Source organism: Rathayibacter sp. AY1A4, assembly GCF_002930955.1.
Lineage (GTDB): Bacteria > Actinomycetota > Actinomycetes > Actinomycetales > Microbacteriaceae > Rathayibacter.
The window spans coordinates 1-57,282 of the sequence record NZ_PSTN01000006.1 but is presented as its reverse complement, the minus strand read 5'-3'; the positions used below and the strand labels follow the sequence as shown (position 1 = coordinate 57,282).

Sequence of the window (57,282 nt, the reverse complement as noted above, 5' to 3'; positions counted from 1 at the left end):
TCGATCTCGGCCTGGATCCGGTCGTGCTCGTCGATGATCTTCTGGCGCTCGAGGGCCGCGAGGCGGCGCAGCTGCATGTCGAGGATGGCGCGGGACTGCACCTCGTCGATGTCGAGCAGCTCCATCAGGCCGTCGCGCGCCTCCTCCACGGTGGGGGAGCGGCGGATGAGGGCGATGACCTCGTCGAGCGCGTCGAGCGCCTTGAGGTAGCCGCGCAGGATGTGGATCCGCGCCTCCGCCTCGTCGAGGAGGTACTGGGTGCGGCGCACGATGACCTCGACCTGGTGGTCGACCCAGGCGCGGATGAAGCCGTCGAGCGAGAGCGTGCGCGGGATGCCGTCCACGATCGCGAGCATGTTCGCGCCGAAGTTCTCCTGCAGCGGCGTGTGCTTGTAGAGGTTGTTCAGCACCACCTTCGCCACGGCGTCGCGCTTGAGGACGACGACGAGGCGCTGGCCGGTGCGACCGGAGGTCTCGTCGCGGATGTCGGCGATGCCCGAGACGCGCCCGTCCTTGACCAGCTCGGCGATCTTGATCGCCAGGTTGTCCGGGTTCACCTGGTACGGCAGCTCGGTGACGACGAGGCAGGTGCGGCCCTGGATCTCCTCGATGGAGACGACGGCGCGCATCGTGATCGAGCCGCGGCCGGTGCGGTACGCGTCCTGGATGCCGCGGACGCCGAGGATCTGCGCACCGGTGGGGAAGTCGGGTCCCTTGATCCGCTGCAGCAGCGCCTCGAGGAGCTCCTCGCGCGTCGCGTCGGGGTTCTCGAGCGCCCACTTGGCGCCGGCGGCGACCTCGCGCAGGTTGTGCGGCGGGATGTTGGTCGCCATGCCGACCGCGATGCCGACGGAGCCGTTGACGAGCAGGTTCGGGAACCGCGCCGGCAGGATCGCCGGCTCGCGGGTGCGGCCGTCGTAGTTGTCCTGGAAGTCGACGGTGTTCTTGTCGATGTCGCGGACCATCTCGAGCGCGAGCGGCGCCATCTTGGTCTCGGTGTACCGGGGGGCGGCCGCGCCGTCGTTGCCGGGGGAGCCGAAGTTGCCCTGCCCGAGCGCGAGCGGGTAGCGGAGGCTCCACGGCTGCACCAGGCGGACCAGCGCGTCGTAGATCGCGGAGTCGCCGTGCGGGTGGAACTGGCCCATCACGTCGCCGACGACGCGCGAGCACTTCGAGAACGCCTTGTCGGGGCGGTAGCCGCCGTCGTACATGGCGTAGATCACGCGGCGGTGCACGGGCTTCAGGCCGTCGCGCACCTCCGGCAGGGCTCGCCCGACGATGACGCTCATCGCGTAGTCGAGGTAGGAGCGCTGCATCTCGAGCTGCAGGTCGACCGGCTCGATCTTGTCGTGACCGTGGATCACCACACCGGTCTCGGTGACGATGTCATCGCTCTCGTCCGGGCCGGTGGGGGTGGTGGGTTCTTCTGCCATGGTCTCTGGTCTCTCAGGTGGGTCCGTGCCCCGGAGGAGCGGGGGCGGCGGTCGCGCTGGGTGTCAGGTGTGTCGTCGGTGTGCGGGCCGGTGAGGGCCTCTGTCGCGTTCTGGTCGAGGATGCGGCCCATCGAGGGCCGCCGTGACGTGTTCGAGGTGGTCGCGAGGGAGGTCCACTGGACCGCCCGGCCGCCACTTTTCGAGGACGTCCGCTTCCTCGACCACTAGATGTCGAGGAAGCGCACGTCCTTCGCATTCTTCTGGATGAAGGAGCGGCGGGACTCGACGTCCTCGCCCATGAGGGTGGAGAAGATCTCGTCGGCCGCGGCCGCGTCGTCGAGCGTGACCTGGAGGAGGGTCCGCGTGGCGGGGTCCATCGTGGTCTCCCACAGCTCCTTGTAGTCCATCTCGCCGAGGCCCTTGTAGCGCTGGATGCCGTTCTCCTTGGGCATGCGCTTGTTGGTCGCCGAGCCGTGCGCGATCAGGGCGTCGCGCTCGCGGTCGCTGTAGACGTACTCGTGCGGGGAGTTCGACCACTTGAGGCGGTACAGCGGCGGCTGTGCGAGGTACACGTAGCCGAGGTCGATCAGCGGGCGCATGTAGCGGAAGAGGAGCGTCAGCAGCAGCGTCGTGATGTGCTGGCCGTCGACGTCGGCGTCGGCCATCAGGATGATCTTGTGGTACCGCGCCTTGTCCGGGTTGAAGTCCTCGCCGATGCCGGCGCCGAACGCCGTGATCATCGCCTGGACCTCGTTGTTGCCGAGAGCGCGGTCGAGCCGCGCCTTCTCGACGTTGAGGATCTTGCCGCGGAGGGGGAGGATCGCCTGCGTCTCGGGATTGCGGCCCTGCACCGCGGATCCTCCCGCCGAGTCGCCCTCGACGATGAAGATCTCGGAGATCGACGGGTCCTTGGACTGGCAGTCCTTGAGCTTGCCCGGCATGCCGCCGCCCTCGAGCAGGCCCTTGCGGCGGGCGGTCTCGCGCGCCTTCCGCGCCGCCATACGGGCGGAGGCCGCCTGGATCGCCTTGCGGATGATGTCCTTCGCCTGGCTCGGGTTGCGGTCGAACCAGTCGGCCAGCTGCTCGCCGGCCACGCGCTGCACGAACGCCTTCGCCTCGGTGTTGCCGAGCTTCGTCTTGGTCTGGCCCTCGAACTGCGGCTCGCCGAGCTTGATCGACACGACGGCGGTGAGGCCCTCGCGGATGTCGTCGCCCGAGAGGTTCTCGTCCTTCTCCTTGAGCAGGTTGTTCGCGCGCGCGTAGCGGTTGACCAGAGTGGTCAGCGCGGCGCGGAAGCCCTCCTCGTGGGTGCCGCCCTCGTGGGTGTTGATGGTGTTCGCGTAGGTGTGGACGCTCTCGGTGTAGGCCGTGGTCCACTGCATCGCGACCTCGAGCGAGATGCGGCGCTCGGTGTCCTCGGACTCGAAGTCGATGATCTCGGAGTGCACGAGGTCCGACTTCTTCAGCGAGTTGATGTACTCGACGTAGTCGACGAGGCCCTTCTCGTAGTGGAAGACGTCGGTCCGGTCGCCCTCGGTCTCGTTCTCGCCCTCCCCCTCGAACTCGACCTCGTTCTGGTCGGTCAGCGCGATGCGCAGGCCCTTGTTGAGGAACGCCATCTGCTGGAAGCGCGCGCGCAGGGTCTCGTAGTCGAACTCGACCGTCTCGAAGATGCCGGCGTTGGGCCAGAAGGTGATCGTCGTGCCGGTCTCGTCGCTGGCCTCGCCCTTCTCGAGCGGGGCGTCCGGCACTCCGTCGGTGAAGCTCATCCGGTACACGGCGCCCTGGCGCTTGACCTCGACGTCGAGGCGCGTCGAGAGCGCGTTGACCACGGAGGAGCCGACGCCGTGCAGGCCGCCGGAGACCGCGTAGCCGCCTCCGCCGAACTTGCCGCCGGCGTGGAGCACGGTGAGGACCAGCTCGACCGTGGAGATGCCCTCGGTCGGGTGCATGTCGACCGGGATGCCGCGGCCGTTGTCGGAGACGGTGACGCCTCCGTCGGCGCGCATCAGGATCTCGATGTTGTCGCAGTAGCCCGCGAGCGCCTCGTCGACGGCGTTGTCGACGATCTCGTAGACCAAGTGGTGCAGACCGCGCGGACCCGTGGATCCGATGTACATACCGGGGCGCTTGCGGACCGCCTCGAGGCCCTCGAGAACCTGGATCTGGTTCGCACCGTAGTCGCCGGACGACTTGGTCGACATGCTCTCGTGCGGAGCGGAGGGGGCTGCTGAGCCGTTCGCGTCCAGGTCGTTCGCTGCGGGTGACGTGGAGTCGTTCGGCTCGTGAGTCATAGCTGTGGAGTTCTCCTCTGACGGTCCGTCGCGACGCGCACGGTGATCTGGAGATCGCCCGCGCGGCGGCGTCACTGCGGTTCGGCGGCCCTCCATTCTACCGCGTGCCGGGTCGATCCGAAGCGCTGGACGGCGATCTGAGGGGCGAAAGATCGGCGGTCGACCGAAAATGCGTCCTCAGCCGTAGGTGTCGCGCGGACCACGCCCTGGAATCGACCTGGGACCCTTTTTCCAGTTCGGGACGTCCGGGCCCTGGAAACGAATCGACGCGATGCCCGCGTCGGGGAAGTTCACCGCGATGTGGTTCATGATCTCGATCCGCATCAGTCGGAGCTGCGTCGACCACGCCGTGGACTCGCATGCGACCGTCAGCACGCCGTCGACGACGCCCACCGGAGTCGAGTGCTTCGCGGTCTCCTCGCCGGCGATCGCCGTCCACGACGACATCAGGTCGCCCTGCGCCAGCGGCGCCGTCCAGCCGAGCTTCACGGTGAGGGAGTCGAGGACGTCGCCGAGGTCGTGCGGGTCGCGGCCCTTGCCGAACGGGATCGCGTCGCCCTTGGGCTCGGCGCGCTCGACGGTCTTCCGGATGCGGCGCGGGCCGTCGGCGCCGAACACCTCCTTGAGGTGGCGGTAGACGCGGGCGGCTCCGGGGACGCGGGATCTGTGGACGCCGGCGCTGGGGACGCGGGCTCCGCGGAGGAGGCCGCGGCGGAGGTGACGGCACCAGGAGAAGGGGAGTCGGACGAGACCGGATCGGGAGGAGAGGAGTCGGAGGACTCGGGACCGGGAGAAGGGGAGTCGGAGGACACCGGATCGGACGAGGCGGAGTCGGGTGCGATCGGCTCCGGCACGGCGATCGGCGCGGCGGCGGCGCCCGTGCCGACGATCCGGCCGGCCTCGATCCGCACGGTGTGCGCGGCCAGCGCCTCCGGGACGTCGTCGAAGACGGCCGCGGTGATCAGGACCTGCTCGTAGTCGGCGACCACCGAGGCGAGCCGCTCGCGCCGGCGCGCGTCCAGCTCGGCGAAGACGTCGTCGAGCATCAGCACCGGATCGCCCATGGGGGAGTCGCGCCGGAGCAGCTCCGCGGCGCCCAGCTTCAGCGCCAGCGCGAACGACCAGCTCTCGCCGTGGCTGGCGTAGCCCTTGGCCGGCAGCGCGTTCAGCTCGAACTGCACGTCATCGCGGTGCGGGCCGACGAGGGAGACGCCCCGGTCGAGCTCGCGGCGTCGCACCCCGGCCAGCGCGGACGCGAACGCCTCCGCCAGTCCCTCGCCCGCCGCCGGTGACGCGGCGCCCGGCTGCTCCACGGGCTCGCCGTCGTCGTCGACCGCGCCCTCGATGCTCAGGCGGGAGCGGAGCACCGGACGCTGGTCGGCACCGGCGACCGCCTCGTACGCGGCGCGCACCGGTCCGCTCAGCTCCTCCACCAGGGTGAGGCGCGACTGCATGATCTCGGTCCCGAGCGCGATCAGGCGCTCGTCCCAGATGTCGAGGGTCCCGAGCTTCGAGGGGTCGCGGACGCCGCTCGCCCGTGCGGACTTGAGCAGCGAGTTGCGCTGGCGCAGCACCCGCTCGTAGTCGGCCTGGACGGCGCTCATCCGCGGGGAGCGGAGGATCACCAGCTGGTCGAGGAAGCGGCGGCGGGCCGACGGGTCGCCGCGGATGAGGAGGAGGTCCTCCGGGGCGAAGAGGACGCTGGAGAAGAAGCGGGGGAGCTCGCGCGGCTTGATCCCACCGCGGTTGATCTGCGCGCGGTTGGGGGAGGAGCGGTTGATCTGCACCTCGGCCAGCAGGTCGCGCTCGCCGTTGCGGAGGCGGGCGCGCACCACGGCGCTGTCCCGGCCGGCGCGGATGAGCGCCTGGTCGCTCGACACGCGGTGCGAGCCCAGGGTGGAGAGGTAGCCGAGAGATTCGACGAGGTTCGTCTTGCCCTGGCCGTTGCGGCCGACGAAGAGGTTCGGTCCGGGCACGAGCTCGACATCGACCGACTCGTAGTTCCGGAAGTCGCTGAGCGCCAGCTGCGTCACCTGCACGTCGCGCTCCTCTCCTCCACCCGTCGTCGCGGGCCTTCACTGCACCCCTGCGGGCTCCTCGCCCGTCTCGCTCGGCCGGTCCACCCGCTCCGGCGCCTGCGGTCCGCTCTCCCCCTGCCGGCCTGGCCTGCGCCCCCGGTCTCGACACACCCCTGCGGGCTACTCGACCAGCACGGCGGCGGAACCGTACGAGAGCGGATCCCGATACGCCCCTCCGGGGCCACTACTCGCTCACCATGATCGGCGGCGCCCCGTCCCCGCCCGTGAAGGCGGCCGAAGGCCCGCCGCCCGACGTCGGTAGCAAGGTGGAGGCGGCCGGAGGCCCGCCGCCCCCGTGAGAGCATCCCTGCCTCACGGGGCGGCGGGCCGCAGTCCGCCGTCCGTCACCGGCTCTAGGGAACGCGCCCGCCTCCGGAAGCCGACCGCCGTGAGGACTGCCGGAGGCAGTCCTCACCAGCCGACTCAGTCGACGGCTTTGACGGAGTGCCCGCCGAACTGGTTGCGGAGCGCTGCGACGGCCTTCATCGCGGGGGAGTCCTCCTGGCGGGAGACGAAGCGGGCGAAGATCGAGGCGCTGATCGTGGGCACCGGGACGGCGTTGTTGATGGCCTCCTCGATGGTCCAGCGGCCCTCGCCCGAGTCCTGCACGTAGCCCTCGATGTTCTTGAAGTCCGGGTCCTGCTCGAGGGCGCGGACGAGGAGCTCGAGCAGCCAGGAGCGCACGACCGTGCCGCGCTGCCACGCCTTGAAGGTGCCGGTGACGTCCTTGATGATGTCGCTGCGGGTCTCGAGCAGCTCGTAGCCCTCGGCGAACGCCTGCATCAGGGCGTACTCGATGCCGTTGTGGACCATCTTCGCGTAGTGGCCGGCGCCGACCTCGCCCACGTGGACGAAGCCCTCCTCGCGGGGGCCCTCCGGGCGCAGCGCGTCGAAGACGGGCATGGCGTACTCGACGAGCTCCTTCGGGCCGCCGACCATCAGGCCGTAGCCGTTCTGGAGTCCCCAGACGCCGCCTGAGACGCCCGCGTCGATGTAGTGGATGCCCTTGGGCTTCAGCAGCGCGTCGTGCTTGAAGTCCTCGGTGAAGCGGGAGTTGCCGCCGTCGATGACGAGGTCGCCCTCGCTGAGCTTCTCCGACAGGTCCTTGACGACCGCGTCGGTGATCTCGCCGGCCGGCACCATCACCCAGACGATGCGGGGCGAGGGGAGTGCGGCGATCATCTCGTCGAGAGAGGCCGCGTCCGAGACGTCGGGATTGCGGTCGTAGCCGGTGACCTCGAGCCCCTTGGAGCGGAGGCGGGAGCGCATGTTGTCGCCCATCTTGCCGAGGCCGACGAGTCCGATGTGCATGGTGAACCTTCCTGGATTCGTTGTCCGGCGGGCGGGCGCTCGTCGGGAGCGGGGCGGTCGCGGCTCTGCGATCCGGGGAGTGGTCAGCGCAGCAGCAGGTTGGGCTGGAGCAGGTAGCGGTAGCTGTCGCTGCCGGGCTGCTCCCGCGAGGTCTGCGCGGTGATCAGGACGGGGCCGGGCTTGTTGGGGTTCTCGGTCTTCGTGAACGCGATGCGCACGAACTCCGAGTGGACGGCGGCGAGGCCGTCGAGCAGGAACTGCGGCTTGAGCGAGACGACCACGTCGTCGCCGGTCACGATCGCGTCGATGCTCTCGGACGCCTGCGCCTGCTCGGAGCCGATGGCCTCGAGGGTGAGGCCGTCGCTGCTGAAGCTGAAGCGGAGGGCCGCCTCGCGCTCGAGCACGAGCGAGACGCGGCGGGTGGCCTCGATGAGGTCGCTGGTCGACATGACCGCGTAGTTCTCGATGGAGGCGGGGAAGAGGCGCTTCACGGGCGGGAAGTTGCCCTTGATCAGCAGCGACGTGACGGTCTTGCGGTCCGCGGTGAAGGCGATCAGCTCGCGCTCGTCGCGGTTGGTGATCGCGACGGAGACGGTGCCGGAGTGGCCGAAGGTCTTGCCGACCTCCTGCAGCGTGCGCGCGGGCACGAGGGCGGTGAGCGGCTGGGTGGGCGCGGGGTTGTCCCCGTTGTCCCAGTCGATCTCGCGGACGGCGACGCGGTAGCGGTCCGTCGCGACGAGGCCGATCGTGTTCTCGGTGATCTCGAGCTGCACGCCGGTGATGACGGGGGTCACGTCGTCGCGGGAGGCGGCGACCGCCACCTGCGAGACGGCGGCCGCGAAGGCGTCGGCCGGGACGAGGCCGGTGGAGGCATCGATCTCGGGGATGCTCGGGTACTCCTCCACGGGCATCTGCAGGAGCGTGAAGTGCGCCGAGCCGGCCGAGACCGAGACGCGCGACTCCTCCGTGGCGATGCGCACGGGAGCGTTGGGGAGGCGGTTCGCGATGTCGGCGAGCAGACGGCCCGAGACGAGCACGGTCCCCGTCTCCTCCACGTCGGCCGCGATCTGCGTCTGCGCGGACACCTCGTAGTCGAAGGAGGACAGCGTCAGACCCTCGGCGGTCGCCTCGATGAGGACTCCGGAGAGGATCGGCAGGGTCGTGCGCTGCGGAAGCAGCTTGACCGCGAAGGACACCGCCTCGCTGAAGACATCGCGGTTGGCTTGGAACCTCACGAGTACACCCCTGACGAGTCGCGGACGAAGACCGTCGCCCATCGTACCCGCCGGGCTCGACGAGCTCGGAAGGGGGTGGACCGCCGAGCACTCCCGAGCCGCTGTGGAGAGGTTGCCGGTCGAGGCTTCATTAAAGAGAGAACTGCGTTAACAGTGTTAACACGTGTGGAAACTGTGGAAAACGCTTCGGACCCCTACTCCTGGGTGGGATCGGAGGGACCCGCCCCTGTGGAGGGAGTGTGAGCGGGCCCGTGGACGCCCTGTGGAGGGATCCGAGCCGACCGGTCGCCCTCCACAGGCGGGCTCTCCCGGCGCACAGTCCCGAGGCGGTTGTCCACAGTTATCCACAGGTTCCTCACACTGTGGAAATCGGCCCTCCGGGGCGCGCGAGGCGGCGTGTCCGAGGCGCGCGCGGCAGGTCCGAGGAGTCCGTCGACGACTTCTCCGGTCACGACGGAGACCGTCGAGGGCAGCTGCCGCCGTCCGAGCGGCCCGGAAGACAGTGCGCGCTCCCTCTCCCCCGCGTTGCCCTCCGGGCCAACGCACGGCGGATCGACACCGTCCGATCGCACGCCGGCCGCTCAGCCGCTCACCCGGACCCCCTGAGCACGTCCGGTCCGTGCTGGTCGAGTAGCCGCAGTGCGGCGTATCGAGACCCCCGCCAGCGCCTTCGCCTGATCTCGACGCGCGCCCACACCGACGCCCTGCTGCTCGCGCCGCGATCCCCGTCGCCTCCGCCTCCCCTCACACGAGGAGAGGGGAGCGACTACCCGACCACCGCGCACGGACGCCGATGGACCCCGGGGCACGCCGCCCGGGACAGGCGGTCCCGGGGACCGTACGACTGCCGGCTAGCGGTTCGTCTTGATGCGGGTGGTCAGCTCGGTGACCTGGTTGTAGATGCTGCGGCGCTCCTTCATGAGCTCCGAGATCTTCTTGTTCGCGTACATGACCGTGGTGTGGTCGCGGTTCCCGAACAGCTGGCCGATCTTGGGCAGCGAGAGGTTCGTCAGCTCGCGGCACAGGTACATGGCGATCTGGCGCGCGGTGGCGACGGCCTGCGAGCGCGACGAGCCGTAGAGGTCGTCGACCGTGAGCTTGAAGTAGTCCGCGGTGTGGTTGATGATGTCGACCGGCGAGATGACGTTGTCCTCGTCGAGCGTGATCAGGTCCTTGAGCACGGTCTGCACGAGCGACATGTCGACCGGCGTCCGGTTCAGGCTCGCGAACGCGGTGACGCGGATGAGCGTCCCCTCGAGCTCGCGGATGTTGCTCGACACCTTCGACGCCATGAACTCGAGGATGTCGTCGGGCACGAGCAGCTTCTCGCTGACCGCCTTCTTGCGGAGGATCGCGATGCGGGTCTCGAGGTCGGGAGCCTGCACATCGGTGATGAGGCCCCACTCGAAGCGCGAGCGCATCCGGTCCTCGAAGCCCGTCAGGGCCTTCGGCGGCAGATCGGACGTGATCACGACCTGCTTGTTGTGGTCGTGCAGCTGGTTGAAGGTGTGGAAGAACGCCTCCTGCGTCTCCGCCTTCCCCTGCAGGAACTGGATGTCGTCGATCAGGAGGATGTCGACGTTGCGGTAGCGGCCGTGGAAGGCGTTGCCCCGGTTGTTCGCGATCGAGTTGATGAAGTCGTTCGTGAACTCCTCGCTCGAGACGTACCGCACGCGGATCCCCGGGTAGAGGCTCATCGCGTAGTGGCCGATGGCGTGGAGGAGGTGCGTCTTGCCGAGCCCGGAGTCGCCGTAGACGAAGAGCGGGTTGTAGGCCTTGGCGGGAGCCTCGGCGACGGCGACGGCCGCGGCGTGCGCGAACCGGTTGGAGCCTCCGATGACGAAGTTGTCGAAGCTGTACTTCGGGTTCAGCCGGGTGTCGGTCGCCGGCACGGTCCGCAGCTCCTCGACCCCGCGGGTCGGCGCGACCGTCGCCGAGGAGGCGGTGATCGGCTCGAACGGGTTCATCGACTCCTGCGACGACGGGGAGCTGAGGGGCTCGTGCTCGATGTCGGGGTTCACCACGAAGGCGAACGTCGTGACGCCGAAGGAGTCGTCGAGCGTCCCGATCGCGCTGAGCAGGGGCACGCGCACGCGCTGCTCGAGCATCCCGCGGGTGAACTCGTTCGGGACCTCCAGGTAGAAGGTGCCCGCCATGATGCCCTTGGGCTCCACGAGCGAGACGAACCCGTAGAGGGGAGCGGTGATCCGCTCGTCCTGGGACAGTGCGCCGAGGATCACGTTCCACGCGTCGACCATCGACGTGTCGTCTGCCATCTGTCTCCGGTCCTGGGTGCTGTCGCTGTGAAGTCGCTGCGGGATCGCCGTCTCCGCCGGACCCGTCGCCGCCCGCTGCAGGGGCGTCGCGGACCGGGCGCGGAGCCGGGTCTCGAGTGCCGCTCTCTCCACAGGGTTGTCCACCGGCCTCGAGCGATGCCTGTGCGGGCGCGGGAGGACGCGGATCCCACCTGTGGATAACTGCGGCTCAATACCGTAACGAACGGAGCCGACGGGAGACAAATCCACCACAGCGACACCCGCGTGTCAATGCGCGGAACCCCGTGTCCCGTGTGCATGATCGAGGTTTCGCGCCGTCCACATTTGACCGGTGGCGGAACAGGCCGTAGTTTAAATCAGTTGACGCCTGCCCGGTGTCGTCCGTGCGGCCCTCGCAGGCCGAGCGGATTCCGCAGCCGGGCACCCCTTCTTCCCGGAGGATCCGAGTCTCCGCCCGAGCGGGTGGTGCCGGTTCGCGCCGCGGAACACGTACGTGGAGATCTGATTATGAGCAAGCGAACCTTCCAGCCGAACAACCGTCGTCGCGCCAAGGTGCACGGCTTCCGTCTGCGCATGCGCACCCGTGCCGGCCGCGGCATCCTCAGCGCGCGCCGCGCCAAGGGGCGCACCGAGCTCTCCGCCTAGCAGCGAGCGGTACCGACCAGCGGTGCTGGCCAGAGCCAATCGCATCGTCCACGGAGGCGAGTACCGGACAGTCGTCCGTCGCGGTGTGCGGTCCACAGGACCGCACACCGTCACGTATGTCCGCCGGTCCTCCGCGGGCGATCCGACGCGGTTCGGGTTCATCGTCGCCAAGACGGTCGGCACCGCGGTGACGCGCAACACCGTCCGTCGTCGGCTCAAGGCCGTGGCGTTCGAGCTCGTCCCCGAGCTCGTCCCCGGCACCCAGGTCGTCGTCCGCGCGCTGCCCGGCAGCGCCGACGCCCCCTGGTCGGAGCTGCGCTCCGAGGTGTGGTCCGCGATGGCGCGAGCCGCGCGGAAGAGCGGGGCGTCCTCGTGACCGCCGTGATCCCCCGCCGCGAGGCACCGCTCGCCCGGCTCGGGTGGGCGATCCTCCTGCTGCCGCGGAACATCGGCGTCCTGCTCCTGATCGTCTACCGGGCGGTCGTGTCCCCTCTCTACGGGGACGTCTGCCGTTACTACCCCTCGTGCTCCGCGTACGCGCTCCAGGCGGTCCAGCTCCACGGGCTCGTCCTCGGCTCCGTCCTCGCGGCCCGCCGTCTGCTCCGCTGCCACCCGTGGGCGGCCGGCGGCATCGACGACGTCCCGACCTCGATCCCCCTGCACCGACCGGCTTCCGGCCGGACCCGCTTCGCCGTGACGCGAGCCGGGTTCGTCGTGGGCCCTCGAAAGGACTGACCCCACTCCATGGACCTCCTCGGCACGATCCTCTGGCCCCTCAAGTGGGTGGTCGAGCTGCTCCTCGTCGCCTTCCACCAGCTGCTGACCTTCACCGGCATGGAGGCGGCCGCGGGAATCACCTGGGTCCTCTCGATCGTCGGCCTGGTCATCGTCATCCGCGCCGCGCTCATCCCGATCTTCGTCAAGCAGATCAAGAGCCAGCGCCGGATGCTCGAGGTCGCACCCCAGCTCAAGAAGATCCAGGACAAGTACAAGGGCAAGCGCGACCAGCTGTCCCGCGAGGCGATGTCCCGCGAGACAATGGAGCTCTACAAGAAGACGGGCACCAACCCGCTCGCCTCCTGCCTGCCCCTGCTGATCCAGATGCCGATCTTCTTCAGCCTGTTCTCGGTGCTGAACGCGGCGCAGCACAGCCAGAAGGGCGTGGGCCCGCTCGACGAGACGCTCGCCCGCCAGTTCGGCGAGGCGAACCTCTTCGGCGTCGCACCGCTGCACCAGTCGATCCAGGGCGCACTCGCCGAGGGCGGCCAGGAGCCGGTCATCATCATCGCGGTGATCATGGTCGTCCTGATGACCGCGTCGCAGTTCATCACGCAGCTGCAGATCGTCTCGAAGAACATGTCGCCCGAGGCGAAGGCCTCGCCGACGTTCAAGCAGCAGCGGATCCTGCTCTACATCCTCCCCCTCGTCTTCGCCTTCTCGGGCTTCGCCTTCCCCCTCGGCGTGATGTTCTACTGGCTGACCTCGAACATCTGGACGATGATCCAGCAGTTCATCGTCATCCGGAACATGCCGACCCCGGGCAGCGAGGCCGCCAAGGCCCGCGAGGAGCGCCTGCGCCGCAAGGGCAAGCTGGTCGAGGAGACCACGGCCGCCGGCGACGTCACCCTCGTCGAGAAGAAGGCCGTGCAGCGCACGCAGCCCGTGAGCAAGAACCGCTCCAAGAAGCAAGCCGGAAAGAAGTAGAGCCGCCATGACCGATCCGATGCAGACCATCACCGACGACGCGTCCGCACCCGTGGACGTGGACGCGTCCGCTGTCGACGAGGCGCCCGAGTCCACGCTCTCTCAGCTCGAGGACGAGGGCGACGTCGCCGCCGATTACATCGAGGAGTTCCTCGACATCTGCGACCTCGACGGCGACATCGACATCGAGGTCCGCAACGGCCGCGCCTACCTCTCGGTCACCGCGACCGGCGACACGAACCTCCGGGTGCTCTCCCGTCCCGACGCCGTCCAGGCGCTGCAGGAGCTGACGCGCCTGGCGGTCCAGACGAAGACCGGCGCGTTCTCCCGCCTCATCCTCGACATCGGCGGCTCCCGCGACGCCCGCGAGGCGGAGCTCGCCCAGCTGGTCGACCGAGCGATCGAGCGGATCGAGGACGGCGCCACGTCGGCCTCGCTCCCGCCCATGTCGTCGTACGAGCGCAAGCTGGTCCACGACATGGTGGGCGAGCGCGGCTTCGTGTCGGAGTCGCGCGGCGAGGCGCGCGAGCGCCACACCGTCATCACCCGCGGCTGAGCGGCGTGGAGTCGACCCTCGAGGCCGAGCCCGCAGCCGCTGCGGCGATCGCCGGCGACCGCCTGCCCCTCCTGCGGCGGTTCACGGAGGCTCTCGCCGACCAGGGTGAGGAGCGCGGCCTGATCGGGCCCTTGGAGCTCCCCCGTCTCTGGACGCGGCACGTGCTCAACAGCGCCCTGGTGGCCCCTCTCCTGCGTCCGGGACTGGTCGGTGATGTCGGCAGTGGCGCGGGCCTTCCCGGGCTCGTCCTGGCCATCGTGCGGCCGGACGTCCGCTTCGTGCTCATCGAGCCGATGGAGCGTCGCGTCGTCTGGCTTCAGGAGCAGGTCGACGGACTCGCACTCGAGAATGTCTCAGTTCTTCGCGCCCGTGCCGAAGAGGTGCAGCTCCCGGAGCCTCTCGACCAGGTGACCGCTCGGGCGGTCAGCGCCCTCTCGAAGCTGATCCCGCTGACCGCGCCGCTGCTGCGGCCCGGAGGCGAGCTGGTCCTGCTGAAGGGCATCAACGCCGAGAAGGAGATCGAGGCTGCGGCCAAGCAGATCCGTCGTTTCCGGCTCTCCCCGCCCGAGGTCGTCGTGCTCGGCGACGGCGTGCTCTCCGAGGTGACGAGGGTCGTCCGGGCTACAGTGGGTTGATCGCCACGACGCCGCAGTGAGCCCCCGACTCCTCGTCCGTCGACTCCTCGGTGCTGATGTCCGTCCCACTCGCTGAGCGAAGGTTTCACGTGAAACAACCCGATTCCGCCGGTCTGACCGGAGGCTTCGACTCCTCGACTCCCCTGGCCCGGGAGATCGCGGACATGACCCGCCGGCGCGCACTGCTGAACGCCCAGCCGCTGCCCAAGCCCGAGTCGACGCGCGTCATCACGATCTCGAACCAGAAGGGCGGCGTCGGCAAGACAACGACGACCGTCAACCTCGCCGCCGGGCTCGCCCGCGGCGAGGCGAAGGTGCTCGTCATCGACCTCGATCCGCAGGGCAATGCGTCGACAGCCCTGGGCATCGAGCACCGTGCCGAGACGGCCAGCGTGTACGACGTGATCGTCAACGACACTCCCCTCGCGGACGTCGTGCAGAAGAGCCCCGAGTTCGCCTCGCTCTACGGTGTGCCGGCGACCATCCACCTGGCCGGCGCCGAGATCGAGCTGGTCTCGCTCGTCGCACGCGAGCAGCGTCTCCGCCGGGCGCTCGACCGCATGCTCGACACCATGGACGAGCCGTTCGACTACGTCTTCATCGACTGCCCGCCGTCGCTCGGTCTGCTGACCATCAACGCGTTCGTCGCCGCTCGCGAGGTGCTCATCCCGATCCAGTGCGAGTACTACGCGCTCGAGGGGCTCAGCCAGCTGCTCAAGAACATCGACCTGATCGAGCGGCACCTCAACCCGAACCTCGGTGTCTCGACGATCCTCCTGACCATGTACGACGGCCGCACCAACCTCTCCCAGCAGGTGGCAGCGGATGTCCGAGAGCACTTCCCGAAGGAGGTGCTGCGCGCGGTGATCCCGCGCAACGTGAGGATCTCGGAGGCGCCGAGCTACGGACAGAGCGTGATCAGCTACGATCCGCAGTCGTCCGGTTCGCTGGCGTATCTGGAGGCGGCCGCCGAGATCGCACGACGCGGAGCCCGGAAGACACCCGAGACGGCACACGAAGGAGAGGCACGCTGATGGCGACCAAGCGCACGGGACTCGGCCGGGGGATCGGCTCGCTCATCCCGACCAGCGACGAGTCGCGCTCCCGGCCCGTCGACGTCTTCTTCCCTGATCAGGTCGGCGATTCGGCCCGTGCCGAGGAGCTCCTCGAGGTCCCCGGAGCGCGCTTGGCGCGACTCCCCCTCGCCGACATCACCCCCAACACGGCGCAGCCGCGGTCGGTGTTCGACGAGGACGACCTCGCGGAACTCGTCCACAGCATCCGCGAGTTCGGAGTGCTGCAGCCGATCGTCGTCCGGCCCGTGACGGCTCGCGGCGGAGCGAAGTACGAGCTCGTCATGGGTGAGCGCCGGTTCCGCGCCTCGAAGGCCGCGGGACTGACCACCATCCCGGCGGTCGTCAAGGACACGGCCGACGAGAACATGCTCCGCGACGCGCTGCTGGAGAATCTGCACCGCGCCGACCTCAACCCGCTCGAGGAGGCGTCCGCCTACCAGCAGCTCCTCAGCGACTTCGGGATCACCCAGGAGGCCCTGGCGACGCGGCTCGGACGGTCTCGCCCGCAGATCTCGAACACACTCCGTCTCCTGCGCCTCCCGGCCGATGTGCAGGCCCGCGTCGCTGCCGGCGTCCTGACCGCGGGACACGCGCGCGCGGTTCTGTCGCTCGACGACATCGAGATGATGCGCCGCCTGGCCGACAAGATCGTCAACGAGGACCTGTCCGTCCGCGCCGCCGAGGCCGCCGCGGCGCAGATGAAGGCGCCGCGGACGACCACGCGTCCCGTGGTGGAGGAGCAGGGCGGGCACTCCGGACACCTCTCGTCGATCGCGGATCACCTCGGCGACCGGTTGAACACGCGCGTCAAGGTCACCCTGGGCGCACGTAAGGGCCAGATGGTCATCGACTTCGCCACCATCCAGGACTTGAACCGCATCCTCGCCGAGATCGGGGAGCCGACCGAGGTGTCGCTCGCTCCGTAGTGGCCGGCCTAGTGGCCGCCACTTGGCCGCAATCGCCGATGTGGCGGTATCCGCTCCCCTCGTCGGCACCGCGATCACAGGAATCGGTACGCTTGAGGCGGCCTACGAAATGCCTTGTGAGCTGTGCATTCTCGGCCGTCGCCATCTCTCTGATTGATGAGCCCTTGTGACCGGCACAGTCTGATGAAGTGGCCCCAGGTTCTGCGGGGCCCTGCTGACTCCGGGCCTGGTCGAGAATACGGCTGGTATAGCCGAACGGCGACGATCGCCGGGTATCTGGGGCATTGATCTCTGGATAGAGCAGCTCACGATGCGCCTACATGGCGGTTGAGTAGTCGTGGATCGCCGGATCTAGGGTTGGCTGAGTTCAGACCTCGTTGACCTCCGGAGTTCATGTCGCTTTCGGTGACTCGCTGGCGGGCGCAGGACGGGTGCCTGGGTGGGTCGTACTCGGTGGCGCTCTCCGCTGCCCAGGGCGACGTCATGGTCGCCGATATTCCCGTGCGGAGTGTTTCACGTAAAACATTCCTACGTTGGCCGCTGAGATGAGGACCCCCTCGGCTGTCCGTGCATCCCAATTCGCCGGTGAGGAGCGCTTCCTGGGCCTCCAGAAACTGGCTGGCGGGGGGGCGAGTTAGACGAAATGCAGTATCGCTTCGTTCTCGCGGATCGACGCGGATGTGATGAGTGGGTTCGCCGAGGTTTGACGGAGGACCCCGTCGGCGGTCGCCCCCGGAGAGCACTGAAAGAGACGATGGAAGGGCCGTTTCACGTGAAACGGTGCGCTCTAGGGCGGCCTAGCCATTGAAGAGCTACGAGCTTGTCATGTAGGAGGGGAGGCCCTCATCGGCTCGACTCGCTCCAACGGGCGCAACATTTCGGATTGAAGTTCCTCAACGGCTGCGGAAGCGTTTCACGTGAAACGCCCCTGCCGAAAACGTTGGACGACCATGCGGATCATCGTGGGACCGACTTCGACCGCAATGCTCGAAAGAGATTGCTCGCCTGACCAGCCGAGATTGAAACACCACCCGCCCGAGGCGGAGTTGAGGTCGGAGAACCAAGCGATAGGGGTCCCTTCGGGCCGTGGGTCTCGATACGTTGCATTGTGGCTACTCGACCAGCATGGCGACGGCTGGCTGGTGTCGATCAGCGTCGATCGACCATGTTGTGTCTCTGCAGAGATGGCGCGGGCGGCGATCGTGGTGAGCCTCGATTCGACGCACAACTGCTCCTCACCGCTAGGTCTGCGGATATGGCCAGACAGTGGGCGTGGATACATCGCTCCAAGCAACGCTCACCAGGTACCCACTGGGGGTGGCCGGGTCTCGATACGCGGCAATGCGTCTACTCGACCAGCATGACGACGAGGACCAGGTGGCGATGGATGCCCGTGGGCCTGGTGAAAAGGTGGCGGCCGGGGGCGGGATATACCACGCTGATCTGCGGATAATCGACCGGCGCGGCGACAGATGTCTAATGTTGGTGGGAGTCGATACGCGGCCTCGGGTTCTTCCCCGGGTTGCCACTACTGGTCTGCTGATGAAGACGTGGACCCGTTATTGAGCGGCTACTCGACCCGCATTGTAGGGAGAAGGCGGCGATAGAGGGTCCTGATCGGCCGCGACGCAATTACTCGTCTGGCATGGATTCGAGCACTCGTTCAGAACTCAGCAGCCACGTGATCAGGAGCGTACGCGCAGCGGACGACCGTTTCACGTGAAACGGTATGGAGTCAGGAGGCTGCGAGCTTCGCGAGGGTGGAGTAGACGTCGCCGAGGTAGCGGCCGGATGCCTCGATGGCCTGAGGAACGAGTGAGGTCTCGGTCATTCCGGGAAGGACGTTCGCGTCGAAGAACCAGGGGAGTCCGGCCTCGTCGATGATGAAGTCGAGCCGCGACAGGTGGCGGAGTCCCAGCAGTTCGTGGATTGCAACGGCCACGCGGGACACCTCCTCCGTGATCTCCGGCGAGATCCGTGCCGGCGTGTAGAAGTGCGTCTCCCCCGCGTTGTAGCGCGCCTCGAAGGTGTACTGGCCAGCGACGGGTGCGATCTCGACAGGCGGCAGGGCGAAAGGTCCGTCACCGAGGTCGAGAACACCGACGGAGACCTCGGTCCCCTGGATCTGCTGTTCGATGAGAACGACGTCGCCGTAGGTGTACGCCTCGACCATCGCTCGCGGGAGCTGCGATGACTCCGACACGATGCTGACGCCCTGGGCCGAACCGCCCTGAGCGGGCTTCACCACGAGGGAGCCGGGCAGGTGCGCTTCGACAAGCTCCAGGATCCCGGCTGCTCCGAGCTCGCGGAAGGTCTCGCGGGGGAGGGTGACGGAGCGCGGGGTCGAGAAGCCGGCGCGAGCGACGAGCGTCTTCGCGGTGGGCTTGAACCAGGCCAAGCGCGCCGCGTCCGTCTGCGAGCCGACGTAGGCGAAGCCTGCCGCTTCGAGGAGCCCGAGGAGCGCACCGTCCTCACCGCTCGCCCCGTGCACTGCGGGCCAGACGACGTCGGGACGCTTCTGCAGGAGCATCGAGAGAAGACCGGCGTCCGGTTCGTGCAGGGAGACGCGGTGGCCCATCGCGGAGAGACGATCCGCCACGCGACGGCCCGACCGCAGGGAGACATCGCGCTCGTGGCTGATGCCGCCGCTGATGACGACGATGTCGAGAGTACGGTCGAGCACAGAGAAATCAGTCATGACCAGGGCTTTCTTATCGAAGGAGCGGTGTCAGGAGACGTTCGGCGGCAGGACGGCGTCGCGCTTGCTCGCGTCGGCGCTGCTCAGCCGGCCCGTGCCCGCGAAGGTCGACAGCAGATCGAGCTCCCCGTTGATGACCGTGGCGAGGCGGCGGATGCCGTCACCGATCCGCTCCGGCGTCGGGTAGCAGAACGAGAGGCGGATGTTCTGACGTCCGTCTCCGTTGCCGTAGAACGCAGTGCCCGGCGTGTACGCGACGAGCTCCTTCACCGCGCGCGGCAGCATCGCCTTGGAGTCGAGCTCCTCGGGCAGCGTGACCCAGACGTAGAAGCCGCCGTTCGGGTTCGTCCAGCTGAGGCCGGGCAGATGGGTCTGCAGGCCCTTCAGCATCGCTTCCTTCCGCTCACGGTAGACGCCGCGGAAGGTGTCGATCTGTCCGCGCCAGTCGGCCGTCTCGAGGTACTTCGAGATGACCAGCTGGCTGAAGGACGACGGACTGAGGACGGCCGCCTCGTTGGCGAGGATCAGCCGCTCGCGGATCGCGTGCGGAGCGAGAGCCCAGCCCACCCGGAAGCCGGGAGCGAGCGTCTTCGAGAACGTGCCGAGGTAGATCACTCCGTCCTCCTCCAGCGAGCGCATCGCCTTCGGCGGGACGTCCTCGAAGTAGAGGAGGCCGTACGGGTTGTCCTCGAGCACGAGGATTCCCTCGGACTTGCAGATCTCGAGGATCTCGACGCGGCGCTCCCAGCTGAGGGTCACGCCTGCGGGGTTGTGGAAGGTGGGGATCGTGTACAGGAACTTGATCGTCTTCCCGGCGGCGCGCACGCGGGCGATGTGCTCGCGGAGGGCTGCGGGGATGAGCCCGTGCTCGTCCATCGGGACGTGCTCGACCTCGGCCTGGTACGACCGGAAGATGACCATCGCCGTGACGTAGCTGGGGCCCTCGGAGAGGACGACGTCCCCCGGGTCCAGGAACAGCTTTGAAACGAGCTCCAGGGCGTGCTGAGAGCCCGTGGTGACCACGATGTCGTCCGCGCTGGCGGAGATGCCCTCGAGGGCCATGACGTCGAGGATCTGCTCGCGCAGGACGGGGACGCCCTGGCCCGACCCGTACTGCAGCGCGACGGGCCCCTGCTCCCGCATCACTGTGTCGATGGCGCCGGTCACCAGGTCCTGGGGGAGCGCGGACACGAACGGCATGCCGCCGGCGAGCGAGACCACCTCGGGGCGTGACGCGACGGCGAACAGGGCTCGGACCTCGCTGGCGGCCAGACCGGCCGTGCGCTCCGCATAGGAGTTGTACCAGGGGTCGAGGTTGGTGCCGCGGTTGGTCACGATGGTTCCGCTTCGCTCGGTGGACAGGGTCTCTCCGGCCGGAGCCGGGTGGATCCACAGTACCGGCCGGTCCTGTGCTGCGGCGGGGCGGTCGGGCGCCACTGCAGGGATCGTGGCCTGCGCCGCAGCAGGGCTGTTTCACGTGAAACAGCCCTGCACGAGGAGAGCCCCCGTCACGACGTGACAGGGGCTCTCGGAGACCGCAGGGCGGTCAGGAGTGCGAACTCAGAGGAACGCGGCCAGGTCGGCCTCGAGGGCCGGCTTCGGCTTGGCGCCGATGACGGTCTTCACGACCTCACCCTTCTGGTACACCTTCATCGCCGGGATCGACGTGATCTGGTACTTCGCAGCGGTCTGCGGGTTCTCGTCGACGTTCAGCTTGACGATCTCGATCTTGTCGCCGTGCTCGGCCGAGATCTGGTCGAGGATCGGCGCGACCATGCGGCAGGGGCCGCACCACTCGGCCCAGAAGTCGACCAGGACGGTCTTCTCGGAGTCGAGGACGTCGGACTGGAACGATGCGTCGGTGACGCTCTTCGCGGTGGACATGGTGTTCTCTCCTTCACGAGTCGGCGGGCTGCCGGCTCCGATGTGCGATGACCGGACGGTCAGCGGGTGATGAGCTCGGCCCGGGGTGAGCCTTCGGTGTGGGCGGTGCCATCGGCGAGCGAAGCGAGGTAGTGCTCCGCGTCGAGGGCGGCGACCGTTCCGGATGCCGCGGCGGTGACGGCCTGACGGTAGGTCGGGTCGATCACGTCGCCGGCGGCGAAGACGCCGGGAACGGAGGTCTGGGAGGAGCGGCCGACCACCGAGATGGTGCCCTCGGTGGTGAGGTCGAGCTTGCCGTGCACGACGTGCGTGCGCGGGTCGTTGCCGATCGCGATGAACAGGCCGTCGAGGTCGAGGTGGGACTCGGTGCCGTCGACCGTGTCGCGCAGCTTCACGCCGTCGACGTGGTTCTCACCGGTGATGCCGGTGACCTCGGCGTTCCAGATGAACTCGATCCTCTCGTTGTCGAAGGCGCGCTTCTGCATGACCTTCGAGGCGCGGAGAGAGTCCTTGCGGTGGATCACATAGACCTTCGCGGCGTGCTTGGTGAGGAAGGTCGCCTCCTCCATGGCGGAGTCGCCTCCGCCGACGACGGCGATGGTCTTCCCCTTGAAGAAGAAGCCGTCGCAGGTGGCACACCACGAGACACCGTGTCCCGACAGGCGGTCCTCATCGTGGAGGCCCAGCTTGCGGTAGGCGGATCCGGTCGCGACGACGACGGTCTTCGCCTCGATGCTCTCGCCGGAGCCGAGGTGGACGGTCTTGATCTCACCCTCGAGATCGAGGGAGGTGACGTCGTCGTAGAAGGTCTCGGCGCCGAACTTCTCGGCCTGCGCCTGCATCGAGGTCATCAGCTCGGGGCCGAGGACGCCGTCGGGGAAGCCGGGGAAGTTCTCGACGTCCGTCGTGTTCATCAGGTCGCCGCCGATCTCGACCGACGAGGCCACGACCACCGGGTGCAGCTCGGCGCGCGCCGCGTAGATGGCGGCGGTCCAGCCGGCGGGGCCGGATCCGATGATGACGATGTCGCGCACGGCAACTCCTCGGGGTCTGTACGAGCGGTGACGGGTGGGGCGGGAGCCGAGCACCCGGAGCCGGTCGCTCGAATCGTTCCGCGGCTCCGTGGGCTACAACACATCCTAGGCGGGCACTATTCCGCGAGCCCGGGAGTGCCGGTCGCGCCACGCGCCGCTCGATGCAGCAGCCCAGGAAATGCGATCTGACCTGGCTTTTACCGGAGCAGCATCAGCGGCCGAGTCGGCGGATCACCGGAGCGAGAACGGCGCGCAGCTCCGGTACCCGGAGGAACCAGAGGACCGCGAAGTAGACGAGCGCCATCACGGTGCCGATCGCGGCCATCGAGAGCAGCGGCTCCACGTAGTTCGAGACGGCGAAACCGCCCGCGCGCGTGCCGCCGAGGGCGACCAGGACGCCGTAGCCGGCGGCGGCGGAGGGCACCGCGGCGAGGACGAACTGCGCGAGCCTGACGAGGATCCGCCTGCCTCCGCGGCCGCCGAGCCGGCGGCGCAGGAGGAGGGCCGCCACAAGGGCCTGCACGCAGATGCCGAGCGAGGTCGCAGCGGCGATGCCGACAGCGGTGCGGTCAGCGGGGAGCCGGAGCACGATCAGGTACCCGGCGACCGCCACGACGACCTGCACCAGGGTGAACAGGAACGGCCGCGCTCCGTCGCTCAGGGCGTAGAACGCGCGCTGCATGATGGCGATCGAGGAGAACAGCGGCAGGGCGATCACGTAGGCCACGGCGATCGCTCCGATGGCCTGCGCGTCCGCGAACGAGTCGGTGAAGACGGAGCCGAACGGCACCGCGACCACGACGATCGCGGCGGCGGCGAAGACGAGCATCATCAGCACCAGGCGGAGCGAAGTGGAGACGTCCGAGCGGAACTCCTTCATCTCCCCCCGTGCGGTGTGGCCGCTCATCTTGGTGAAGTACGCCATGGCGATCGAGATCGCGATCACCGAGTGGGGCAGCATGAAGATCAGCCACGCCTTCTGCAGCGCCGCGGCCGAGGGCCCCTCGCCGGACGCGGTGGAGGAGACCTGGCTCTCGACGATGCCGGCGACGATGGTCAGCAGCACCGTGGCGAACGACCACAGCGACATCCGCCCGGCCGTGCCGAGACCGACGCCCCGGAAGCGGAAGTCGGGGCGGTAGCTGAGGCCGACCCTCCGCCAGAAGAGCATCAGGAACAGCGACTGGACGACGATGCCCAGCGTCGCGCTCCCGCCGAGGAGGGTGACCATCGCCGGGGACCACGAGTCGACCGGACGGTTCCCCTCCGGATCGGCGCCGAACAGCACCATGAAGGCGACGAGCCCGGCGATCACCACGACGTTGTTCAGCACGGGCGCCCAGGTGAAGGGGCCGAACGAGCCGCGGGCGTTGAGCACCTCGCCGAGGATGGTGAAGAGACCGTAGAAGAAGACCTGCGGCAGGCACCAGAACGCGAAGGCGACGGCCAGCTGGTACTGCTCCGGTCCGTAGCCGGGCGCGTAGAGGCGCACGAGCAGGGGAGCGAGGACCGTGGCGGCGATCGTGGTCACCAGGAGCAGGCCGAGCGCCAGGGTCAGCAGGCGGTTGATGTAGCCGCGGCCGCCGTCGGCGTCGAGGCCCGCCCGCACGATCTGCGGGACGAGGACGGCGTTCAGAGCGCCGCCCGCGATGATCGAGTAGATCGTGTTGGGAAGCAGGTTCGCCGTCGTGAAGGCGTCCGCGCCCGGCGCGACCGCGGCTCCGATCGTGTTCGCCATGACGATCGACATGACGAAGCCGAGGATCCGCGAGACCATCGTGCCGGAGGCGAGGACGGCGCTCGCGCGTCCGAGGGAGAAGCTAGCCACGCGGGTCCGATCGCTGGTCGTCGAGGTCGGGCTGGACCTCGAGCACGGCGTTCGGGTCCTCCTCGTCCTCTGGGGTGTCGCCTCGACGGCGACGGCGGATGTTGCGGAGGATGCCGGCTCCGAAGACGACGACGAGCGCGATCCCGATGACGAGGGTGCCGACGGTCTCCCAGTCGGCGCGGACGCTGGTCGTCATGCCCGTGGGGGTGCCGATGGGGACGCCCTGCGCCGAGGTCAGCTGCAGGCCGAGGCTCGTCTCTCCGTTGCCGACCCGGGCCTTCACGGGGATGAGGACGCGGCCCTGCGAGCGGGCGTCGATCTCGGTGGTCTCGATCGCCTCCTCGTCGATGTCGAGGACGGCGTTCGAGGTCGAGGCCTGGATGCGGACGGCGATCGGCCAGGGGAGCTCGTTGCGGACGTACACGGGGATGCTCGAGTCGCGGGAGACCTGCAGGATGCTGCCGGTCGCGTCGATCGACACCAGCGAGAGCGTCCGGTCGGCCTCGGTCATGGCCGCGCCGACGGCGTCGCCCCAGCCGCTGCCGTCTCCGCGCCAGGTCACCGAGAGCAGCGCCAGCACGTCGTTGCGGCTCTTGCCCGACAGCAGCTCCGGCTCCTGCAGCACGGAGGAGAACGCCTCGACCTCGGAGCCGGCGTCGAGCAGGTCGCGCACCCGGTCGAGCCGCGACTCCGACTCCGGCGAGTCGACGACGCTCGCGCCCTCGGTCGCGGGGACGGCGAGGGCGGTGGAGAGGGCGACTCCGCGGGCCCAGGGCAGCGACTCGATCGCGTCGAGGGTCTCGGAGAGGCGCGCGGCGCCGATCGCCGAGCCGCGGCCGAGGGTGAGCACGACGTCCGGCGCGGTCCCCTCCTCCTGCACCTCGGCGAGATCGGTGGCGATCTCGGACATGCGGGCGCGCCACTCGGTGTCGTCGGTGGCGGTGGCGGCCGCGTCGAACGCCTCGGTGAGGCGCGAGTCGGCCACGACCAGGTCCGAGTCGCCGACGGTGGCGCGCGAGGTGGTGGTCACCTCCTCCGGCAGCAGGAGACCCGAGGAGGGGACGACCGTGCGGTTCACTCCGCTGGCCGCGTAGACGTCGAGGTCCGACCCCCGGAGGGTGCCCTCGTCGGGCCACGCGACGCTGCCGAGGGAGGTGCTCCAGTCGGAGGCGAGCAGCGACTCGGTGCTCGGACGCGCCGGCAGCTCCTCGGCCGGCTGGTCGGAGTCGACGGCGACCGTGGGCGCCGGGCTGGCGGTGCCGGGGACCGCGGCGAAGCGGGTGTCGTCGATCGCGTACTCGAAGGAGGTGGGAGAGAGGAGGGCGGAGAGCCCGGCCTGCGCCTGGGCCGAGACGTCGGCGTCGGCGTACGGCAGGGCGAAGCGCTCGTTCGGCACGGACTGCAGCCGGTCGAGCCAGTCGAGGGCCGACTCCGGAGCGGCGCTGCCGAGGATGCGGATCGAGGCGAGGATGCGCGGGTCGACCCCGATCGTGACGCCCTTCCCCGCGACCGCGTCGAGCTGCCGGGTGAGGGTCCCCGTGCCGTCGGTGTAGTCGGCGAGGGCCTCGGCCGAGAGCAGGCCGTCGGCCGTGTCCGGGACGGTGAGCGGGACGAGGACGCTGACGCCGGTCTCGCGCTCCGGGGCCGCCGCGTCGTCGGTCAGCTCGATGGCCGTGCGGGCGGTCGAGACGACACCACCCGGACCGGTGACCGTGACGAGGACGGCGTGGGTGCCGAGGGCGGTCCGGTCGTTGGAGAAGGGGATCTGGTCGACCGGCACGGTGAGGCCGGCCTCGGCGGTGCTGGAGGGCAGCAGGCGCAGCTGGGCGGTCGCACGGACCGGGTCGGTGTCGTTGTCGGCCTCGGCGTCGAGCCAGTCGTGCAGCTCCGCGCGGGTGTCGAGGGTGGCGTAGGAGAGGGCGACCGTCACGTCGGCGCTGTCGATCGCCTCGGTGGTGCCGTTGCGCACGGCGATCGAGAGCTCGAGGTCCTGGCCGGGCCGCAGGACGCCGTCGCTGCCGGCCCCCGCGGTCGTGGTGACGATGCCGGGAGCGGGCGTCGAGGTCGCCGTCGCGGCGGCGACCGGGGCCGCGAGGGCGGGGGAGGCCACGCCGGTCAGGCCGAGCGCGAGGGCGGCGGCACCTGCCGAGCGGAGCAGGAGGAGGGCCGCCCGCGAGCGGCGGGAGCGGAGGGAGGGGTCGCGCCGATGCATCGGACTCACTCGGCCTCCATGCGGGTGATTCTACGGGCAGCCCTCCTCGGGGCAGGCGGTGCGTCCGCTGTGCACGCGGATCCCCCTGTAACCCCCTGGCACGGTCACCCGCTGACGGGACACCCCCCGCCACTAGGATCGTGCGAATGCACAGCGTCCAGACCGCTCTCGAGACCCTCCGCGCGCTCGCGGGGACGCCCACGGTGGCGCGGCTGGCGGAGGCGTTCGCAGCCCAGGGCCACGAGCTCGCGCTGGTCGGCGGCCCGGTCCGCGACGCCTTCCTCGGCCACGGCGTGCACGACCTCGACTTCACCACCTCCGCGCGCCCCGACGACATCGTGCGGATCGTCGCTCCGATCGCCGAGGCGCACTGGGACATCGGCCGGGCCTTCGGCACGATCGGCGCTCGCGTGGCCGGCGAGACGGTCGAGATCACGACCTACCGCAGCGACAGCTACGACGGGGTGAGCCGCAAGCCCGAGGTCGAGTTCGGCGACTCGCTCGAGGGCGACCTGGTGCGGCGCGACTTCACGGTCAACGCGATGGCGCTGCGGCTTCCGGAGGTCGTCCTCGTCGATCCCTCGGGAGGAGTGGAGGACCTGCTCGCCGGCCGGCTGCGCACCCCCTCCCCCGCCGACCTCTCCTTCGGCGACGATCCGCTCCGGATGCTCCGCGGCGCGCGCTTCACCTCGCAGCTCGGCTTCCGCACCACCGACGAGGTCGAGTGGGCGATGGCCGAGCTCGCCGGACGGATCGACGACGTCTCGGCGGAGCGCGTGCAGGAGGAGCTGCGGAAGCTCCTCGCGACCGCCTCGCCCCGTGCCGGCCTGGAGCTGCTCGTCGACACCGGTCTGGCCGGTCGCTTCCTCCCGGAGCTGCCCGCACTGCGCCTAGAGCAGGACGAGCACCACCACCACAAGGACGTCTACACCCACAGCCTCACCGTGCTGGAGCAGGCGATCGCGCTGGAGGAGTCGCGGCACCCCGGAGCCGCGCCCGACGTGGTGCTGCGGCTCGCCGCTCTCCTGCACGACATCGGCAAGCCAGCCACGCGGCGGCTCGAGCCGGCCGGAGCGGTGAGCTTCCACCACCACGACCTGGTCGGCTCCAAGCTCGCGATCAAGCGGATGCGCGCGCTCAAGTTCGACAACCAGACGACGAAGGACGTGGCCCGCCTCATCGAGCTGCACCTGCGCTTCTTCGGGTACACGGACGGCGCGTGGACCGACTCCGCGGTGCGCCGCTACGTGACCGACGCCGGGCCTCTGCTCGAGCGGCTGCACATCCTCACCCGCGCCGACGTGACCACGCGCAACCGCCGCAAGGCCGATCGGCTCGCGCACGCCTACGACGACCTCGAGGCGCGCATCGCGGAGCTCGCCGAGAAGGAGGAGCTCGCCTCCAAGCGCCCCGACCTCGACGGCACGCGGATCATGGAGATCCTCGGCCTCGCCCCGGGCCCCGAGGTCGGGCAGGCGTACCGGTTCCTGCTGGAGCTGCGGCTCGAGGAGGGGCCGCTCGGCGAGGAGGTCGCGACGCAGCGGCTCCGCGAGTGGTGGGCGTCGCGCTGAGGCGCTGAGCGGGGCCCCGTGCCCGCCTCGCCCTGCGCCCGGGTGGTGCGCCTCGAGCGGATCCGTCCGGCGCGTCGCGGCGGTCCTGTTGTAGTCTGTACAGGTTGTCCACGACCAGACGCACTCGCGTCCGCGGGAGTGGGCAGATGCTACATACCCTCCTGTCACGGAAATACCGTGGCCGTTCAGTCCGAAGGAGGTGGGTTAGTGACGCATCAGTACGAGATCATGGTCATCCTGGACCCCGAGATCGATGAGCGCACCGTCGCTCCGAGTCTCGACAAGTTCCTCAACGTCATCCGCACCGATGGTGGATCCATCGACAAGGTCGACGTCTGGGGCCGCCGTCGTCTGGCGTACGAGATCAACAAGAAGTCCGAGGGCATCTACGCCGTCGTCGACTTCACGTCGACCTCCGCCGCAGCGAACGAGCTCGACCGTCAGCTGAAGCTGTCCGAGGCCGTCATGCGCACCAAGGTGCTGCGGGCCGAGGAGGGCATCGCCCAGGTCGCGGCCGCCGCGAAGCTCGCCGACGAGAAGGCCGCCCGCAAGGCCGCCAAGGCCTCGGCCGCTCCCAAGGCGTAGCGCTCATGGCCGGCGAGACGATCATCACCGTGGTGGGGAACCTCACCGCCGACCCCGAGCTGCGCTACACGCAGGGCGGGCTCGCGGTCGCGAACTTCACCATCGCCTCCACGCCGCGCACCTTCGACCGTCAGGCGAACGACTGGAAGGACGGCGAAGCGCTGTTCCTCCGCGCCTCCGTCTGGCGCGAGTTCGCCGAGAACGTCGCAGGAACGCTGACCAAGGGCAGCCGCGTCATCGCGACCGGCCGCCTGAAGCAGCGCTCCTACGAGACGAAGGAAGGCGAGAAGCGCACCAGCATCGAGCTCGAGATCGACGAGATCGGGCCCTCGCTGCGCTACGCGACCGCGCAGGTCACGCGCGCCTCCGGTGGAGGCGGACGCGGCCAGGCCGGTGGCGGCCAGGGCAACGGCGGTCAGATCGGCGGCGGCCAGGGCGGCTTCGGCGGCGGCGGTCAGGGGGGCTCCGGCAACGCCGGCGGCAACCGTGGCGGTCAGGCCGAGGAGCCGTGGGCGCCGAGCGCTCCCGCCGGTGGCGACGTGTGGAGCACGCCGGGCAGCTACAACGACGAGACGCCGTTCTGAGCCTCGGCTCGGACGCTCTCCTCACCTGAATCACGCCTCCCCCGCACCGCGATCGCTCGCGGCGGGGCAGGGGCGAACCAGAATCTAAGGAAACCACTATGGCTGGAAAGAGCAGCGGCGACCGCCGCAAGCCGATCCGCGGCAAGGGCGCGAAGAACGCGGCCCCCGCGAAGTCGGTCCGCGTGGGTGTCATCGACTACAAGGACGTCGCGACCCTCCGCAAGTTCATCTCGGAGCGCGGGAAGATCCGCGCCCGTCGTATCACCGGCGTCTCCGTTCAGGAGCAGCGCCTCATCGCCCGTGCCGTCAAGAACGCCCGCGAGATGGCGCTCCTGCCCTACGCCGGCAGCGGAAGGTAGGTAACGGTATGTCCAAGGTCATCCTGACCCACGAGGTCGACGGACTCGGCTCGGCCGGCGACGTCGTCGACGTGAAAAACGGGTTCGCCCGCAACTACCTCATCCCGCAGGGCTTCGGCGTCGCGTGGACCCGCGGTGGCGAGAAGCAGGTCGAGCAGATCAAGTCGGCGCGAGCCGCTCGTGAGCACAAGACCATCGAAGAGGCCCAGCACACCAAGCAGGTCCTCGAGGCCAACCGCGTGAAGCTGACGGTCAAGGCCGGCAAGGACGGCCGCCTGTTCGGCTCGGTGAAGACCTCCGACATCGCGAACGCGGTGGCGGCGGCCGGATTTGGCGAGCTCGACAAGCGCAAGATCGTCATCTCGAACGCGATCAAGCACGTCGGCGAGCACGAGGCCGTGGTGCGTCTGCGCGACGACATCCAGGCCACTGTGAAGCTGCAGGTGGTCGCGGCCAAGTAAGGCCGTGAGAACGCCGCGGAGGGCGGTGCGACGGGACTTCCGAGTCCCCTCGCACCGCCCTTCGTCGTTCCCGTTCTCCACAGCTCCATCCACATACACCCTCCGGCGGGACCAACCTTCACTGTGGTCTTGAGACTCTTTTCCCCACACACCTGTGGAAAGCAGGAAATGCCTGGTCAAGAGCCGGAAAAAACTTGTTGAGGGCCGCTGATCCCACAGGGTTGTCCACACGTTGCCCACAGTGGGCCCGGCGTTTCCCCTCGGTTCTGCACAGCTCTCTCCACAGGGCGGTTTGCGTGCCGCGGGCGGCGGTCCGTAGGGTGGCGCAGCGCCCCGCGAGGGGTGCGGGCAGGCGCCCGTGCGCCGCTGTCGGAGGTCGCTGGTAGACCGGATCCCGGCACCGGCTCGACCGGACGCGCAGCACCCGACAGGAGGAGGCGAAGGCATGACGATCGCGCACCTGGCGGTACCCGGCTCGGACGGACGGGACGGTCGCGGAGACCGCGGCGAGTCGCGCGGGAACGAGCGGACCCCTCCGCACGACCTCCTCGCCGAGCAGTCGGCGCTGGGCGGCATGCTGCTCTCGAAGGACGCGGTCGCCGACGTCGTCGAGAGCGTCAAGGGCACCGACTTCTACATCCCCAAGCACGAGATCGTCTTCGACGCGATCCTCGCCCTCTACTCGCACGGCGAGCCGACCGACGTCATCGCGGTCACCGACGAGCTCACGAAGCAGGGCGAGCTGCAGCGGGCCGGCGGCGCCGACTACCTGCACACGCTCACCTCGATGGTCCCCACCGCGGCCAACGCCGGCTACTACGCCTCCATCGTCGCCGAGCGCGCTCTGCTGCGCCGCCTCGTCGAGGCGGGCACCCGCATCGCGCAGATGGGCTACCAGGGCGAGGGCGAGGTGCTCGACCTGGTCAACACGGCGCAGGCCGAGATCTACAACGTCACCGGCTCCGAGACGGCGGAGGACTACGTCCCGCTGACCGACGCGGTGACCGTCGCGATCGACGAGATCGAGGCGGCCGCTCACAAGGACGGCAGCTTCACCGGCGTCCCCACCGGCTTCGCCGACCTCGACGACCTGACCAACGGCTTCCACGCCGGGCAGATGATCATCGTCGCCGCGCGCCCCGCGCTCGGAAAGTCGACGCTGGCGCTCGACTTCGCCCGCGCCGCCGCGATCAAGCACAACATGGCCACGATCTTCTTCTCCCTCGAGATGGGGCGCAGCGAGATCGCGATGCGCCTCCTCTCGGCCGAGGCGTCCGTGCCGCTGCAGCACATGCGCAAGGGCACGGTCGACCAGCGCGACTGGACGACCATCGCCTCCACCCGCGGCCGGATCAACGACGCGCCGCTCTACATCGACGACTCGCCCAACATGACCCTCGTCGAGATCCGGGCGAAGTGCCGCCGGCTCAAGCAGCGGGTCGGGCTCAAGATGGTCGTCATCGACTACCTGCAGCTGATGACCTCCGGCAAGAAGGTCGAGAGCCGCCAGCAGGAGGTCTCGGAGTTCTCGCGTGCCCTCAAGCTCCTCGCGAAGGAGCTGCAGGTGCCGGTCATCGCGCTCTCGCAGCTGAACCGAGGCCCCGAGCAGCGCGCCGACAAGCTCCCCGCCATCTCGGACCTCCGCGAGTCCGGCTCGATCGAGCAGGACGCCGACATGGTGATCCTCCTGCACCGCGAGAGCGCCTACGAGAAGGACAACCCGCGCGCGGGCGAGGCCGACCTCATCGTCGCCAAGCACCGCAACGGCCCGACCCGCACGGTGACCGTGGGCTTCCACGGCCACTTCTCGCGCTTCGCCGACATCCCGGCGGTCTGACGTGAAGGGCGCCGCTGCCGTCCCCGAGCCCGTCGACGTCCCGCTGGGCGGCGGGTCGATCCGCCTGGGCCAGTTCCTCAAGTTCGCGGGGATCCTCTCGGGCGGCGAGGCCAAGGAGGCGGTCGCCGAGGGGCTGGTGACCGTCAACGGCGAGGTCGATCTGCGCCGCGGCCGCCAGCTCGCCGTCGGCGACGTCGTCGGGTTCGACCGGAACCGCTTCCGCGTCTGCGAGTGAGGGCGACCGCCCCTCGGCGGGTGCGATCGGCCGAGACGCCGCGGAACGGATGAGACGCCGCTCAGAGGCGGGCGCGTCGGCGTGTTGAGCGGTGGCTCGGCGCACACTGGCTCCTGGACATCCCGGGACGACAGGAGACGCGCGTGCAGCTCGGCATTCACTTCATGAACTTCACTCTGCGCGGGGGGAGTGCGCAGATCGCGCCGATCCTCGGAGCGACCGCGCGGACGGCCGAGGACGTCGGCTGCGCCTGGTTCACGCTGATGGACCACTACTTCCAGATGGAGCACTTCGCGACGAGCGAGGATCCGATGCTCGAGGGCTACACCTCGCTCGGCTTCGTCGCCGGCCGGACGGAGCGGATGCGGCTGGGGCTCCTCGTCACCGGCGTGACGTACCGCCATCCGGGACTGCTCGCGAAGATCGTCACCACCCTCGACGTGCTCTCCGGCGGGCGCGCGATGCTCGGCATCGGCGCCGCCTGGTACGAGCGCGAGCACCTCGGGCTCGGTGTGCCGTACCCGCCGCTGAAGGAGCGGTTCGAGCGGCTGGAGGAGACGCTGCGGATCTGCCGTCAGATGTGGAGCGACGACGACGGGCCGTTCGAGGGGACGCACTACCGGCTCGCCGAGACGCTGAACCACCCGGCGCCGATCCAGCAGCCCGGCCCGCCCATCCTCATCGGCGGCGGCGGAGAGAGGAAGACGCTGCGGCTGGTCGCGCAGTACGGCGACGCCTGCAACCTGTTCGGCACCGGCGCGGACGACGTGGCGCACAAGCTCGACGTGCTGAAGCGGCACTGCGACGACCTCGGGCGCGACTACGCGACGATCACGAAGACCATCACCGGGGGCGGCGATCCGATCGGCGACCCCGACGGCTTCGTCCGCGCGATGGAGGAGTACGCGGCGCTGGGGATCGACCACGTGCAGCTGGCGCCGGCCGGGCCGGATCCGGAGGGGTACGTCGCCCGGCTGGGCGAGGGCGTGATCGAGCGGGTGGCGGCTCTCGGCTGAGGGCTCCCGGGACGCACAGCACTCCGACCGGTTCGGGTGCCGCGGGCGTCACCGCTGATCCGCTCCGCCGGCCGGGTCCGCCGTCACCGGCGCGAGGACTCCGGTGGCGGGCATGTCCCGGGTCGGGGGACGCCGTCGGCGGATCCTGCCCCCCGTCAGGGTCGCGGCGTAGACGCGGGCGAGGAGCGCGACCCACGGTTCGAGCCTCCCACCTCGGGTTATTGAGCTCACGCTGACGTGGGCAGATCGCTGGCCTCATGCCGCACGTGTCCTCTCGTACCTCGCTCCGCCGTCATCGGCAGGACCGCAGAAGAGGGCGATCGGGACGGGTGTCGTCCTCGCCGTCGTCGGCGCCGCGCTCTTCGCCGGCGTCTCGGTGCAGGCGGCCACTGCTCCCGACCTCGGCACGGCGGAGGACTACTCCGTCCTGGCCGCGTCGACCGTGACGAACACGGGGTCGAGCGTCCTGGACCAGAGCGTCGGGGTCAGCCCGCTGACCGCCGTCACCGGGTTCCCGCCCGGACGGACGGACGGAGTGATCCACCGCGGAGACGCGGAGGCGGCCCAGGCCCAGGCCGACGTGGGCACCGCCTACGGACAGCTCGCCTCGCAGGCGACGACCGCGCAGATCGACGCCGAGATCGGCGGCAGGACGCTGAAGCCCGGGGTCTACACCGCGGCCGGACCGGTCGGAGTGACGGGGACGCTCACGCTCGACGCGGAGGGCGTCAACGAGGCGGTCTTCGTGATCCGCGCCGCGTCGATGCTGACGACGGCGTCGTCGAGCACGGTGGCCCTGATCAACGGAGCGCAGGCCTGCAACGTCTACTGGCAGATCGGCAGCTCCGCGACGCTCGGCACCGACTCGGACTTCGTGGGCTCCGTGCTCGCCTCGGCCTCGATCACGGTGACGACGGGCGTCTCCGTCGAGGGCCGCGCACTGGCCCGCTCGGGAGCGGTGACGCTCGACTCCAACGACTTCACCGAGCCGGGCTGCGAGCCCTCCGACGGCGGACCGTCGCCGACGGCGACTCCGACCATCACGCCGACCGTGACGCCGACGGTCACGCCCACCGTGACCCCGACGGTCACGCCCACCGTGACCCCGACGGTCACGCCGACCGTGACGCCGACGGTCACACCCACTGTCACCCCGACCGTCACGCCGACCGTGACTCCCACGGTCACGCCGACCGTGACGCCCACGGTCACGCCGACCGCGACGCCCACGGTCACTCCGACGGTGACCCCGACCATCACGCCGACCGTGACCCCCACCGTCGCGCCGACCGTGACGCCGACGGTCACACCCACTGTCACCCCGACCGTCACGCCGACCGTGACTCCCACCGTCACCCCGACGGTGACTCCCACCGTCGTGCCGACGGTGACTCCGACGGTCACGCCCACCGTGGCTCCGACGGTGACTCCGACGATCGCGCCCACCGTCACTCCGACGGTGACTCCGACGATCGCGCCCACCGTGGCTCCGACGGTCACGCCGACGACCACGACCACGCCGACGGCGACCCCGACCGTGGCTCCGACGGCGACTCCCACCACCACGCCGACGGCGACCCCCACCCCCACGCCGACCGCGACGCCCACGGCCTCGCCCACTCCGACCGCGACCACAGCGCCGCGACCGGCGCCCTCCCAAGCCGCGGTCGTTCCCGTGTCCGGGTCGAACGGTCCCCGCGGTCCGGCTCTCGCCTCGACCGGAGTGGACGCCGCAGCGACGGCGACCGCCGGAGTGCTGGGCCTGCTCGCCCTGGTCGGCGGCGGTCTGATCCTCACCCTCCGACGCCGCAGTGAGCGCACCGGCAGCTGATCCCGGCTGATCACCGGCAGCTGATCATCGCCACGCCGTGCGCCGGACTCCCGAGGGGTCCGGCGCACGTCTGCGCCCTCGATCGCGCTCCGCCCGTCCCTCCGGTGTCCTCGCCGATGCGCGCTGGCCCGCTCGTGCGTCGAGACGCCGCTCCGAGGGTCGGGACACCGCTGAGCAGGCGGTGTCCTCCGCGTTCTCGCGGAGGGCGGGGGCGTCAGCCGGAGGACTCCCGCGGCACGAGGCGGACGGGCATGGCCTGCACCCCCGCGGTCGGACGTCCGTGGATCGCGTTCGAGAGCTCCTCCGCGGCGGCGCGGCCGAGCGTGTCGAGCATCATGTCGATGCTCGAGAGCGGCGGGCGGGCGGCCTCGACGAGGAGGTCCCAGTTGTCGAAGCCGACGACGGCCACGTCCTGCGGCACCCGCCGGCCGGTCTCGCGCAGGTGGTCGAGGGTGCCGCGGGCGATCTGGTCGCTCGCGCAGATGATCGCGTCGAGGTCCGGATGCGCGCGCAGCAGCGTCTCCGCGCACTGGCGGCCCCAGCTCTCGGACCACTGCCCGAAGAGGACGCCGCCGCCGACCAGCGGCAGCCCCGCCTCCGTCAGCGCCTGCTCGACGCCCCGGGCGCGGTCGTGCGCGGCGGTGTAGCTCGGCTCGCCGTTGACGAGGGCGATCCTGGTCCGTCCGCGCTCGATCAGGTGGCGGGCGGCGAGGACGCCGGCCTGCACGTTGTCGGGCGTGAAGGAGGAGTCGCGCGGATCCTCCGAGGGCGCGTAGGCGTAGACGACCGGCACCGGGATGGTGCGGGTGATCGAGGGGCGCGGGTTCGTCGTCCGGCCGAGCACCACGATCCCGTCGACGCGCTTGGCGAGCAGGTTCTTGATGTGGTGCTGCTCGCGGATCGAGTCGCCGCGGGCGTCGCAGAGGAGCACCGACGTCGATCCTGCGCCGAACGCGTCCTCGGCGCCGAGCAGCACGGGGAGCACGAAGCGGTTGTCGAGGTCGTTGGTGAGCATCCCGATGGTGCCCGTGCGCCGGGAGTTGAGGGCCTGCGCGAACGGGTTCGGGGTGAAGGAGAGGGCCTCGGCGGCGTCCAGCACGCGCTGGCGGGTCTCGGCGCGCACCTGGTCGCGGCCGTTGAGCGCCTTGGAGGCGGTGGCGATCGAGACGCCGGCGGCGGCCGCCACGTCGGTGAGCGTAATGGTGCCGGTGGGCTTGCGTGGTGGCACCGCGCCTCCGTTCCGGGCCCGGCGGGCCGCCGCGTCGATCCTCGCACGACTCCGGCGAAAAACCGAAAAGACCGAAAAGGTCGCATCTCTTGACGCGCTGACCGCCCCTGCCTAGGTTTACCCGACAGAAAGTAGTTTCGGCCCGGCGCAGACGATCGGGACGACTGCCGAGGAATCCGTCAACGACGAAGGGATCATCCGTGAAGACGAGGAAGCACGCTCGGGGCCTCGCCGCCGCCGTCCTGCTGGGGACGGCCGCCGCCGCACTGACCGGCTGCGCGAGCGGCTCCGGGGGAGACTCCGGCTCCGCCGCGGGAGGCAGCTACACGTTCTGGGACCCGTACCCCCAGTTCGACGAGTCGTCCGACTGGGCGAAGCTCATCGACTCCTGCGGGACCGAGGCCGGCGTCACCGTCGAGCGCACCGGCTACGACACCACCGACCTGACCAACAAGGCGCTGCTCGCCGGCCAGCAGGGCAACTCGCCCGACCTCCTGCTCGTCGACAACCCCGTGGTCTCGACGCTCGCGGAGTCGGGCATCCTGACCACGACCGCCGATTCCGGGCTCTCCACCGACGGGATCGACGCGAACATCCTCGCGGCCGGCCAGACCGGCAGCGACACCTTCGGCGTGCCGATCGGCGCCAACACGCTCGCGCTGTACTACAACAAGGCCGTGCTCGAGAAGGCCGGCGTGGACGCCGCCTCCATCACCGACTGGGCCGGGCTGACCGACGCGCTCGAGAAGGTCACCGCCTCCGGTGGCAAGGGCATCACGTTCTCCGGCATCGGCACGGAGGAGGGGACCTTCCAGTTCCTGCCGTGGTTCTGGGGCTCCGGCGCCGAGCTGACCGACCTCGACTCGCCCGCCGCGGTCGACGCCGTCTCGCTCTGGAGCGACTGGCTCGAGAAGGGCTACGCGCCCAACTCCGTGATCGGCAACACGCAGACCACGAGCTGGCAGGAGTTCGAGACCGGCGAGTACGCGTTCGGCGAGAACGGCACCTGGCAGCTGGCGAACGCGAAGGCCTCGGGCATCGACTACGGCGTCCTGACCATCCCGTCGAAGGACGGCGGAGCGGCCCCCGCACCGACCGGAGGCGAGTTCCTCACCCTCCCGGTGCAGTCGGACACGGCGCGCTACGAGACCTCGAAGAAGATCGCCGAGTGCCTGACCTCGACGAGCAGCCTGGTCACGACCGACAACACGCTCTCGTACATCGCGCCGACGGCCGAGGCGCAGCAGGAGCAGGTCGCCGGCAACGCCGACCTCGAGCCGTGGGTCACCGCCGTGCAGGCCGCGAAGGGCCGCACCTCGGACGATCTCGGCACGAAGTACCCGAAGATCTCGGAGCAGCTGTGGGGCGCGGTGCAGACCGTGCTCAGCGGCTCGCAGTCTCCCGAGGACGCCCTGAAGGCCGCCCAGTCGGCCGCCGAATCCGCCACGAAGTAGGACGACCGGGGGCTCCCGCTCCCCGAACGAGGTCCTTCCGGCCGGTGCTCCGCGCACCGGCCGGGGGGACGGGAGAGACCATGACCACTGCCACCGAGACCGCCCGCCTCCTGCGGCGCGGCACCGAGCCGCCGGCCCCGCCCGCCCCGGCCGCCGAGAGCCGTCGGCGCCGCTGGCGACCCGAAGGCGGCCGTCTGGTCGCGTGGGCGTTCCTCGCCCCGCTCGTCGCCTACCTGCTCGTCTTCTACGCGTTCCCGCTCTACCGCAACCTCGAGCTGAGCCTGAAGGACTACACGGTCCGCTCGTTCGTGCAGGGGAACGCGCCCTTCGTCTGGTTCGACAACTACGTCCAGGTGTTCCAGGACGCGACCTTCGGTCCGGCGCTGCTGCACACGGCGGTCTTCACCGGCGTCTCGCTCCTCTTCCAGTTCACGCTGGGGCTGGCGCTCGCCGTGTTCTTCTACCGCCGCTTCCCGCTGGCGAGCACGCTCCGGGCACTGTTCCTGGTGCCGTGGCTCCTGCCGCTGATCGTCTCGGCCTCGACCTGGTCGTGGATGCTCAACAGCGACTCCGGCATCGTGAACGCGTTCCTGGAGTCGTTCGGGATCGGCCAGATCAACTGGCTCACCTCGCCGACCACCTCGCTGATCGCGGTCCTGATCGCGAACATCTGGATCGGCATCCCGTTCAACCTGGTGATCCTCTACTCCGGCCTGCAGAACATCTCGCAGGACCTCTACGAGGCGGCCTCGCTCGACGGCGCGACCGGCGCCCAGCAGTTCTGGCGGATCACGCTGCCGCTGCTGCGGCCGGTGTCGGCGATCACGATCCTGCTCGGCCTCGTCTACACGCTGAAGGTGTTCGACATCATCTGGATCATGACGAAGGGCGGCCCCGCCGACTCCTCGACCACGCTCGCCACCTGGACGTACCAGCTCGGCTTCGGCTCGATGCTGCCCGATTTCGGACCGGCCGCGGCCGTCGGCAACCTGCTGATCATCCTGGCCCTCGTCTTCGGCCTCGTGTACATCCGGGTCCAGCGGAAGCAGGCCGACTCGTGACCGCGCGCCGCCCCTGGTACCTGACCGTGGTCGGGATCGCCCTCACGGCGGTCATGCTGTTCCCCGTCTACTGGATGATCAACGTCTCCCTCACTCCGACCGGCTCGATGCGGAAGGATCCGCCGGACTGGTTCCCGTTCTCGCCCACGTTCACCGGCTACCAGGCGGTGCTGAGCGAGCAGCTGCCCTACCTGGGCACCAGCCTCGTCGTCGGCCTCGGCACGGTGCTGCTGACCGTGGCGATCGCCGCTCCCGCCGCCTACTCGCTGGCGAAGCTGCGGCCCCGCGGCGGGCAGGCCCTCTCGTTCGTGCTGCTGATCGCGCAGATGATCCCGGCGATCATCATGGCGATGGGCTTCTACGCCATCTACCTCAACCTGGGGCTGCTCAACTCGATCCCGGGCCTGATCGTGGCCGACTCCACCATCGCGGTGCCGTTCGGCGTGCTGATCTTCACGGCCTTCATGTCGGGGATCCCCGACGAGCTCACCCAGGCGGCGCGGATGGACGGAGCGAGCGCCTGGCGCACCTTCACCTCGGTGATCATGCCGATCAGCCGCAACTCCGTGGTCACCGTCTCGCTGTTCGCGTTCCTCTGGGCCTGGTCGGACTTCATCTTCGCCTCGACGCTCGACAGCGGCGGGAAGCTCCAGCCGATCACCCTCGGCATCTACAAGTACATCGGCAACAACAACCAGGAGTGGAACTCGATCATGGCGACCGCCGTGGTCGCCTCGCTCCCGGCCGCCGTCCTCCTCGTCGTCGCCCAGCGGTACGTCTCGGCGGGAGTCACCGCCGGCGCCGTCAAGGACTGACCCGTCCCTCCAAGGAGACACCGTGACCCTCACCGCCCCCACCGCCACCGCCCTCGGCGGCCCGGTCGCCCCCTCGCGGAGCGTGCTCCGGCCGCTGCGCCAGGACGAGATCCGCCTCACCGGCGGCTTCTGGAAGCACTACCAGGACCTCAACTCCTCCGCCGTCATCGAGCACTGCCGCTCGTGGATCGAGCGCGTCGGCTGGGCCGGCAACTTCGACCGCGCTGCCGACGGCTCGATCTCGTCCGCCGAGAGCGGCGACGCGCACGCGGGCATCGAGTTCGTGGACTCCGAGGTCTACAAGCTCCTCGAGGCCATGGCCTGGGAGCTCGGCCGGAGCGACGACGCCGGGCTGCAGGAGCGGTACGACGACCTCGTCTCGCGGGTCGCCTCCGCCCAGGACCCGGACGGCTACCTGCACACGAGCTTCGGCCGGCCCGGCCAGCGTGCGCGCTACTCCGACCTGGAGTGGGGCCACGAGCTGTACAGCTTCGGGCACCTGATCCAGGCCGCCGTGGCGCGGCTGCGCACCGGGCACGACGACCTCCTGCCGCAGGTCGCCCGACGGCTCGCCGACCACGTGCACCGCGAGTTCGGGCCCGAGGGGAGGGTCGCCGTGTGCGGCCACCCCGAGATCGAGCCGGCGCTCGCCGAGCTGGCGCGGGCGACGGGGGAGGAGCGCTACCTCGAGCTGGCCCGCCTGTTCGTGGAGCGGCGCGGGACGGGGACGCTGAAGCCGATCGCGTTCGGCGCCGAGTACTTCCAGGACGACGTGCCCGTGCGCGACGCGGAGGTGCTGCGCGGCCACGCGGTGCGGGCCCTCTACCTCGCCTCCGGGGCTCTCGATGTCGCGGTCGAGACCGGCGACGCCGAGCTGGAGGAGGCGGTCCGCCGCCAGTGGGAGGCGACCGTCGAGCGGCGCACCTACGTCACGGGCGGGATGGGCTCGCACCACCAGGACGAGGCGTTCGGCGCCGACTACGAGCTGCCGCCGGACCGCGCCTACGCCGAGACCTGCGCGGCGATCGGCTCCACGATGCTCAGCTGGCGGCTCCTGCTCGGCTCGAACGAGCCCCGCTACGCGGACCTGATGGAGCGGACGCTGCTGAACGCGGTGCTCCCCGCGACCCGCGAGGACGGCCGCGCCTTCTTCTACACGAACACGCTGCAGCAGCGCGTCGACGGAGTGGCTCCGGACGAGTCGCGCGAGACCGACCGCGCGCAGTCCAGCCTCCGCGCGCCCTGGTTCTGGGTCTCGTGCTGCCCGACCAACACCGCCCGCACCCTGGCGAGCGTGGAGCTCGGCTTCGCGACCGCTACCGACGACGGGGTGCAGCTCCACCAGTACGGCGCGTACGAGGTGCGCACCGGAGGCGTCGCGCTGCGCGTCGAGACGGAGTACCCGGCCGACGGCGAGATCGTCGTGCGGATCCTCGAGGACGCGGAGTTCGCGCTGACGCTGCGGGTGCCGCCGTTCGCGCGGGGCTCGGCGCTGCTCGACGGCGAGCCGGTCTCGACGCCGACCGTCACTGTCCGCCGGGCGTTCTCCGCCGGCGACACCGTGCGGCTCTCGCTGCCGATGACGGCCCGCTTCGTCGCCCCGCATCCCCGGATCGACGCGGTGCGCGGCCAGGTCGCCCTCGAGCGCGGGCCGTTCGTGCTGGCGATCGAGTCGCTCGACCTGCCCGAGGGCCTGGACACCGAGCACATCGCGGTCGACGCCTCGGTGCCGCCCGTCGTGACGGCGGAGGGAGCGCGCGTGTCCCTCGTGGCGCGGGAGGCGGCTCCCGGCTGGCCCTACGGTTCCGTGCCGGTGGAGGAGGGGCGCCGCTTCGAGGCGGAGTTCCGGCCGTACCACCGCTGGGCGAACCGCGGACCGTCGACGATGCGGATCTGGACGCCGACGGCCTGACGGGCACCGCTCGCGAGAACGCGGAAGTCGTCGCACTCGAGCGCGAGTGCGACGACTCCTGCGTAGTGGCTGCCGTCGCGGCGCCCGCGCTCAGATCCAGCCGCGCTCGCGGGCCTCGATGACCGCGCGCTGGCGGGTGTCGACGTCGAGCTTGCGCAGGATCGACGAGACGTGGTTGCGAACGGTGCCGGAGGAGAGGTGCAGCGCCGCGCCGATCTCGCCGATCGTCTCGCCGCGGGAGCCGGCGCTGAGCACGTCGAGCTCGCGGTCGGTCAGCGGGCTGCGCGTGCTCGCCAGGGCGTCGGCGGCGATCTCCGGATCGACGTAGCGGCGTCCGCTCGCGACCTGGCGGATCACCTCGGCGACGTCCTCGACCCGGCGCGACTTCGGCAGGAAGCCGCTGACGCCCGCTCCGAGCGCTCGCCGCAGGACCCCCGGCCGCGCGTGCCGGGTGACGACCACGACGCGCGTCGCCGAGACCCGGCGCAGCCGCTCCGCCGCCTCGATCCCGTCGAGCCCGGGCATCTCGACGTCGAAGAGGCACACGTCGGGCTGCAGGCGCAGCGCCTCCGCGACCGCCTGCTCGCCGTCGCGGCACTCGCCCACGATCTCGAGGTCCTCCTCGAGGCGGAGGAGCGCGGCCAGCGCCGTGCGGATCATGTCCTCGTCGTCGGCGATCAGCACCCGGATCACGAGTCGCTCCCCACCGGCAGGCGCGCGTCCAGCTCGAAGGAGCGGCGGACCGCCCCGGCGCGCAGTGTCCCGCCCGCGCGCTCGACCCGCTCCGCCATGCCGAGGACGCCCGAGCCGGTCCCGTCCGCCTCCTCCGCGTCCGGTGCCAGGTCGTTCACCGCCTCGAACCGCCACTCGTCCTGCTCCCGCGCGAGCCGCAGCCGCGCGCTGGAGCCGCCGCCGTGCTTGAGGATGTTGGTCGTCGTCTCGCGGACCACCGGCCCGAGCGTCTCGGCCGGCGCGTGAGCCGCCGCCGGGTCGACCTCGAGCTCGACGCGGAGCCCGGCCGAGCGGAGCAGGTCGGCAGCGTTGGCCAGCTCGTCGGCGAGCGGGACGCTGCGGAAGCGCGTCGCCAGCTCGCGGGTGCCGGTGCGGGCGCCGTCGACCGAGCGCCGGGCGGCGCGCAGCTGCTCGAGAGAGGCCTCCGGGTCGCTGCCGAGGAGGCGCTCGGCGAGCTCGAGCTGCAGCGCGATCACCTGGAGGTGGTGCCCCTGGAGGTCGTGCACGTCGCCGGCGAGCAGCAGGCGCTCCTGCGCGGCGGCGAGTCGGCCCTCGGCGGCGCGCGCCCGGTCGAGCTCGCGGACGATGTCCCACCACCACAGCGCGCTGACGACCGTCAGGGGCAGCAGCGTCGCGAACAGCAGGAGGGTCGAGAGCGCGGCCGACGCGTCCGGCGCCGCGCGTGTCTGCTCGAGCACCGCCGCGACCGCGAGGACGATCGTGCAGAGCACCATCACCCGGAGCCGCACCCCGCTCTGCCAGGGCAGCACGGCGACCAGGGTCGCGGCGAGCGAGAGCCCGAGCGCGAGGCTCCCGGCGGCCGTGCCGGTGAGCGCCGCGGCCGCCACTCCGAGGCCGAAGACCAGGGTCGGCACAGCCCGGAGGCGCACCGGGCCCTCGCGGTCGGCGCGCCGGTACGCGAGCGCGGTCGGCGAGAACACCGCGACCCAGGCGGCCGCACCCAGGAAGTAGGCGCCCTTCCGCCACTCCTCGGCCTCGGCGCTCAGCACCGCCACGGACCAGACGGCCAGGACGATCACCACGAAGGAGGCGGCCGACGCGAGGGTGTACCACCAGGTCACGGCGACGCCGCGGCCCGCGCGCACGGGCGGATCCGCCTCGGTCGAGTTCACCATGCGGCCCAGGCTACGACCATGACACTTGTCACCCCTCGGGCCGTCGATCCTCCCGGGACGCGGTGACCCGGCGGCACTGCCGCAGCGGGCGCGGACACGGTCGGATGGAGGAGTCCCGAGAGCCGGGGCCACGAACCGGAAGGCACGACCATGACGATCATCAGCGACGCGATCCTCGGATTCCAGGACCTGATCGGCCGCGTTCCCGAGCTCGTGCAGCCCCTCGTCGTCGCCGCGGCCGGGGCCGTCCCCTTCATCGAGGGCGAGGGAGCGGCGAGCATCGGGATCATCGGCGGCATCCACCCGGTCGTCGCCGGGCTTGCGGGGGCGATCGGCAACTTCGTCTGCGTGGCGCTGCTCGTGCTGCTGGGCACCGGCGTCCGCTCGGCGATCACGGGCCGCTCGGAGGCGAAGCGGACGACTCCGCGGCGCGAGAAGTTCCAGCGGGCCTTCACCCGTTACGGCGTCCCGGGCGTGAGCCTGCTGGGGCCGCTGCTGCTCCCGACGCACTTCACCGCGGTGATGCTGGCGGGCGCCGGAGTCGGCCGCGGGCGGATCCTGCTCTGGCAGGGCGTCGCGATCGCGCTGTGGACGACGGTGCTCACGGTGATCGTCGGGCTCGCGGTCTCGGGCGCGACGCAGGCGGGCTGAGCGGGCCGGACACGGTCCAGAAGCGTGCGACCCCGGTCGCGTAGAGGCGTCCGCCCCACCGGTCAGTGCCGGATGCGCCGTCCCGGTCTGCCGTCCGGATCCGCCGGGCCGGCTGACTGCAGGTGCGTGTGCAGGCGGATGAGGGTGTCGCGAAGCCGGGTCTTGACGGTGCCGAGCGGGATCGACAGCTCCTCCGCGATCTCGGAGTGGCTGTACCCGCGGACGTAGGCGAGGTAGAGGACGTCGTGGTGGATGGCGGCGAGCTGCCGGATCGCGCCGGCCGCGGGCGCCAGGGCCAGCCGGACGTCCGAGCGCTCCCACTCGTGATCGCGCGGCCGGTCGAGGACCGTGTACTGCAGCTCCCGGCGCCGCGCCGATCGGTCCGCACGGGCGCGGTCCACGGCACGGCGGTGCGCGACCTGGGCCAGGAAGGCGAGCACGGGACGGCCCGGGTCGAGCGAGCGCGCGGTGCGCCAGAGCTCGAGGTAGACCTCCTGCGCGACCTCCTCGGCGGCGGCGCGGTCGTCGAGCACGGCGTCCGCGACGGAGACGACCCGGCCCGCGGTGAGCGAGTAGAGCTGCCGGAAGGCGGTCCGGTCGCCCGCGCAGACCCGCAGCAGCAGGGCCGCCGACCGCGCAGGGCTGTCCCCGGGCTCACGCCGCTTGCCCGTCATCGTCGACACAGGGCTCAGCCTGGCACCGCGGACGCGCTCCTCCCAGGGTCGTGCCCCGAGAGGTGGCCCCCGTTAGAGGCTCACTTTCGCAGGAGTCCGCCGATGCGCGCCGCACGCCCGCCGATGCGCGGCCCCGGTCGCGCACGGGGCCCGTGCGGCGGCGTCGACGGACTGGGCCGCCCGCCCGTCAGGCGGCGACGCGCGCGTTCGACTGCGCGAGGAGCGCGACCGAGCGCAGGCGCGCCTCCGTCTGCAGCGACGCGTGGGCGACGATGACCTCGTCGGCGTCGGCGGAGCGGGCGAAGTCGGCGGTGTAGTCGGCCACCTGGTCGCCGGTGCCGACACCGGTGTAGGTGGTCATGCTCGCGACGTGGGCGCCGATCGGCGCGCTGAGCAGGGCGTCGAGCTCCTCGTCGTCGAAGGTCTGGCCGACGGGGATCTGCCCGCTCTGGCGCAGCAGCATCATCAGGCGGGCGCGCTTCATCTGCGCGAACTGCTCCTGCGCGTCCTCCTCGGTGTCGGCGGCGATGGCGTTCATCCCGGCGATCACGTAGGGCGCGTCGAGCTGCTCGGAGGGGCGGAAGCCGCGGCGGTACTCCGCGACGGCCTGGTGCAGCGCGTCCGGAGCGAAGTGCGAGGCGAACGCGTACGGCAGGCCCAGCGCGGCCGCGAGCTGCGCGCCGAAGAGCGAGGAGCCGAGGATGTAGAGGGGGACGCGGGTGCCGGCACCGGGCGTCGCGCTCACTCCGGGGATGCGGGACTCGCCGGCGAGGAAGGCCTGCAGCTCCAGCACGTCCTGCGGGAAGCGCTCGGAGGAGTCGGGGTCGCGGCGGAGCGCGCGGAAGGTCGCCTGGTCGCTGCCGGGGGCGCGGCCGAGCCCGAGGTCGATCCGGCCCGGGTGCAGCGTCTCGAGGGTGCCGAACTGCTCGGCGATGGTGAGCGGGGAGTGGTTCGGCAGCATGACGCCGCCGGAGCCGAGGCGGATCGTGGAGGTCTGCGAGGCGACGTGCGCGATGAGCACCGAGGTCGCGCTGGAGGCGATGCTCGCCATGTTGTGGTGCTCGGCGTACCAGACGCGGCGGTAGCCGTTCCGCTCGGCCTCCTGGGCCAGGGCGACGGAGGCGGCGAAGCTGTCGCGAGCGGTCTCACCGGGGGCGATGGGGGCGAGGTCGAGGATGGAGAGGGGAACGCTCATGGTGAGGGCAACGCCCGCGACGGCTCCGGTGTTCCCGTCGCGGGCGCCTTCCTCACGCCTCGGGGATGTCGCGGCCGTACGCCTCCAGCGTGACGGCCTCGGGCTCCGGTCCGCCGCGCACGCCGGCCTCGAGGGCGTCGATCCGGGCGAGCTCCGAGCCGGAGAGCGCGAAGTCGAACACGTCGATGTTCTCGGCGATGCGCTCGGGGCGGGTCGACTTGGGGATGACCTGGCGGCCCTCCTGGAGGTGCCAGCGCAGCATCACCTGCGCGGCCGTCTTCCCGTACTTGGCGCCGAGCTCGAGGAGCACCGGGTCGTCGAAGCTGCGGCGCGGGGAGTCGCGGTAGGCGGTGATGCCGCCGATCGGCGACCAGGCCTGGGTGAGGATGTCGTTCTCGCAGCCGAAGCGCTCGACCCGCCGCTGCTGGAAGTACGGGTGCACCTCGAGCTGGTTCACCGCGGGGACGACGTCGGTCTCGGCGAGCAGGCGGGTGAGGTGCTCGACCATGAAGTTGCTCACGCCGATCGCCCGCACCCTCCCGTCGGCGAGCAGCCGCTCGAGCGCCCGGTAGGCGTCGAGGGTGCGGTCGAAGGCCTCGGGCAGGGCCTGGTGCAGGATCAGCAGGTCGATCCGCTCGACGCCGAGCTTGCCCGCGCTCTTGTCGAAGGCGTGCAGCGTCTCGTCGTAGCCGTAGTCGCTGATCCACACCTTCGTCTCGAGGAAGACGTCGTCGCGGCCGGCGATCGCCTCGCCCACCTCGCGCTCGTTGCCGTAGGCCGCCGCCGTGTCGATGTGCCGGTACCCCGCGTCGAGCGCGGCGGCGACGGCGGCGCGGGTCTCGTCGGGCGGAGTCTGGAAGACGCCGAGTCCGAGGGCGGGGATCTCGACACCGTTGTGGAGAGTGAACGTGTTCATGAGCCCACGCTACGTCCGCAGACGCCGAGTCGCCCGAGAAGCCGCGCGCGACTCCTCAGGCGACCCCGTCGCTCCGGCCCTGCTCAGCCGTCGATCGGCAGCAGGATCCCCTTCACCGTCTCGTCCGTGGCGAGGAACTCCTGCACGGCCGGATCCTGGAAGGCCTGGACGAGCTTCCTCACGTTCTCGGTGTCGCGGTACTTCGAGCCGATGGTGAGCTGCCCGGCGAAGTCGTCGGGGGCCTGCGGGGCGAAGATCTGCTGCTCGATCGGGATGCCGGCGGCGAGGTAGTACTCGGTGTACCCGACGGCCGCGTCGAGGTCCGGCAGGGCGCGCGACTGGGCGGCGAAGTCGAGCAGCGTGAACTGCAGGTTCTTCGGGTTCTCGGCGATGTCGTCCTGGGTCGCGGTGCCCGGCTCCGTGCCCGGCTTCAGCGTGATCAGGCCGGCGTTCTGCAGCAGCCAGAGGCCCTGCGCCTCGTTGGCGGGGTCGGAGTAGAGCGAGACCGTGCCGCCGTCGGGGATCTGGGAGACGTCGGAGTACTTGTCGCTCCAGAGCCCGAAGCCCCAGCGGAAGACGGGGGTGGCCGCCTCCTCCTCGAAGTCGGGGTTGGCCTCGAGCACCTGTCCCAGCCAGAGCTTGTGCTGATAGACCGTGGCCGCGACCTCGCCCTCGCTCACCGCGCGGTTGATGGTGTTGCTGTCGGAGAGCCCCTTGAAGGCGACGGTGATGCCGTAGCGCGGCGCCACCTCCTTCGCGACGAAGTCGACCAGGGCCTGCTCGGAGGCGTTGCCCTCGGCGGTCGCGACGTAGAGCGTCGCGCCCTCCTGCTCGTTGGCCGAGACGGCGGGGGAGAGGAGCGGGACGGCGATCGCGGAGGCTACGCCGACCACGACGACGGCCGCTCCGGCGATCCAGGGCCAGCGGCGCTTCTTCTTGAGATCGAATCCGAGGTCGTCGGGAGTGGACATGGCGGTGCCTTTCGAAGAGGGGGTGCGCGGGCGCGCGGGAGGGGCGCCCGAGGGCGCAGGAGGAGTGGTGGTTCTACACGGCGGCCGCGACCCGCGGCGCTCGCCGCGAGCGGGAGGCGCCGGGCGTGGTCGCGCGGACGAGGGCGTCGCCGGTGAGCTGCACGGTCGCGACGGTGGCGACCAGGATCACGATGGTGGCGAGCATGACGGTGGTGTCGAAGCGCTGGTAGCCGTAGGTCACCGCGACGTAGCCGATGCCGCCGGCGCCGATCGTGCCGGCGATCGCCGAGTACTCGATCATCGCGATCGTGTTGATCGTCAGGCCGCCGATGATCTGCGGCACCGCCTCGCTCAGCTGGGCGGTCCGCACCACCTGCAGCCGCGACGCTCCGGAGGCGCGGGCGACGCGGGTGAGCGAGAGCGGCACGCTGCGCAGCGCGTTCTCGACGATCCGGGTGAAGAAGGCGATCCCCGCGATCGACATCGGCACGACGGCGGCCGCGATCCCGATGTTGGTGCCGGTGATCAGGCGCGTGAACGGCATGATCGACGCCATCAGGATGAGGAACGGCAGCGAGCGGCCGACGCTGATGACGGCGCTGAGCACCTGGTGGGCGGCCCGGTTCTCGGCCAGCCCGCCCGGAGCGAGGTTGTGCACGAGAGCGCCCAGCGGCACGCCGACCAGCACCACGATCGCCATGACGATGCCGACCATGATCAGCGTCTCGCCGAGCGCCGGCAGCACCAGCGCGGGGATCTGCTCGAGCGGGACCTTGTTGTCGAGGTGGAGGATCATGCCGCCACCTCCTCGGCGAGGACGCGCACGCCGGCGGGCCGGACCGACAGGCCGAGCTCGGCCGCCGCACGGGTGAGCCGCGCCTCGTCGACCGGGCCGAGCCCGATCGTCGCGTGGCCGACCGCCTGCCCGTCCACCGTCTCGATCGCCGCGCCGAGCAGCGAGACGGGGCCGACCGCCTCCGCGAGCCGGGTGACCCAGTCGGTCGGCACTCCGGAGCGGGAGTAGCCCACCACCCATTCGCCCAGACCCGGGCCGGGCGCGACGGAGGGGCGCACCGGGTTGAGGGCGAGGCCGAGCGGGGACGCGGGGTCGCGCAGCAGGTCGACGAGGCGCCCCGACTCCACGATGCGGCCGTGGTCGAGGCGGGCGACGGAGTCGGCCACCTGGCGCACCGTCTCCATCTCGTGGGTGATGAAGAGGATCGAGAGGCCCAGGTCGTCGCGCAGCTCCTTCAGGAGCGTGGTGATCGCGGTGGTCGAGGCGGGGTCGAGGCCCGAGGTGGCCTCGTCCGAGAGCAGCACCGAGGGGCGGAGGGCGAGCGCGCGGGCGATGCCGACGCGCTGGCGCTGACCGCCGGAGAGCTGGTGCGGGTAGTAGCGCGCGCGGTCCGAGAGGCCGACGCGCTCGAGCAGCTCCGCGACGCGGCGCTTCGTCTCGGCGGCGGTGACGCCGAGGTACTCCAGCGGAAGGGCCACGTTCTGCTCGGCCGTGCGGCGGCTGAAGAGTCCGTCGGACTGGAAGACGGTGCCGATGCGACGGCGGGCGACGCGCAGCCGCTCCTCCGAGAGCTGCGAGAGCGCCTCTCCGTTGACGACGACCGTGCCCGAGGTGGGCCGCTCGAGGAGGTTCACGCAGGCGGCGAGCGTGCTCTTGCCCGCGCCGCTCGGGCCGACGACGGCGAAGATCTCGCCGGTCGCGACCGAGAAGTCGAGGCGGTCGAGCACGGTCGCCGGACCGTACGACTTGCTGAGCTGCTCGAGCCGGATCATCGCGTTCCTTCGGACGGGTCGGGCGGCCGCGGCCTCTCCGCGTCGTCCCGGACACGATGATGGAGCACCGCGGGCCCGCCCGTCCCGGCCCGCGTCGCCCGGCGTAACCCTTCGTCGCCGGGCGTAACAGTGCGCGGGGCGGAGGGGGTCGCGGCCGCGAGACGCGACAGGACCGCCGCGGCCGGCAGCACGCGGGCTACCGTGACCGGATGCAGCCGAAGTGGGAGTCGACGACCATCGAGCGCGCCTTCGACGAGGGGTGGTCGGACGAGCCGATGGGGACGAAGGAGAAGTTCTGGCTCGTCGCCGACGGCGATCTGTGGCTCTTCAAGTTCGCCCGCCAGCGAGGAGACGAGACCCGCGGTGAGGACTGGGCGGAGTGGGTGTCGTTCCATCTCGCGCGGATGCTCGACGTCCCGTGCGCGGAGATCCGACCTGCGACGGTGGGCGGTCGGCGCGGAATCATGTCGAGGAACGTCATCGAGCGCGAGCAGATCCAGAGCCTCGAGATCGGGAACAGCCTGCTGCGCCACTCCGATCGCCACTACGACCACGCTCGGAGGCGGCCCAACGACCGCTACACCGTCGATGCGGTGAGACGTGCTCTCGACGGCGTCGACGCTCCTGCAGGCTTCGACGCCGTCGCCGGACTGAGCGGTTTCGACGTGTGGGCGGGCTACCTGCTGTTCGATGCCTGGGTAGCTGGACGGGATCGACACGACGAGAACTGGGCCGTCATCGCCGGACGCGGTCATCGGACCCTCTCGCCCTCGTTCGATCACGGCAACGCCCTCGGGTTCCAGGAGACCGAGGAGAAGCGCGCCGCCTGCCTCGCCGATGAGGCTCTCTTCGACCGGTGGGTGCGGAGAGGAAGGAGTTACCATTTCGCCGGGAGACCGCTGCTGGTCGACCTCGCAGCGGAGGCCCTCGCGGCGGCCTCTCCGGAGGCGCAGGCGTTCTGGCCTGCTCGCCTCCGAGCGGTCGATCCCTCTGCGGTCCGCGAGGTCCTCGCGGCGGTTCCTCCGACCCTGATGTCGGAGACGTGCGCTAGTTTCACGGAAGGACTGCTGGCAGCGACACGGAGGAGGATCCTCGATGACTCTCCTCGTTGATCGACCGGCGCCGCGTCCGACCCCTGGTGTCCGCGAGCTGCTGCTCGTCTGGCAGAACCCTCGTACTCGCCGGTTCCTCCGCGCGGCGGTGCTGTCCGTCGGGGTCGACGGCTTCCTCTTCCGGTACGAGCCGGCGGCTGTCGCCGACGAGGACTTCTTCCCGCTCGCGGAGTTCCCCCGTGTGGACGCGGAGTACCGGAGCTCGTCCCTTCCGCCGTTCTTCGCCAACAGGGTGATGTCGTCCGAGCGCGGCTCGTACGAGGAGTACCTGGGGTGGCTCGGTCTCGAGGCGGCGTCTCCCGACCTCCCCGTCGAGATCATGGTCCGGACCGGCGCGGCGCGAGCGACCGACACCTTCCATGTCGTGGAGAAGCCTCTCCGCACCGCGCAGACCCTCATCAGTCGTTTCTTCGTGTCGGGAGTCCGCCATCGGGCCGAGCTCCCGCTTCCGGTGCTGCCTCTCGAGCAGGGCGATGGGCTGGTCCTCGTGCCCGACGCCTCGAACCTCCGCAACCCGGAGGCCTACGAGGTGGCCTCGGTGTCCGGCGAGCGGATCGGATGGGTGCCGGACTGGCTGTGCGGTGAGGTCGCCGCGCTCATGGCGTCCGGATGGGAGGTCGAGGCGGTCGCCGAGAAGGTGAACCCCGAGGCCCCGTCCCACGTCCAGGTGCTCTGCCGGATCACCGCGACCCTGCGTCACTGAACCCGCTCCCGCTCAGCTCGCGGCGGCCGCCGCGCGGGGGCTCTCGGCGCTCGCCTCGCGGTCGAAGCGCTCGCGGCTGAAGACCTGGTCGGCTGTCGTCAGGGCGAGGCCGATCACGCCGGCCAGCTCGCCCAGGTCCGATGTGTGGATGGTCAGGTGCCGCGTGGCGAGCGGGTGGGTGCGCAGGTAGACGCGCTCGCGCAGGCCCGACATCAGCACCTCGCCGCAGTCGCCGAGCTGGCCCGAGATCACGATCGTCCGCGGGTTGAGTATGTTGACGAGGTCGGCGACCGCCTCGCCGAGGACGCGGCCGGCCTGGCGCACGGCCTGGGTGGCGCGCATGTCGCCGCGGAGCACGCGGGCCGTGACGTCGGCGACGTGCTTGATCGAGGGGTCGTCGGCCGAGAGGTCGCGGACGAGGGCCCAGCCGCTCGCGTACGCCTCCACGCAGCCGGCGTTGCCGCAGCGGCAGGGCAGCGGATCCGCGTCGACCGTGCCCGTGACCGCGCGGGTGTGGCCGATGTCGCCGGCCGCGCCGACGGCTCCGCGGATCGTCGCTCCGTTGAAGACGAGGCCCGAGCCGATGCCGGTGCCGAGCTTCAGGCTGATCAGGTTGTCGGAGCCGTGGTGGCGCGACTCGGCGAGGGCGCGGGCGTTCGCGTCGTTCTCGATGACGACCTGCACGCCCTCGTACGGCTGGGCGAAGTAGCCGGCGATGTCGAAGTCGTCCCAGCCGGTCATGATCGGCGGATTGCGCACGCGCCCGGCGGCGAACTCGACCGGCCCCGGGACTCCGACGCCGATGCCGGCGACCGCGTCGCCCTGCTGCAGCCGCTCGAACGCGGCGAGCACCAGCGAGAGCACGGCGTCCGGTCCCTCCCAGACGTCGACGACGCCGCTCTCGTGCCGGAGGGGGGTGCCGCGCAGGTCGCAGGCGGCGGCGACGAATCCGCTCGCCCCGATGTCGGCGGTGAGGAACACCGTGCCGACCAGGTTCATCGCGAACATGCTCGAGGGGCGCCCGCCGGTCGACTCGCCGCCGGTGGTGGGGGCGATCAGGCCGAGCTCCACGAGGGTCGCGAGGCGCTGGTTGACGGTGGAGCGGGAGAGCCCCGTCTGCTCCATCACCGCGTTGCGCGAGACCTCGCCCTGCTCGCGGAACAGCGCGAGGACGTCGGCCACGTGCGAACCGGCCTCGCCGGTGGAGTACCCCGTCATCGCTCCCCCTCTTGTCACGGTCAGCGTACATGCCTGCCGACGGGAAACCTGAAGTTCCCCGACTTTCGTATTGCGGTAACGCGAAAGCCCGGGTAGTTTTCACACACCGGCACGCAGTGGTGCCACTGATCCTCAAGGATGACGATGAACCGCACAGCACGCCGCCTCCTCCCGGTTCTCGCACCGGTCGGCGCCCTCGCACTCCTCCTCACCGGCTGCGCCTCGGGTGGCGACACGGCCGCCGGCGGCTCCGGATCGACCAAGGTCGCCGCGGTCATCAAGGGCCTCGACAACCCCTTCTTCCAGGCGATGGAGAACGGCATCGAGGACACCGCGAAGGACGACTCCGTGGACGTCTCGGTGCAGGCCGCCGCCGACATCGGCGACACCACCGGCCAGGCCGACAAGCTCACCACCGTCGCCGGCCAGGACTTCGGCTGCCTCATCGTCAACCCGATCAGCGGCACGAACCTGGTGCAGGCCCTCGCCTCCGCCACCGGCAAGACGATCGTCAACATCGACAGCCCGCTCGACCCCGACGCGGTCGAGGCCGCGAACCTCGACGTGACCACCTACATCGGCACCGACAACGAGGCCGCGGGCGGCAAGGCCGGCGACTTCCTCCTGCAGCAGCTGCCCGCCGGCTCCGAGGTCGCCGTCATCGGCGGAGTCTCGGGAGACGTCACCAGCGCCGCCCGCGTCGACGGCTTCACCGCCGCGATCGGCTCCGACCTCACCGTCGTCCAGGAGGCCGCGGCCGACTGGAAGCGCGAGGTCGCGCTGACCAAGGCGACCGACATCCTCGCCGCGAACCCCGACGTGAAGGCGTTCTTCGCCGCGAACGACGACATGGGCCTCGGCATCGTCAAGGCCGTCGAGAACGCGGGCCTCACCGGCTCCGTCCAGGTGGTCAGCGTCGACGGCAACGAGGACGCGCTGCAGTCGGTGAAGGACGGCGGCCTCACCGCCACCGTCGCCCAGTACCCCTACGCGATCGGCCAGCTCGGCGTGCAGGCGTGCGAGGCCGTCGGCGCCGGCGAGGAGATCCCCGCCGAGATCGAGTCGCCCACCGCACTCGTGACCTCCGAGACCGCGGAGCAGGCCCTCGGCGCCTTCCCCCAGCCGTTCGAGGAGTTCGACAACCCGCTCGCCGCGCTCGTCCCCAGCAAGTAGGACCTCCCGCCCATGGCAACCCAGGAAGCGACCATGACCTCAGTCACCGCCCGACCCCCGGCCAGCGCCTCCCCGCTGCTGGCGAACCTCCGTCAGCTCAGCTTCTGGGCCGAGAACGCCGCACCGATCGGGCTCGTCGCCCTGGTGATCGTGTTCTCGATCGCGACGCCGACGTTCCTCAGCCTCGGCAACATCAAGGCGATGCTCGTCGCCGCCGCGATCCTGGTCATCCTCTCGATCGGCCAGTCCTTCGTCATCACCACCGGCGGCATCGACCTCTCGATCTCGGCGACGATGACCGTCGGAGCGGTCGGCTTCGGCATCGGCTGGAGCGCCGGCTGGGGCTTCTGGCTCTCGGCGCTCGCGGCCCTGCTCTTCGCGGGGCTGATCGGAGTGATCAACGGCTTCCTGATCGCGAAGGGCAAGGTCACCGACTTCATCGCGACACTGGGCACGCTCTCGGTGGCGACCGGCCTCGCGCTGATCGTCTCCGACGGCAAGCCGATCACGGTCGGCAGCCCCGAGCTGCTCCGCCTCACCACCGGCTCGATCGGGATCATCGGCTACCCGATCATCCTGGCCGCGGTCATCGGAGTCGTCGCCTGGGTCGTCATGTTCCGCACCCGCTTCGGCCTGCACGTGCAGGCGGTCGGCGGCAACGAGGAGAGCGCGGTCGCCAACGGCATCAAGGCCGGACGCGTGCGCATCGCGGTGTACATCATCGCCGCCGTCCTCGCCGGAGTCGGCTCGCTCCTCCTCGTCGCCCGCGTCGGCGCCGCGGAGCCGGCCATCAACACGCAGTACCTGCTCAACTCCATCGCGGCCGTCGTGCTCGGCGGAGTGAGCCTCACCGGCGGCAAGGCCAAGATCGTCGGCCCGATCATCGGAGCGTTCCTCCTGACCGCGCTGACCAACGGCCTGACCCTGCTCGGCGTCTCGCAGTTCTACCAGCCCCTCGCCGTCGGCCTGGTGGTCGTGCTCGCCGCCCTCATCACCCGCTACCAGAAGAAGTGAGCCCAGCCATGACCAGCGACATCCTGCTCGAAGCGCGGGACATCAAGAAGTCCTTCGGCGGCGTCCACGCTCTCAAGGGAGCGTCGATGTCGATGCGCCGCGGCGAGATCACCGCCCTGATCGGCGACAACGGCGCGGGCAAGTCCACCCTCGTCCGCTGCCTCTCCGGGGTGCACCCCGCCGACTCCGGCACCATCACCCTCGACGGCGACGTGGTGCACTTCACCACTCCGCTCGGCGCGCGGGACGGCGGCATCGAGACGGTGCACCAGACCCTCGCCCTGGTCGAGGACCTGACCGTGTGGCAGAACTTCTTCCTCGGCCGCGAGCTCACCAAGGGCGTGCCCGGGGTGCGGTTCCTCGACCGCACGCAGATGAAGAAGACGGCCCAGGAGCTTCTCGGCGACCTCGCCGTGAACGTCCCGCCGGTCACCAGCAAGGTCCGCCGCCTCTCGGGCGGCCAGCGCCAGGCGGTCGCGATCGCCCGGGCTGCAGGCTGGGGCAGCAAGATCGTGATCATGGACGAGCCGACCGCGGCGCTCGGCGTCCAGGAGACGGCGCGCGTCGAGAAGATCATCCTCAAGCTGCGCGACGCCGGAGTGGCCGTGCTGCTGATCAGCCACAACTTCGACCAGGTGATGCGCCTGAGCGACCAGGTGTGGGTGATGCGCGCGGGCCTCGCCGTCGCCGGCCGCCGCACCGCCGAGACCAGCGGCGACGAGCTCGTCTCGCTGATCACGGGCGCGAAGGCCGCCTGATGCACCCCGAGTTCCTGCACCGCGGGAGCACGGAGCGCTCGTCGCCGATCGGGGTCCACGCGGGCCTGCTCGTCGGAGACTGGACGCCGGAGTCGGGGCGCCGCGCGATCGGCACCGCCGCCTCGATCGGCTTCGACCTGATCGAGATCCCGGCTCCCGCCGACCCCGACGCCTCCGCGTGGACCGCCGACCTGCTCGACGAGCACGGGATCGACGCGGTCGTCTCGCTCGCGCTGGACGCCGACTCCGACATCACCGACCAGGCCACGGCCGGCCGCGGCGAGGAGCGGCTGCTGGCGGCCGTGCGGTTCGCCGAGGCGATCGGCGCGCGGTACGTCGGCGGAGTCACCTACTCCGCCATGCGCAAGTACGAGCACGCGGCCGACATGGCTGCCCGCTCGCGCTCGCTCGACGTGCTGCGGCGGGTCGCCGCGGCCGCCGCTCCCGCCGGCGTCGTCGTCGGAGCGGAGTACGTGAACCGCTACGAGAGCAACCTGCTGAACACGGCCGCCCAGACCGCCGCGTTCCTCCGCGAGCTCGACGCGCCGAACGTGCTCCTGCACCTCGACACGTTCCACGCCCACCTCGAGGAGGTCGACCTCGCGAGCGCCGTCCGCGACGCCGGCGACCTGCTCGGCTACCTCCACGCCTCCGAGAACCACCGCGGAGAGCTGGGCACCGGGAGCACCGACTGGACCGGGCTCGCGGCGGCGCTCGCCGACTCCGGCTACCGCGGCCCGCTGACCCTCGAGAGCTTCTCGCCCGCCGTCCAGCCCCCGGCCTCGGCCGAGGGCATGGGCCTCTGGCGCGAGCTCTGGCACGACCCCGTCGCCCTCGCGACCTCCGGTCACGCGTTCCTCGCGGACCTGCTCGACACCGACCCCGCGGCCCGACGCCTCCCCTGAACCTCTCGAACCAAGGAGCACCACCATGACCACGAACCCTCTCGGAGTGCACGCCCTCGTCTTCGCCGGCGGCACCACCCCCGACGAAGTGACTGCGACGATCGAGCAGACCAAGGCGGCCGGATTCGACCTGCTGGAGCTCTCGCTGCACGACGTGCAGAACCTCGACACCGCCTCCGCCCGCGCCGCCCTCGAGGTGAACGACCTCGGCATCGTCTGCTCGCGCGGCCTCGCCTTCTCGGCCGACGTCTCCAGCGACGACCCGGAGGTGGTGGCCCGCGGCGCGAAGCTGCTCGCCGACTCCCTCGAGACCACCCACGCGCTCGGCGGCACCCACTTCACCGGCGCCCTCTACAGCGCGCTCGGCAAGTACAGCGCGCCCCTCTCGGCCGCGGGCCGCGCGAACGTCGTCTCGGTGCTGACCGACCTCGCCGCCGAGGCCTCGACGAAGGGCATGACCCTCGGCCTCGAGATCTGCAACCGCTACGAGACCAACGTCATCAACACCGCCGCGGACGCCCTGCGCCTCGCCGACGACATCGGCGCCGACAACGTCCTGATCCACCTGGACACGTACCACATGAACATCGAGGAGGACGACTTCTTCCGCCCGGTGCTGCTGGTCGGGGATCGTCTCGGGTATGTCCACATCGGCGAGAACCACCGCGGCTACCTCGGCAGCGGCCACCTCGACTTCACGACGTTCTTCCACGCCCTCGCCGCGATCGACTACCGCGGACCCATCACCTTCGAGTCGTTCTCGTCGGCCGTCGTCTCGCCGACCCTCTCGAACGACCTCGCCGTGTGGCGGAACCTCTGGAACGACGGCCCCGCGCTCGCCCGCCACGCCCACGGCTTCCTGGTGAACGCGCTGGAGAGCAGCCGTGGCGAGGCCTGAGACCGAGGTCGCGCCCGACGCGGCGCGGCCGGGCCTCGACGAGCTGGCCGGGCGCGCGCTCGCGCTGACCTCGCCGGGCCGCCGCGCGATCGTCGCGATCGCCGGGAGCCCCGGGGCAGGCAAGACCACGCTCGCCCGGGCCGTGGTCACCCGCGCGAACGAGCTCGCGGGGGAGGGGACCGCTGCCTTCGTGCCGATGGACGGCTTCCACCTCGCCAACGCCACGCTCGACGAGCTCGGCCGCCACGACCGCAAGGGCGCCCTCGACACGTTCGACGGCTGGGGCTTCCTCGCCCTGGTGCGGAGGCTGCGCGCCGAGACCGACCACGTCGTCTACGCGCCCACCTTCGAGCGCACCGTCGACGAGGGAGTGGCCGGCGCGCTGGCCGTGCACCCCTCCGCGTCGCTCGTCGTGCTGGAGGGCAACTACCTCCTCGTCGACGAGGGCCCGTGGGCGCTGCTGCGCGCCGAGTTCGACGAGGCCTGGTTCTGCGCGACTCCCGAGACCGAGCGCTTCGAGCGCCTGGTCGACCGCCACGTCTCCTTCGGCCGTGCCCCCGAGGCGGCCTCCGCCTGGGCCTCCGAGGTCGACGGGCGGAACGCGCTGCTGATCGAGGCCACCCGCGACCGCGCCGACCTGATCGTGTCGGGGACGGCGGCGGGG

Annotated in this window: 52 protein-coding genes and 1 pseudogene (1 of these 53 only partly in view); 30 read left to right on the top strand and 23 right to left on the bottom strand. The window is 70.5% G+C overall.

What is annotated here, in order from left to right; genetic code table 11:
- The 7 genes and pseudogenes from gyrA to dnaA form a co-directional block, all read right to left on the bottom strand.
- A protein-coding gene (gene gyrA / locus C5B92_RS05420; RefSeq protein WP_104222674.1) for a DNA gyrase subunit A crosses the window boundary here: on the bottom strand, positions 1-1,433 show its 5' portion. Its footprint begins 1,168 nt before the window's first position; the window shows 1,433 of its 2,601 coding nt (coding positions 1-1,433); the start codon lies at positions 1,431-1,433; its stop codon lies beyond the left edge, outside the window.
- A 224-nt stretch (positions 1,434-1,657) separates the two neighbouring features.
- Positions 1,658-3,637 (bottom strand): DNA topoisomerase (ATP-hydrolyzing) subunit B, encoded by a 1,980-nt coding sequence (gene gyrB / locus C5B92_RS05415; RefSeq protein WP_208543372.1) that lies wholly within the window; start codon positions 3,635-3,637, stop codon positions 1,658-1,660.
- A 267-nt stretch (positions 3,638-3,904) separates the two neighbouring features.
- Positions 3,905-4,216, bottom strand: a complete 312-nt coding sequence (locus C5B92_RS05410; protein WP_258059326.1) for a DUF721 domain-containing protein — start codon at positions 4,214-4,216, stop codon at positions 3,905-3,907.
- Between the two features lie 389 nt (positions 4,217-4,605).
- A pseudogene (gene recF, locus C5B92_RS05405) lies at positions 4,606-5,766 on the bottom strand (DNA replication/repair protein RecF); the annotation flags it as partial.
- 462 nt (positions 5,767-6,228) lie between these two features.
- The gene (gnd, locus tag C5B92_RS05400) at positions 6,229-7,116 is read right to left on the bottom strand and encodes a phosphogluconate dehydrogenase (NAD(+)-dependent, decarboxylating) (protein ID WP_104222677.1); all 888 of its coding nucleotides are present in this window, start codon (positions 7,114-7,116) and stop codon (positions 6,229-6,231) included.
- 83 nt (positions 7,117-7,199) lie between these two features.
- A complete protein-coding gene (dnaN, locus tag C5B92_RS05395) occupies positions 7,200-8,351 on the bottom strand; it encodes a DNA polymerase III subunit beta (protein WP_104274116.1) in 1,152 nt (383 codons plus the stop codon).
- A gap of 851 nt (positions 8,352-9,202) precedes the next feature.
- Positions 9,203-10,507 (bottom strand): chromosomal replication initiator protein DnaA, encoded by a 1,305-nt coding sequence (gene dnaA / locus C5B92_RS05390; RefSeq protein ID WP_374952921.1) that lies wholly within the window; start codon positions 10,505-10,507, stop codon positions 9,203-9,205.
- A gap of 627 nt (positions 10,508-11,134) precedes the next feature.
- Here dnaA and rpmH point away from each other — a divergent pair.
- The 8 genes from rpmH to C5B92_RS05350 all read left to right on the top strand — a co-directional run bounded on the left by rpmH (position 11,135) and on the right by C5B92_RS05350 (position 16,169).
- A complete protein-coding gene (rpmH, locus tag C5B92_RS05385) occupies positions 11,135-11,272 on the top strand; it encodes a 50S ribosomal protein L34 (protein ID WP_055784512.1) in 138 nt (45 codons plus the stop codon).
- Positions 11,273-11,294: 22 nt separating this feature from the next.
- A complete protein-coding gene (rnpA, locus tag C5B92_RS05380) occupies positions 11,295-11,648 on the top strand; it encodes a ribonuclease P protein component (RefSeq protein WP_104274115.1) in 354 nt (117 codons plus the stop codon).
- A 5-nt stretch (positions 11,649-11,653) separates the two neighbouring features.
- Positions 11,654-12,007: a membrane protein insertion efficiency factor YidD gene (gene yidD, locus C5B92_RS05375; RefSeq protein ID WP_258061272.1), complete on the top strand. Its 354-nt coding sequence runs from the start codon at positions 11,654-11,656 to the stop codon at positions 12,005-12,007.
- A gap of 9 nt (positions 12,008-12,016) precedes the next feature.
- The gene (yidC, locus tag C5B92_RS05370; protein WP_104222681.1) at positions 12,017-12,976 is read left to right on the top strand and encodes a membrane protein insertase YidC; all 960 of its coding nucleotides are present in this window, start codon (positions 12,017-12,019) and stop codon (positions 12,974-12,976) included.
- A 7-nt stretch (positions 12,977-12,983) separates the two neighbouring features.
- Positions 12,984-13,532 carry a R3H domain-containing nucleic acid-binding protein gene (locus tag C5B92_RS05365; RefSeq protein ID WP_258061265.1) on the top strand — a complete coding sequence of 183 codons (549 nt, stop codon included), beginning with the start codon at positions 12,984-12,986 and terminating at the stop codon, positions 13,530-13,532.
- A gap of 5 nt (positions 13,533-13,537) precedes the next feature.
- A complete protein-coding gene (gene rsmG, locus C5B92_RS05360) occupies positions 13,538-14,167 on the top strand; it encodes a 16S rRNA (guanine(527)-N(7))-methyltransferase RsmG (RefSeq protein WP_104274114.1) in 630 nt (209 codons plus the stop codon).
- A gap of 89 nt (positions 14,168-14,256) precedes the next feature.
- Positions 14,257-15,201: a ParA family protein gene (locus tag C5B92_RS05355; RefSeq protein WP_374952917.1), complete on the top strand. Its 945-nt coding sequence runs from the start codon at positions 14,257-14,259 to the stop codon at positions 15,199-15,201.
- Entirely contained in the window at positions 15,201-16,169 is a 969-nt protein-coding gene (locus C5B92_RS05350; RefSeq protein ID WP_104274113.1) for a ParB/RepB/Spo0J family partition protein, read from the top strand. The genes C5B92_RS05355 and C5B92_RS05350 overlap by 1 nt, the downstream gene beginning before the upstream one ends.
- A 1,735-nt stretch (positions 16,170-17,904) precedes the next feature.
- On the opposite strand, the gene C5B92_RS05345 is transcribed toward C5B92_RS05350, so the two are convergent.
- The 6 genes from C5B92_RS05345 to C5B92_RS05320 all read right to left on the bottom strand — a co-directional run bounded on the left by C5B92_RS05345 (position 17,905) and on the right by C5B92_RS05320 (position 25,825).
- Positions 17,905-18,867: an ATP-grasp domain-containing protein gene (locus C5B92_RS05345; RefSeq protein WP_104274112.1), complete on the bottom strand. Its 963-nt coding sequence runs from the start codon at positions 18,865-18,867 to the stop codon at positions 17,905-17,907.
- 30 nt (positions 18,868-18,897) lie between these two features.
- The gene (locus C5B92_RS05340) at positions 18,898-20,229 is read right to left on the bottom strand and encodes a PLP-dependent aminotransferase family protein (RefSeq protein ID WP_374952920.1); all 1,332 of its coding nucleotides are present in this window, start codon (positions 20,227-20,229) and stop codon (positions 18,898-18,900) included.
- A gap of 198 nt (positions 20,230-20,427) precedes the next feature.
- Positions 20,428-20,751, bottom strand: coding sequence for a thioredoxin (trxA, locus tag C5B92_RS05335; RefSeq protein ID WP_104222687.1), 324 nt, complete (start codon positions 20,749-20,751; stop codon positions 20,428-20,430).
- A gap of 59 nt (positions 20,752-20,810) precedes the next feature.
- Positions 20,811-21,785 carry a thioredoxin-disulfide reductase gene (trxB, locus tag C5B92_RS05330; RefSeq protein WP_104291944.1) on the bottom strand — a complete coding sequence of 325 codons (975 nt, stop codon included), beginning with the start codon at positions 21,783-21,785 and terminating at the stop codon, positions 20,811-20,813.
- Positions 21,786-21,996: 211 nt separating this feature from the next.
- On the bottom strand, positions 21,997-23,613 hold the full coding sequence (gene murJ / locus C5B92_RS05325) for a murein biosynthesis integral membrane protein MurJ (protein ID WP_258061264.1): 1,617 nt from the start codon (positions 23,611-23,613) through the stop codon (positions 21,997-21,999).
- A complete protein-coding gene (locus C5B92_RS05320; protein ID WP_104350128.1) occupies positions 23,606-25,825 on the bottom strand; it encodes a DUF6049 family protein in 2,220 nt (739 codons plus the stop codon). Before C5B92_RS05320 ends, murJ begins: the two co-directional genes overlap by 8 nt.
- 146 nt (positions 25,826-25,971) lie before the next feature.
- Here C5B92_RS05320 and C5B92_RS05315 point away from each other — a divergent pair, with 146 nt between their 5' ends.
- From C5B92_RS05315 to C5B92_RS17520, 9 genes are all read left to right on the top strand, one after another.
- Positions 25,972-27,396: a CCA tRNA nucleotidyltransferase gene (locus tag C5B92_RS05315; protein WP_104225796.1), complete on the top strand. Its 1,425-nt coding sequence runs from the start codon at positions 25,972-25,974 to the stop codon at positions 27,394-27,396.
- A gap of 207 nt (positions 27,397-27,603) precedes the next feature.
- Complete coding sequence (gene rpsF, locus C5B92_RS05310; RefSeq protein ID WP_068207796.1) at positions 27,604-27,981, top strand: 30S ribosomal protein S6; 378 nt, start codon at positions 27,604-27,606, stop codon at positions 27,979-27,981.
- A 5-nt stretch (positions 27,982-27,986) separates the two neighbouring features.
- A complete protein-coding gene (locus C5B92_RS05305) occupies positions 27,987-28,565 on the top strand; it encodes a single-stranded DNA-binding protein (protein ID WP_104222691.1) in 579 nt (192 codons plus the stop codon).
- Positions 28,566-28,663: 98 nt separating this feature from the next.
- Positions 28,664-28,924, top strand: a complete 261-nt coding sequence (rpsR, locus tag C5B92_RS05300) for a 30S ribosomal protein S18 (RefSeq protein ID WP_055784551.1) — start codon at positions 28,664-28,666, stop codon at positions 28,922-28,924.
- 8 nt (positions 28,925-28,932) lie between these two features.
- On the top strand, positions 28,933-29,385 hold the full coding sequence (gene rplI / locus C5B92_RS05295; RefSeq protein ID WP_104222692.1) for a 50S ribosomal protein L9: 453 nt from the start codon (positions 28,933-28,935) through the stop codon (positions 29,383-29,385).
- 445 nt (positions 29,386-29,830) lie between these two features.
- Positions 29,831-31,222 carry a replicative DNA helicase gene (gene dnaB / locus C5B92_RS05290; RefSeq protein WP_104225797.1) on the top strand — a complete coding sequence of 464 codons (1,392 nt, stop codon included), beginning with the start codon at positions 29,831-29,833 and terminating at the stop codon, positions 31,220-31,222.
- Position 31,223: 1 nt separating this feature from the next.
- Complete coding sequence (locus tag C5B92_RS05285) at positions 31,224-31,457, top strand: RNA-binding S4 domain-containing protein (RefSeq protein ID WP_104255635.1); 234 nt, start codon at positions 31,224-31,226, stop codon at positions 31,455-31,457.
- 143 nt (positions 31,458-31,600) lie between these two features.
- Positions 31,601-32,473: an LLM class F420-dependent oxidoreductase gene (locus tag C5B92_RS05280; RefSeq protein WP_374952916.1), complete on the top strand. Its 873-nt coding sequence runs from the start codon at positions 31,601-31,603 to the stop codon at positions 32,471-32,473.
- A gap of 376 nt (positions 32,474-32,849) precedes the next feature.
- The gene (locus tag C5B92_RS17520; protein WP_219814216.1) at positions 32,850-34,304 is read left to right on the top strand and encodes an ice-binding family protein; all 1,455 of its coding nucleotides are present in this window, start codon (positions 32,850-32,852) and stop codon (positions 34,302-34,304) included.
- 214 nt (positions 34,305-34,518) lie between these two features.
- Here C5B92_RS17520 and C5B92_RS05270 read toward each other — a convergent pair whose 3' ends face one another.
- The gene (locus C5B92_RS05270; protein WP_104225800.1) at positions 34,519-35,532 is read right to left on the bottom strand and encodes a LacI family DNA-binding transcriptional regulator; all 1,014 of its coding nucleotides are present in this window, start codon (positions 35,530-35,532) and stop codon (positions 34,519-34,521) included.
- Positions 35,533-35,732: 200 nt separating this feature from the next.
- Here C5B92_RS05270 and C5B92_RS05265 point away from each other — a divergent pair, with 200 nt between their 5' ends.
- From C5B92_RS05265 to C5B92_RS05250, 4 genes are all read left to right on the top strand, one after another.
- Positions 35,733-36,986 (top strand): extracellular solute-binding protein, encoded by a 1,254-nt coding sequence (locus tag C5B92_RS05265; protein ID WP_104350127.1) that lies wholly within the window; start codon positions 35,733-35,735, stop codon positions 36,984-36,986.
- 80 nt (positions 36,987-37,066) lie between these two features.
- Positions 37,067-38,047 (top strand): carbohydrate ABC transporter permease, encoded by a 981-nt coding sequence (locus C5B92_RS05260; protein ID WP_104225802.1) that lies wholly within the window; start codon positions 37,067-37,069, stop codon positions 38,045-38,047.
- Complete coding sequence (locus C5B92_RS05255) at positions 38,044-38,862, top strand: carbohydrate ABC transporter permease (protein WP_104222699.1); 819 nt, start codon at positions 38,044-38,046, stop codon at positions 38,860-38,862. Before C5B92_RS05260 ends, C5B92_RS05255 begins: the two co-directional genes overlap by 4 nt.
- Positions 38,863-38,884: 22 nt before the next feature.
- Positions 38,885-40,774, top strand: a complete 1,890-nt coding sequence (locus C5B92_RS05250; RefSeq protein ID WP_104350126.1) for a glycoside hydrolase family 127 protein — start codon at positions 38,885-38,887, stop codon at positions 40,772-40,774.
- A gap of 90 nt (positions 40,775-40,864) precedes the next feature.
- Here the strand turns inward: C5B92_RS05250 and C5B92_RS05245 are convergent, their stop codons facing one another.
- A complete protein-coding gene (locus C5B92_RS05245; RefSeq protein WP_104222701.1) occupies positions 40,865-41,467 on the bottom strand; it encodes a response regulator transcription factor in 603 nt (200 codons plus the stop codon).
- On the bottom strand, positions 41,464-42,642 hold the full coding sequence (locus C5B92_RS05240) for a sensor histidine kinase (RefSeq protein ID WP_104274109.1): 1,179 nt from the start codon (positions 42,640-42,642) through the stop codon (positions 41,464-41,466). Before C5B92_RS05240 ends, C5B92_RS05245 begins: the two co-directional genes overlap by 4 nt.
- A 150-nt stretch (positions 42,643-42,792) precedes the next feature.
- On the opposite strand from C5B92_RS05240, the gene C5B92_RS05235 reads away from it, so the two are divergent.
- Entirely contained in the window at positions 42,793-43,293 is a 501-nt protein-coding gene (locus tag C5B92_RS05235) for a small multidrug efflux protein (protein WP_104225805.1), read from the top strand.
- A 62-nt stretch (positions 43,294-43,355) separates the two neighbouring features.
- Here the strand turns inward: C5B92_RS05235 and C5B92_RS05230 are convergent, their stop codons facing one another.
- The 6 genes from C5B92_RS05230 to C5B92_RS05205 all read right to left on the bottom strand — a co-directional run bounded on the left by C5B92_RS05230 (position 43,356) and on the right by C5B92_RS05205 (position 48,837).
- Positions 43,356-43,967: a sigma-70 family RNA polymerase sigma factor gene (locus C5B92_RS05230; RefSeq protein ID WP_258061271.1), complete on the bottom strand. Its 612-nt coding sequence runs from the start codon at positions 43,965-43,967 to the stop codon at positions 43,356-43,358.
- A gap of 187 nt (positions 43,968-44,154) precedes the next feature.
- Positions 44,155-45,162 (bottom strand): LLM class flavin-dependent oxidoreductase, encoded by a 1,008-nt coding sequence (locus C5B92_RS05225; RefSeq protein WP_104260887.1) that lies wholly within the window; start codon positions 45,160-45,162, stop codon positions 44,155-44,157.
- A 52-nt stretch (positions 45,163-45,214) separates the two neighbouring features.
- Positions 45,215-46,078, bottom strand: coding sequence for an aldo/keto reductase (locus C5B92_RS05220; protein WP_104222706.1), 864 nt, complete (start codon positions 46,076-46,078; stop codon positions 45,215-45,217).
- Positions 46,079-46,161: 83 nt separating this feature from the next.
- A complete protein-coding gene (locus C5B92_RS05215) occupies positions 46,162-47,049 on the bottom strand; it encodes a MetQ/NlpA family ABC transporter substrate-binding protein (RefSeq protein ID WP_104232971.1) in 888 nt (295 codons plus the stop codon).
- Positions 47,050-47,122: 73 nt separating this feature from the next.
- On the bottom strand, positions 47,123-47,845 hold the full coding sequence (locus C5B92_RS05210) for a methionine ABC transporter permease (RefSeq protein WP_104222708.1): 723 nt from the start codon (positions 47,843-47,845) through the stop codon (positions 47,123-47,125).
- Positions 47,842-48,837: a methionine ABC transporter ATP-binding protein gene (locus tag C5B92_RS05205; protein ID WP_104222709.1), complete on the bottom strand. Its 996-nt coding sequence runs from the start codon at positions 48,835-48,837 to the stop codon at positions 47,842-47,844. Before C5B92_RS05205 ends, C5B92_RS05210 begins: the two co-directional genes overlap by 4 nt.
- A 209-nt stretch (positions 48,838-49,046) precedes the next feature.
- Between C5B92_RS05205 and C5B92_RS05200 the strand changes: the two genes are divergently transcribed.
- A complete protein-coding gene (locus C5B92_RS05200; protein WP_104350124.1) occupies positions 49,047-49,949 on the top strand; it encodes a hypothetical protein in 903 nt (300 codons plus the stop codon).
- The gene (locus C5B92_RS05195; protein ID WP_146079261.1) at positions 49,933-50,652 is read left to right on the top strand and encodes an HIRAN domain-containing protein; all 720 of its coding nucleotides are present in this window, start codon (positions 49,933-49,935) and stop codon (positions 50,650-50,652) included. Before C5B92_RS05200 ends, C5B92_RS05195 begins: the two co-directional genes overlap by 17 nt.
- A gap of 12 nt (positions 50,653-50,664) precedes the next feature.
- On the opposite strand, the gene C5B92_RS05190 is transcribed toward C5B92_RS05195, so the two are convergent.
- Entirely contained in the window at positions 50,665-51,870 is a 1,206-nt protein-coding gene (locus C5B92_RS05190) for an ROK family transcriptional regulator (protein WP_104222712.1), read from the bottom strand.
- A gap of 144 nt (positions 51,871-52,014) precedes the next feature.
- Here C5B92_RS05190 and C5B92_RS05185 point away from each other — a divergent pair, with 144 nt between their 5' ends.
- The 6 genes from C5B92_RS05185 to C5B92_RS05160 form a co-directional block, all read left to right on the top strand.
- Positions 52,015-53,043, top strand: a complete 1,029-nt coding sequence (locus C5B92_RS05185; protein WP_104222713.1) for a substrate-binding domain-containing protein — start codon at positions 52,015-52,017, stop codon at positions 53,041-53,043.
- A 33-nt stretch (positions 53,044-53,076) separates the two neighbouring features.
- Complete coding sequence (locus C5B92_RS05180; protein WP_104222714.1) at positions 53,077-54,057, top strand: ABC transporter permease; 981 nt, start codon at positions 53,077-53,079, stop codon at positions 54,055-54,057.
- An 8-nt stretch (positions 54,058-54,065) separates the two neighbouring features.
- Complete coding sequence (locus C5B92_RS05175) at positions 54,066-54,815, top strand: ATP-binding cassette domain-containing protein (RefSeq protein WP_104222715.1); 750 nt, start codon at positions 54,066-54,068, stop codon at positions 54,813-54,815.
- Positions 54,815-55,720, top strand: a complete 906-nt coding sequence (locus C5B92_RS05170) for a sugar phosphate isomerase/epimerase (RefSeq protein ID WP_104350123.1) — start codon at positions 54,815-54,817, stop codon at positions 55,718-55,720. The genes C5B92_RS05175 and C5B92_RS05170 overlap by 1 nt, the downstream gene beginning before the upstream one ends.
- A gap of 25 nt (positions 55,721-55,745) precedes the next feature.
- Positions 55,746-56,618: a sugar phosphate isomerase/epimerase gene (locus C5B92_RS05165; RefSeq protein WP_104350122.1), complete on the top strand. Its 873-nt coding sequence runs from the start codon at positions 55,746-55,748 to the stop codon at positions 56,616-56,618.
- A partial coding sequence (locus C5B92_RS05160) for a nucleoside/nucleotide kinase family protein (RefSeq protein ID WP_104350121.1) occupies positions 56,605-57,282 on the top strand: 678 nt, incomplete at its 3' end. The genes C5B92_RS05165 and C5B92_RS05160, both read left to right, overlap by 14 nt.

Excerpts from the sequence above, each read along its gene's own strand:
- rpmH (WP_055784512.1), top strand. The coding sequence starts at position 11,135 with ATGAGCAAGCGAACCTTCCAGCCGAACAACCGTCGTCGCGCCAAGGTG.
- C5B92_RS05320 (WP_104350128.1), bottom strand. The coding sequence starts at position 25,825 with ATGCATCGGCGCGACCCCTCCCTCCGCTCCCGCCGCTCGCGGGCGGCC.
- rpsR (WP_055784551.1), top strand. The coding sequence starts at position 28,664 with ATGGCTGGAAAGAGCAGCGGCGACCGCCGCAAGCCGATCCGCGGCAAG.
- C5B92_RS05215 (WP_104232971.1), bottom strand. The coding sequence starts at position 47,049 with ATGTCCACTCCCGACGACCTCGGATTCGATCTCAAGAAGAAGCGCCGC.
- C5B92_RS05365 (WP_258061265.1), top strand. The coding sequence starts at position 12,984 with ATGACCGATCCGATGCAGACCATCACCGACGACGCGTCCGCACCCGTG.
- C5B92_RS05210 (WP_104222708.1), bottom strand. The coding sequence starts at position 47,845 with ATGATCCTCCACCTCGACAACAAGGTCCCGCTCGAGCAGATCCCCGCG.
- C5B92_RS05165 (WP_104350122.1), top strand. The coding sequence starts at position 55,746 with ATGACCACGAACCCTCTCGGAGTGCACGCCCTCGTCTTCGCCGGCGGC.
- yidC (WP_104222681.1), top strand. The coding sequence starts at position 12,017 with ATGGACCTCCTCGGCACGATCCTCTGGCCCCTCAAGTGGGTGGTCGAG.
- C5B92_RS05225 (WP_104260887.1), bottom strand. The coding sequence starts at position 45,162 with ATGAGCGTTCCCCTCTCCATCCTCGACCTCGCCCCCATCGCCCCCGGT.
- C5B92_RS05175 (WP_104222715.1), top strand. The coding sequence starts at position 54,066 with ATGACCAGCGACATCCTGCTCGAAGCGCGGGACATCAAGAAGTCCTTC.
- trxA (WP_104222687.1), bottom strand. The coding sequence starts at position 20,751 with ATGTCCACCGCGAAGAGCGTCACCGACGCATCGTTCCAGTCCGACGTC.
- dnaA (WP_374952921.1), bottom strand. The coding sequence starts at position 10,507 with ATGGCGGGCACCTTCTACCTGGAGGTCCCGAACGAGTTCACCCGCGGG.
- gyrB (WP_208543372.1), bottom strand. The coding sequence starts at position 3,637 with ATGTCGACCAAGTCGTCCGGCGACTACGGTGCGAACCAGATCCAGGTT.
- C5B92_RS05190 (WP_104222712.1), bottom strand. The coding sequence starts at position 51,870 with ATGACGGGGTACTCCACCGGCGAGGCCGGTTCGCACGTGGCCGACGTC.
- rplI (WP_104222692.1), top strand. The coding sequence starts at position 28,933 with ATGTCCAAGGTCATCCTGACCCACGAGGTCGACGGACTCGGCTCGGCC.
- C5B92_RS05185 (WP_104222713.1), top strand. The coding sequence starts at position 52,015 with ATGAACCGCACAGCACGCCGCCTCCTCCCGGTTCTCGCACCGGTCGGC.
- C5B92_RS05220 (WP_104222706.1), bottom strand. The coding sequence starts at position 46,078 with ATGAACACGTTCACTCTCCACAACGGTGTCGAGATCCCCGCCCTCGGA.
- C5B92_RS05180 (WP_104222714.1), top strand. The coding sequence starts at position 53,077 with ATGACCTCAGTCACCGCCCGACCCCCGGCCAGCGCCTCCCCGCTGCTG.
- C5B92_RS05170 (WP_104350123.1), top strand. The coding sequence starts at position 54,815 with ATGCACCCCGAGTTCCTGCACCGCGGGAGCACGGAGCGCTCGTCGCCG.
- C5B92_RS05235 (WP_104225805.1), top strand. The coding sequence starts at position 42,793 with ATGACGATCATCAGCGACGCGATCCTCGGATTCCAGGACCTGATCGGC.
- dnaB (WP_104225797.1), top strand. The coding sequence starts at position 29,831 with ATGACGATCGCGCACCTGGCGGTACCCGGCTCGGACGGACGGGACGGT.
- C5B92_RS05200 (WP_104350124.1), top strand. The coding sequence starts at position 49,047 with ATGCAGCCGAAGTGGGAGTCGACGACCATCGAGCGCGCCTTCGACGAG.
- C5B92_RS05240 (WP_104274109.1), bottom strand. The coding sequence starts at position 42,642 with ATGGTGAACTCGACCGAGGCGGATCCGCCCGTGCGCGCGGGCCGCGGC.
- C5B92_RS05260 (WP_104225802.1), top strand. The coding sequence starts at position 37,067 with ATGACCACTGCCACCGAGACCGCCCGCCTCCTGCGGCGCGGCACCGAG.
- gnd (WP_104222677.1), bottom strand. The coding sequence starts at position 7,116 with ATGCACATCGGACTCGTCGGCCTCGGCAAGATGGGCGACAACATGCGC.
- C5B92_RS05305 (WP_104222691.1), top strand. The coding sequence starts at position 27,987 with ATGGCCGGCGAGACGATCATCACCGTGGTGGGGAACCTCACCGCCGAC.
- C5B92_RS05230 (WP_258061271.1), bottom strand. The coding sequence starts at position 43,967 with ATGACGGGCAAGCGGCGTGAGCCCGGGGACAGCCCTGCGCGGTCGGCG.
- C5B92_RS05205 (WP_104222709.1), bottom strand. The coding sequence starts at position 48,837 with ATGATCCGGCTCGAGCAGCTCAGCAAGTCGTACGGTCCGGCGACCGTG.
- C5B92_RS05315 (WP_104225796.1), top strand. The coding sequence starts at position 25,972 with ATGCACAGCGTCCAGACCGCTCTCGAGACCCTCCGCGCGCTCGCGGGG.
- C5B92_RS05350 (WP_104274113.1), top strand. The coding sequence starts at position 15,201 with ATGGCGACCAAGCGCACGGGACTCGGCCGGGGGATCGGCTCGCTCATC.
- C5B92_RS05345 (WP_104274112.1), bottom strand. The coding sequence starts at position 18,867 with ATGACTGATTTCTCTGTGCTCGACCGTACTCTCGACATCGTCGTCATC.
- C5B92_RS05195 (WP_146079261.1), top strand. The coding sequence starts at position 49,933 with ATGACTCTCCTCGTTGATCGACCGGCGCCGCGTCCGACCCCTGGTGTC.